The sequence below is a fragment of the Drancourtella sp. An12 genome, assembly GCF_002160935.1.
In the GTDB taxonomy this organism is placed as follows: Bacteria; Bacillota; Clostridia; order Lachnospirales; family Lachnospiraceae; genus Sellimonas; species Sellimonas catena.
In genome coordinates, this window is the sequence record NZ_NFLO01000005.1 from 115344 (window position 1) to 173014 (window position 57671).

Below are 57671 nucleotides of genomic sequence, written 5' to 3' on the forward strand. Positions count from 1 at the left end.
AAGCTTTATCTATAAAATGATGCGGAAAAAAAACATCACCCTGAATAAGAAAAAGATGACGGGGAGCGAACATCTTACCGGGGGAGACCTTATCCAGATGTTTCTCTCCGATGAGACGATCGAAAAATTTTCCGAAAGCAAGTCCCAGGGGCCGGCTGTCAGGGATCAAAAAGCACTGGCCGGAAAGCTTCAGGTACTTTATGAAGATGAGGATGTACTGTTTGTCAACAAGCCGTGCGGACTGCTCTCGCAGAAAGCATCGCCCGGCGACATCTCTCTGGTTGAGTATCTGACAGCCTACCTGCTGGAAAAGGGGGAGATCACACCGGAAGAGCTTCGGCGTTTCCGCCCGTCCATCTGTAACCGCCTGGACCGGAATACAAGCGGCATTGTGACAGCCGGGAAAAGCCTGCGGGGCCTTCAGGTGTTGAGCGGGATGTTGAAAGACCGTTCTGTTCGGAAGTATTATCGGACCATCGTGTACGGACAGATGAAAGAGCCTGTCCGGGCCTGCGGTTTCCTGACCAAGGACGAGCAGCATAACAAAGTATCGATCAGTTCCAAGCCTTCCGAGGGCAGCGTCCCGATCGAGACCGAATATGTTCCAATTCAGACAGGGGCGAAGCACACCCTTCTGGAGGTGCACCTGATTACCGGACGGACCCATCAGATCCGGGCACACCTTGCTTCCCTCGGATATCCGATTATCGGAGATTACAAATACGGAAACCGGAGAGAAAACGACCGTCTGAAAAAGGAGTTCGGACTGACACACCAGCTTCTTCATGCATACCGGATGGAGTTCCCGGAAGAAACGGCAGAACTGAAAAAGCTGTCCGGCCTGATCGTCCGGGCGGAGCTTCCGAAACAGTTTGAGATGATTCAAAAAGTATATATTTAGAGTGAAAAAGGAGCAGCAACATGGCCACATGGACATCGAGAGGACTGCGGGGTTCTGCCCTGGAGGACTATATCAATCACACAAATGAACAATACCGCAACAAAGGCCTTGCTCTGATTCAGAAGATTCCAACGCCGATCACTCCGGTCCGGATCGACAAAGAACACCGGCACATTACCCTGGCGTATTTCGACCAGAGAAGTACCGTCGATTATATCGGCGCCGTGCAGGGGATTCCGGTCTGCTTCGATGCCAAAGAGTGCGCGGCGGACACCTTCCCGCTTCAGAATGTACACCGGCATCAGGTAGAATTTATGGAGGAATTTGAGCGTCAGGGAGGGATCGCCTTTCTGCTGATCCTCTACACGGGAAGGACAGAGCTTTACTACATGCGTTTTCAGGAACTGAAGCGGTTCTGGGAACGGATGGAGAAAGGCGGAAGAAAAAGTATCCGGTATGAAGAACTGGATCCCGAATTTTTCTTCACATTGAAAAGCGGGTGCATGGTTCCTTATCTGGATGAGATACAGAAAGATCTTGACAAAAGAGAGTAAGATTTTTATAATATTCGTTGTAATTTCAATTTAACATGGTAGCATGATAAAGTGAACAAAAAGAAAAAGAGAAAGAGTGGATAAGACATGAAACAGAAAATTTTACACACACCGGAAGGGGTACGGGACATTTACAAAGTAGAGTGCCGGAAAAAGCTGGCACTGCAGGATAAGCTGCATCACGTCCTGCATCTTTATGGCTATCATGATATACAGACGCCGACCTTCGAATATTTTGACGTATTCCGAAAAGAGATCGGAACGATTTCTGTGAAGGAATTATATAAATTTTTTGACCGGGAGGGAAATATCCTTGCGCTTCGGCCGGATATTACGCCGTCTGTTGCCAGAGCTGCTTCGGCTCTGTATGAAATCGAAGAAAAGCCGCTTCGGCTTTGCTATATAGGAAACACGTTTATCAACCATTCCCGCTATCAGGGACGCCTGCGGGAGAATACACAGCTTGGCGCCGAGTATATCGGGGTAGATTCCAAGGATGTGGATGCGGAAATGCTGGCAATGGTTGTGGACTGTTTAAGACAGTCCGGTCTTGAGAATTTCCAGATCAGCGTAGGGAATGTCGGATTCCTGTACAGTCTCATGAAGGAAGCCAAACTTCCGCCGGAATATGAGGAACACCTGCGGCAGCTGATCTCAAACCGGAATTATTACGGTGTGACGGAGCTCCTGGACGAGGCAAATGTCAAACCGGAGATGAAAGAGCTGTTCGGCCATCTGCCGGAACTGGTAGGAGGACCGGAAGTTCTTGATAAGGCGATGGCGATTGCGCCGAACGAGCTTGCAAAACGCGCCATCAAACGTCTGAAAGATACATATGAAATTCTGAAAGCATATACCGTACAGAAATATATCACATTTGACCTGAGCATGAGCGGTGCATACGGCTATTATACAGGCGTGATTTTCAGAGCATATACATTCGGCACCGGAGACGCGGTTGTCAAAGGAGGCCGGTACAATCATCTGATGGAAAAATTCGGAAAGCGGGCGCCTTCCATCGGATTTGCCGTTATTATCGATGAACTGATGAATGCCCTTGCAAGACAGCATGTGCAGATTTCCTACGAAGAGAATGCTGCTATCATTGTCTATGCGGATTCCCAGCGCAGACAGGCGATCAGCCTTGCGAAAGAATTCCGGGCACGACAGAACAGTACGGAACTGTTCTGCAAAAAGGCCAAAGAATCCCTGGATTATTACATCCAGTACGGTAAGAAAAATCAGGCGGAGAATCTCCTCTATCTTCCGGAAAACGGAGAGATCGAGATGATTAACCTGAAAACCGGGGAACGGAAAACAATCGGACAGAAGAAGGAGGAGGAACAGTCATGAGATATTTGACCTTTGCCCTCTGTAAAGGGCGCCTTGCAAAACAGACGCTGGAGCTTCTGGAGCAGGTTGGCATTACCTGTGAGGAAATGAAAGACAAGTCCTCGCGCAAACTGATTTTTGTAAACGAAGAGCTGAAACTCCGGTTTTTCCTTGCAAAAGGGCCGGATGTTCCGACTTATGTAGAGTACGGAGCCGCGGATATCGGTGTGGTCGGAAAGGATATTATTCTGGAAGAGGACCGGAAAGTCCACGAAGTACTCGACCTGAAATTCGGCGCCTGCCGGATGTGTGTCTGCGGACCGGAAAGCGCAAAGGAGCTTCTGGGACACCGGGAGATTATCCGGGCAGCCACAAAATATCCGAATATCGCAAAAAATTATTTCTTCGACCAGAAGCACCAGACGGTGGAGATCATCAAACTGAACGGTTCCATTGAACTTGCTCCGATCGTCGGGCTTTCCGAAGTAATTGTAGATATCGTTGAGACTGGAACGACATTGAAAGAAAACGGACTGAAAGTTCTGGAGGAAGTCTGCCCGCTTTCCGCAAGAATGATCGTCAATCCGGTCAGCATGAGAATGGAAAATGACAGAATCCGGGAACTGATCACCGGACTGAGGGAAATTTTAAAGTAAAGGCGGGATAGAAGATGAGAATCCAGAAATTGACAGAAGAGACAAAACAGAACCTTTTACAGGATCTGTTAAAGAGAAGTCCGGACAGTTATGGAGAATACGAAGAGCGGGTTGCCGCGATTCTGAAGCAGGTAAAAGAAAAAGGTGATGAGGCGCTCTTTGCCTATACCGAACAGTTTGACCACGCCCATCTTACAAAAGAAACGGTTCGGGTATCCGAAGAGGAGATTGCAGAGGCATATGAAAAAACAGACGAAAAGCTGATCGGTGTAATCAGAAAAGCGCTGGAAAATATCAGAAGCTACCACGAAAAGCAAAAGCAGTACAGCTGGTTTGACAGCAAGCCGGACGGCACGCTTCTCGGACAGAAAGTTACCCCACTGAAACGTGTGGGCGTTTACGTGCCGGGAGGAAAGGCGGTCTATCCGTCTTCCGTACTGATGAATGTGATCCCTGCAAGGATTGCCGGAGTGGACGAGATCATCATGGTGACGCCTCCGGGAAGGGACGGAAAAGTCAGTCCGCATACGCTGGTTGCGGCAAAAGAAGCAGGAGTGGACGCGATCTATAAAGTCGGCGGGGCTCAGGCCATTGCTGCCCTTGCCTACGGGACAGAGAGTATTCCGAAGACGGACAAGATTGTAGGACCGGGTAATATCTATGTTGCCCTTGCAAAAAAAGCAGTTTACGGATATGTCAGCATTGACTCGGTAGCGGGACCTTCGGAAATTCTGGTTATCGCAGATGAAACCGCAAATCCAAGATATGTTGCGGCGGATCTTCTTTCCCAGGCAGAGCACGACGAACTTGCTTCTGCGATTCTGGTAACAACAAGCGCCGAACTGGCAGAGAAGGTATCCGACGAAGTGGATGGATTCTTAAAGGAACTTTCCCGTGCGGAGATTATACAGAAATCACTGGATAATTACGGATATATCCTTGTTGCCCAAACGATGGAGGAAGCCATCGAGACAGCCAATGAAATTGCAAGCGAACATCTGGAAATTCTGACGAAAAATCCGTTCGATGTGATGACAAAGATCCGAAATGCAGGAGCTATCTTCCTTGGAGAGTATGCAAGCGAACCGCTTGGGGACTACTTTGCAGGACCGAACCACATTCTGCCGACAAATGGAACAGCGAAGTTTTTCTCTCCGCTTTCTGTCGACGATTTTATCAAGAAGTCCAGCATTATTTCCTACTCCAGAGATGCGCTTGAGAAAATTCACGAGGACATCGAATATTTTGCGCAGGCAGAGCAGCTGACCGCTCATGCCAATTCGATCAAAGTACGGTTTGAAAAAGAGGGGGAATAGCGATGCCGGAGCGAATTTCAGAACAACACAGAAAGACGAAAGAGACGGATATTTCCGTCCGCCTGAATCTGGACGGGACCGGAAAGACAAAGATCCGGACCGGAATCGGATTTTTTGACCATATGCTGGAAGGGTTTGCAAGGCACGGACTCTTTGACCTGGAAGTGCAGGTAGAAGGCGATCTGAACGTAGATACGCATCACACCATCGAGGATACCGGGATTGTTCTTGGACGGGCGATCGCAGAAGCAGTCGGCGATAAAAAAGGGATCCGGAGGTTTGGATTCTTTCTCCTTCCAATGGATGAAACACTCTCCCTTGCGGCAATCGATCTTTCCGGTCGTCCGTTTCTGAAATATCAGGCAGAGTTTACCGTGGAAAAGATCGGAGAAATGGATACGGAGATGATCCGGGAGTTTTTCTATGCAGTATCCTACAGCGCCATGATGAATCTGCATCTGAAAATCGTAGATGAAGGAAACAATCATCATATGGCGGAGGCGCTTTTTAAAAGTTTTGGAAAGGCTCTTCACATGGCCGTTTCCTTTGAGCCTGGTATGACGGAAGTATGGTCTACAAAAGGTAGCTTATAGAAGAAAGGAACTGAAAACAGATGAGTTATAAAAGAATTGTTCCCTGCTTGTTTTTATGGCAGGGAAAAGCAGTCAGATGGTTCGATGATATGGATGTTCTCTCGGAAGACGCGGTTGCTCTTGCAAAGCATTACAGCGATAAGGGAGCAGACGAGCTTCTTGTATTCGACCTTTCTGATTCGGATGAGGATCATGAGGAGTCCATCGACCTGCTGAAAAAAATCACAAAATCAGCCGGGATCCCTGTTGTAGCAGGAGGAAATATCAAACGTCTGGAAGATGTGAAAAAGATACTTTACACCGGAGCGAAACGGGTCGTTCTGAATTTCTCCAAAGCAAGCTCTGTAAAAATGCTGGAGGAAGCGTCCAAGAGATTCGGAAAAGAGAAGATAGCCGTTTCTCTGAATGATTTCGATACCCTTTTCAAACAGCAGCATCTGATTGAAAAATACAGCAGCGAGATCATTTTCATGCACAGACTGGATCTGAACTCTGTGATGACACTGACAGAAATTCCATATGTGGTCCTGACCGATACGATGGAAGAATCTGAGATTTTCCGGATTCTGAAAAGTCCGGGGGCAAGAGGCATTTCCGGAAAATTTGTCAGCCGCATGGATATGGATTTTCATCTCTTTAAGACAGAATGTCAGGAATGCGGCATCCAGATGACTTTCTTTGAGAGCGTACTTGATTTCTCGGATTTCAAGCTGAATTCCGACGGCCTGATTCCTGTTATCGCGCAGAATTATAGAACAGGCGAAGTGCTGATGCTTGCCTATATGAATGAAGAAGCATTTGACCGGACGGTGAAAACCGGAAAAATGACATATTACAGCCGGAGCAGACAGTGTCTCTGGACAAAAGGAGAGACATCCGGTCATTTCCAGTATGTCAAATCTCTGACCATCGACTGTGACAAGGATACGCTTCTTGCAAAAGTAGAGCAGATCGGAGCAGCCTGCCATACCGGAAATCCGACTTGCTTTTTCCAGACTATCGCAGGCACGGATTATGATGAAACCAACCCGCTTCAGATTTTTGAAACCGTATATGGCACGATCCTGGACCGGAAGAAGAATCCAAAAGAAGGATCATACACCAATTATCTCTTTGATAAAGGAATTGATAAAATTCTGAAGAAGGTGGGAGAAGAGGCGGCAGAGGTCATTATTGCAGCCAAGAATCCGAACACAGAGGAGTTGAAATACGAGCTCTCAGACTTCCTTTATCATGCCATGGTGCTGATGGTAGAGCGGGGACTTGACTGGAACGACATTATTCAGGAATTATCTGACAGACACTAGCATACTTTGGAAAGACAGGGTATATTATAATTATATATCCTGTCTTTTTTAGACGGCAAAGCGGAGGTGTATGGTTTTGAATGACAGCCGGGAAAGAAAGAGAAAAGAGGCACTGGAGCAGATGCGGGCAAGGGAGGAGAATCCGGCGGAGTCGCCCCTTCATGCACCGGCAGTCCACCCGAGATACCGCGCGGCTTACGGAAGCATCTATCCGGAACAGGAAACGCGTCAGACCGGAACATTAGGAGTCCGGATTGTCATCAGTATTCTGCTGTTTGCAGGCTTCCTTTCTCTGGATTATGAGAAGCTTCCTTCGTCTGTTCCGCAAAGGACAGAGATTCTCCGTCAGATACAGGCGCCGTTTTCCCTTCCATCCGTGAAACAGTTTGACCTGACCGGTATTTTGTAGTATAGTTATTGAAGAAATTTTCATGAAATGAGGAATACAGATGATTAAAGCAGTATATCCAGGCAGTTTTGACCCGGTTACATTCGGACATCTGGATATCATCACAAGGGCGGCAAAAGTCGTAGATGAACTCATTATCGGCGTCCTTGTCAACCAGAAAAAGACACCGCTTTTTACCATGGAGGAGCGTCTGCAGCTTCTTCAGGAAGTGACAAAAGATTTCCCGAATGTAACAGTAAAGGCATTTGAAGGGCTGACCGTTGAGTTTGCAAAGCAGAACCATGCAAGACTGATTATCCGTGGACTTCGGGCCGTTACGGATTTTGAATATGAAATGCAGTTGGCACAGATCAACCACAGTGTGGACAATGAGATTGATACCATGTTCTTTACGACAAGTCTGGAATATGCCTTTTTAAGTTCTACACTGGTAAAAGAGTTTGCATATTATGGCTCCGATACAGACAGATATGTTCCTAAGGTTGTTTCCAGAGCATTAAAAGCGAAATATCCGGAAGCCGGAAATACACAACAGTAGAGAAATCAGGTGAAGAAGATGAAAATATGGATTGCAGGAGCGGACGGACAGCTTGGATGCGCGCTTAATGATATGGCAAAGCAGTATCAGCCGGACGCTGAGATTATCAACACAGATATCGAAGAGGTCGATGTGACAAATTTAAATCAGGTTATCGACTTTGCAAAGGAAAAAAGGCCGGATGTGATTTTTGACTGCGCTGCGGTCACAAACGTCGGGACATGTGAAGAATCGCCGGAATACGCCTATAAAGTTAATGCGATCGGTGCAAGAAATCTTGCGATTGCAGCATCTAAAGTTCAGGCCAGAATTCTCCTGCTGTCAACGGATGACGTGTTTAACGGGATCCGTCAGGTGCCGTACCATGAATTTGATGAGACGGATCCGATGACAGTTTATGGAAGAAGCAAACTTGCAGGAGAAAATTATGTCAAGGAATTTGCGCATGACCATTTCATTATCCGGAGCAACTGGGTCTTTGGGCGCGGAAGTGATGCAAATTTTGTCAATCAGATTTTAAAAGCAATTGAAACAAAGACAGAACTCTATATCTCCGATGATCAGTACGGTTCACCGACCAGTGCCAATGCACTGGCGGCATTTATGCTGAAACTGATCAATACAGAAGAATACGGGACCTACCATGTGACATGCAGCGGTGTCTGCAACCGATACGAATTCGCAAAAGAGATTGTAAGGATTGCGGAAAAAGATGTCAGGGTAATCCCTGTACCGACCAGAAAAGCTGAATACTGTTCTGCAAGACCGACTTTTACAGTACTTGACAATTTTCTGATTACGGTACTCGGCATACATAAGATGCCGACATGGATTGATGCACTGGAAGAATATATGGAGCAGGAATACAAAAGATAAAATAAGACAGCAGGAGTAATTATGCATTATACATTTTCGGAGCTTATATGGCTGGTACTGATCTATTCCTTTCTGGGATGGTTCATAGAGACAATTGTCGGAACCATACGGAAAAAGAAATTTGTAAACCGGGGATTTTCTTCAGGACCGTTTTGTTTTATATACGGAACAGCAGCATTGATCATGATTATTTCTCTGGAAGATCTGGAAAATCAGCCGTTTTTCCTGTTTCTCGGATGCATGATAATTGCTACGACGATCGAATGGTTTGCCGGTAAAATTCTGGAACGGATGAATCAGCGCAAATGGTGGGACTATTCCGATAAAAAATGGAATTTTGACGGATATATCTGTCTGCAGTACAGCGTTCTCTGGGGAGTTCTTGGTGTACTGGCAGTCAAATTCGGAGATGAAGATTTCACCAGGCTGTTTCATCTTATCCCCAGGCCGTTTGGGAATATACTGGTCGGTATCGCCTTTGCCGGAATTATTGTTGATATGTCTGTGTCATCGGCGGCGGCGCTGCGCATTGGCAGGCCGACAAAAGCCGCAGTCCGCTGGAACCGGAAAGTGGCAGTTGTTACGGGAAAATTCACGGCGCTGATTGTCGGCCATGTAGAGCGAAGAATGGAAAAAGCTTATCCTCTGATCCAGGTGGCAAGAGAAGAAGCTGAGAAAGAAGGACAGTTTGCCGAGGGATGCGGATTTTACAAACTGTTCTGGCTGTTCGTTATCGGTTCGCTTCTCGGGGATCTGGTTGAGACCATTTTCTGCCGGATTACAGCAGGAGTATGGATGAGCCGGAGCAGCCTTGTATGGGGGCCGTTCAGTATCATCTGGGGAATGGCGATTGTTGCGGCAACAATTCTTTTACATAAGGACAGAGAGAAGCCGGACCGGTATCTTTTTATGGTCGGCACGTTTCTGGGCGGCGCTTATGAGTACCTGTGCAGTGTTTTCGCCGAATTGTTTTTCGGAAAAGTATTCTGGGATTACAGTGGCATTCCTTTTAATCTGGGCGGGCGAATTAACCTGCTTTACTGTTTCTTCTGGGGAATCGCTGCAGTAATATGGATCAAGGTACTGTATCCCCGTATATCCGACTGGATCGAAAAGATACCAAAACTCACAGGATATATTGTTACATGGTGTCTTATCCTGTTTATGGCAGCGAATATGGTTGTATCAGCCGCTGCTCTTGTAAGATACGACCAGAGAGCACAAGGTGATACACCGGACAATGCCGTTGAAAAACTGATTGATACCAGATTTGACGATGCCAGAATGGAGAAGATTTATCCGAATGCCAAATCCGCACGGTGAGCCGGCATACAACCGAAAAAATCAGGGGCCGAAGAGTGATCTTCGGCCTTTTTATACTCTGGAAAACTGATTTCAGGAATTCTTTTCCTGTGTTGACGACATGATGTACATATACTATAATACAAGTACAATATTTTGTACTTGAAAGGACAGTGAAAAGTGTGCTTGCAATAAACTACACAGAATTGCGGAACAATCTGAAAGAATGTATGGACAGAGTGACTGATGATTACGAGACACTTATCATCACCCGAAAGAAAAACCGGAATGTTGTAATGATTTCCGAGGAAATGTACAATAATATGCTGGAAAACATGCATCTGACTGCGAAGGAATCCAACTACAGATGGCTGCTGGAATCGGCCGGACAGTTGAAAAGGGGAAACGAACAGATCCATGATCTGATCGGAATGGCAGAAGATGAAGAATAAGCATTTTACGGAAAATGGGTGGAAAGACTATCTTTTTCAGAAGCAAAACGACCGGGAAACACTGAAAAAGATCAATCTGCTTATTGCGGATATCTGTGAAAACGGAACTACCGGAATCGGTAAACCTGAGCCCCTGACAGGCAGGATGGAAGGTTGCTGGAGCCGCCGGATCAATGATAAAGACAGGCTGGTATATTGCATGGACGATGACAATATCTACATTCTTTCCTGTCGTTTTCACGATGATTGATTTCACTTCATATTTTCGTTATAGAAGGAATACATTTAGATAAACAGGGGGAAGCAACATGCAAAGATTTACCAGAAATACATATGAATTTGTCAAACAGGGACTGTTACAGATTCAGGACGAGATTACGAAAGGGGAAAGAGTCTGTGCCAACAGAGCACTGAAAAAAATCATCGGGACACTGGCTCCAAACAAGGAGGCACTTCTCGGATACGCCTATGTCCGGGTCCGCAACAGAGTTGGATCTAAATATGGAAATACAGACAGAAGAGCCGAAATCATCGCGGAGAAAGTACAGATACTGATGGAAGCTTTCTGGGCGAGACCGACACATTACGTAATAGATACGGATCAGTATGGAGCAAAGTTCATTAATACATCCGCTGATGCAGACATGTCTTTGGAAGATGCTGTCCGCTTTGCGGAGATGGACGGAGTTGTCATGATCCGTGATCTCAATCTCGGAAAAGGCTTCGAGCGTTATTACCTGGATACAGCACGGAATCGGGAGATTTTAAAACATTACGAAACACGTGAGGAGGAGCCGTCCGAGCGGGAAGTTTTTCGGAAGAAAGCATATGCAAAGTTTCAGATGTGGTGGATGTTTATTCATGGTATCACATTACGGGAATTGTCTGAAACAGCAGATACGTGGCGTCAGAAGCGGGAAGAGGACGCTGATTACAAAGGAAATCTGGAAGATTACCTTTTTGAAAAAGGATTCCACGACCTGATTTACCCATGCTTCAGCGAATTTCTGGAAACGGAATATACTGACCGCGAGTTCATGAAATATCTGCTGGATCCACGGGATCATAAGGCCTACGAAGAGGATGAACTGCTGCAGGAAAAAGAAGCAGCAGAACAAAATGAATAAATGGTAAAAGAAAGAGGAGGCTTTTCTAAATAAAAATTGCAAAATTTCCCAAAATCGTTTAAACTATATAGTTGTAATTTATTGATGGAAACATGAGGGAGGAACAGACTTGAATCTGGTAATCATAGATGGCCAGGGCGGCGGACTTGGCCGTCAGCTGGTAAGCGCAGTCAAAGACCGGTATCCGGACATTGAGATCATTGCAATAGGGGCAAACAGTGCGGCGACCAATGCCATGCTTCGTGCCGGGGCAACGCAGGCGGCCACGGGAGAGAATTCTGTGATCGTTGCATGCCGCAGGGCAGATGTGATCATAGGGCCGGTGGGAATTGTGATTGCAGATTCCATGCTTGGGGAGATCACCCCGGCTATGGCGCAGGCTGTCGGACAAAGCCATGCGAAGCGGATACTGATTCCGGTGAATCTGTGCGACAATATCATTGTCGGCGTTACAGACCTCTCTATGACGAAAAATGTACAGAATGCAGTTGAGATTCTGGGTACACTGATAGACTAACTAATCCGGCAGGAAGCCGGAATGATCGGCAGAAGCGGATCAGTGCCATATGACAGAGAAACGGCATTACTGGCAATCGACTGATAGAACAGAAATTTTGCAGTAAAAATTACGAATTAAAATACAGAATAGAAATTTTGATACCAGGAAGGTATCTGCTTTCAGAAGAAGGCGGATATCTTCTTTTTTGTCGAAAAGGAGGAAATAATAGATGACTTTGGAAGAGTTTTTCTGTGAAGTGCCAAAAGCGGCCGTGGCATTTTCCGGCGGCACAGACTCGGCATTTCTTTTATGGGCGGCAAAGCAGTATGGCTGCGACGTACATGCTTATTATATGAAAACGGCTTTTCAGCCGGATTTTGAGATGGAAGACGCACGCAGAGTTGTAGAAGAGCTTGGCATTCCGATGACTGTTCTGGAAAAGGACATTTTATCCGTTCAGGAAGCGGCCGCAAATGGACCAAAGCGGTGCTACTACTGCAAAAGAGCGCTGTTTTCACAGCTATGGGCGGCAGCGCGAAAAGATGGTTACTTCTGCCTTCTGGATGGCACCAATGCGTCAGACGATGCAGATGACCGTCCGGGTATGCAGGCGATTCGGGAACTTGAGGTACGTTCGCCCCTTCGGGAATGTGGAATTCCAAAAAGCGAAGTCCGGCGTCTGTCCGAAGAAGCAGGGCTCTTTACAAGCCGAAAACCGGCTTACGCCTGTCTGGCAACAAGGATTCCGACAGGAACAGCCATTACACCGGAACTTCTGAAGAAAGCAGAGACAGCGGAGACGGCGTTGGCAAACCTTGGATTTCATGATTTCCGTGTCCGACTGATGGAGGATGGCGGCGCCCGGCTTCAGATTACAGAAGAACAGATGCCCCTGCTGTTTTCCAAAAGGGAAGAAATCCTGACAATACTTCGTCCGTTCTTTTCATCCATCCTGCTGGATCTGGAAGCGCGGGCCAAATCAGTATAACATCATCGGGAAGGAGAGCATTATGGATAATAAATATGATATTTTACAGTTGCTTCGGAGTGTGGCAGACGGCACAACTGAACCGGAGCAGGCATTATTACAGTTAAAAGAAGCACCATTTGAAGATCTGGACTATGCCAAAATTGATCTGCATCGCAGTGTCCGGCAGGGCGCGGCAGAAGTCATTTACGGGGCAGGCAAAACACCGGAGCAGATCGCAGGGATCGTTCAGGCTATGGGAAACCGGGGATGCCGGAACATCCTGATTACCCGAGTCAGCCAGGAAACCGTAAATCAGCTTCCGGATTCGATTCCCCTTGATTACCATGCGGATGCAAGGCTTGCCATTGCCTATCCGGCGGAACATAAAAAGAGGGGGCGTATCGTTGTCGCAACCGGAGGAACCAGCGATATCCCGGTGGCAGAAGAAGCGGCTCTGACCGCGGAAGTCCTGGGAAATCATGTTGTCCGCCTGTATGACGTTGGGGTGGCAGGCCTTCACAGGCTGTTATCCCATCTGGACGACCTGATGAGCGCCAGATGCATTGTTGCCGTGGCGGGAATGGAAGGTGCTCTGGCGTCTGTCATCGGTGGATTGGTGGACTGTCCGGTGATTGCGGTGCCGACCAGCGTCGGATACGGCGCCAGCTTTGGGGGATTGTCTGCGCTGCTGTCCATGCTGAATTCCTGCGCCTCCGGGTGCAGTGTCGTCAACATTGATAATGGATTCGGAGCAGGATATCTTGCCAGCAGAATCAATCAGATGGAAGGATTGGAGGAAGAGTAATGAGAACACTTTATATCGAATGTAATATGGGAGCAGCCGGAGATATGCTGATGGCTGCATTATACGAACTTCTGGAGGATAAAGAGAAAGAAGCATTTCTGCACACAATGAATCATCTGGGGCTGTCGGATGTCCGGGTGGAAGCTGAAAATGGATCCACCTGCGGTATCAGCGGAACTCACATGAAAGTAATAGTGCACGGAGAAGAAGAAGCTGTCGGCGGTCATGATCATCATGGTCACGAACATCATCATGAACATGACGGGGAACACCATCATGAGGAGCATCACCACGATGACCATCATCACAGCCACGACCATGATCATTCTCATGACCATCATCATGGACATTCTCATCACCACGCAGCTCCGGGATATATTGCGGACCTGATTGAACATCTGGAACTTCCGGCAGAGGTTAAGAATCACGCAAAATCCGTTTATTCTGCTATTGCGGACGCGGAATCCAAAGCACATGGCTGTCCGGTGGAGGAAATCCATTTTCATGAAGTGGGTGCTCTGGATGCAGTGGCGGATGTGACAGGTGTCTGCTACGCCATGTTCCTGCTTCATTTGGACAAGGTGATTGTATCGCCTGTACATGTAGGAAAGGGAACGGTGCGTTGTGCCCACGGCATTATGCCGGTTCCGGCTCCTGCTACGGCGAATCTGCTTGCAGGTGTTCCGGTCTATGCCGGAACGGTTCAGGGTGAGCTTTGTACCCCGACCGGAGCAGCGCTTCTGACACATTTTGCGGATCAATTTGCGGAAATGCCGATGATGAAAATCGCGAAGACGGGAATCGGAATCGGCACCAAACAGTTTGAACAGGCAAACTGCGTCCGTGCCTTTCTGGGAAAAACAGAGGAAGAGGGCGGCTCCATGATTACGGAACTGGTATGCAATATTGACGATATGACGCCGGAAACCCTTGCCTTTGCCTGCACAAGACTTCTGGAGCTTGGTGCACTGGATGTCTATACGGTTGCGGGAACCATGAAAAAAGGAAGATCAGGACATGTTCTGACAGTTCTCTGTGATCCAGAAAAGGAAGAAGAGATGGCACGGCATATCCTGGCGCAGACAACTACAAATGGGCTTCGGATCCGCAGATGCCGGAAGTACTTTCTGAAGCCGGAAATCAGCGAAGTGGAGACCAAATGGGGGACGGTGAGAGTCAAAAAAGCCAGTGGATATGGCGTGACTCATATGAAACCGGAATTTGACGATGTATCCAGGCTTGCAAGAGTACACCAGATTTCCTGCGAACAGGTACGGGAGGAAGTGTTTGCTTCTATGCAAAATGAACATGGAAAGGATGCAGAATAATGAGAAGCAATGTAAAACGAAAACCGGCGGCCCTCCTTGCCTGTTTGCTAGTGCTTTCCCTGATGGCAGGATGCGGTGGGTCCTCCTCTGAATCCCGGTCGAATACCTCAGAGAATCGTTCTTCCGTTGTGATTGCCATGGATCCCAACTCGGAGCCGGAAGCCGGATTTGATCCTGCTTTTGGCTGGGGAGCGGGAGAGCATGTGCATGAACCGTTGATCCAGAGCACGCTGACGGTCACAAATACGAATCTGACCATCGATTATGATCTGGCTACAGATTATTCTGTCAGTGAGGACGGACTGCTCTGGACTGTTCATATCCGGGATGATGTAAAGTTTACCGATGGAGAACCGCTGACAGCCAGAGATGTGGCATTTACTTATAATACAGTGAAAGAATCCAGTTCTGTCAACGATTTTACCATGCTGGATCATGCAGAGGCTCTGGATGATACAACAGTTGTTTTCCATATGACACGGCCGTTTTCCATCTGGCCTTACACTATGGCTGTTGTGGGAATCGTTCCGGAACATGCATATGACAGCGCTTCCTATGGTTCTAATCCGATCGGTTCCGGCAGATATATCTTGAAACAGTGGGATAAGGGACAGCAGGTCATTCTGGATGCTAATCCGGACTATTATGGCGAACAGCCAAATATGCAGAGGGTAACGATTGTATTTATGGAAGAGGACGCGGCATTTCTGGCTGCTCAGGCCGGAGAAGTAGACCTTGCCTATACTTCTGCGACTTACTCCGATCAGACTGTGGAAGGCTATTCCCTTGCCGCATATGAAAGCGTGGATAACAGAGGATTCAATCTTCCGGCTGTCCCGGAGCAGACGACAGAATCCGGAGAGACGATCGGAAATGATTTTACTGCAGATGTGCAGGTACGCCGTGCTATCAATATTGGTGTGGACCGCGAGGAAATGATCGATCATGTCCTGAACGGTTATGGATCCCCGGCTTATAGTGTCTGTGACCAAATGCCGTGGTATAATTCCGCATCGGAAGTCACTTATGATCCGGAGAAAGCAAAATCACTTCTGGACGAAGCAGGATGGAAGACAGGAGAGGACGGAATACGGGAAAAAGACGGTGTCAAGGCAGAATTAAATCTGCTCTATGCAACCGGAGATTCAGTGCGGCAGGCGCTGGCGGCTGATTTTGCCGAACAGCTGAAGGAACTTGGAATTTCCTGTACGCTGGAAGGTGTCGGCTGGGATACAGCTTATGACCGGGCACAGTCCGATCCGTTGATCTGGGGATGGGGTGCGCATACGCCGATGGAGCTTTATAATATTTACCATACAATTGGAGACACCGGACTGGCGCAGTATTCCCCGTATTCCAACTCCACTGTGGATGTCTATATGGATCAGGCACTTGCCTCCAGTGATCTGGAAGTATCTTATGATCTCTGGCAGAAAGCCCAGTGGGACGGCACTACCGGTGTAACACAGGATGGAGATATTCCGTGGGTATGGCTGGTCAATATTGATCATCTCTACTGGGTAGCGGACGGACTTCAGGTTGCAGAACAGAAAATCCACCCTCATGGACATGGTTGGTCCATTGTGAATAATGTCGATCAGTGGAGCTGGAGTTAGATGATCAAAACGAGATCGAAAGGAAAGGACGGATAGCATTGAAACATCGACTGAAATTTGCCGGAAAAAAACTGATCCGGATGCTGCTTCTCCTTCTGGGAGTGAGCCTTCTGACCTTTCTCCTGATGTGGTCTTCGCCGCTGGATCCGCTGCAGACCAATGTCGGTCAGACCGCGCTTGGATCCATGACACAGGAACAGATTGCAGAACTGGAAGCGTACTGGGGCGTGGATATGCCTCCGGCACAGCGGTATCTCGGATGGCTGAGCGGCGTACTTCACGGAGATTTCGGCACCTCACTTCTTTACCGTCAGCCGGTTCTGACGGTGATAGGAGAGCGTCTTGCCAATTCAGTGGGGCTGATGGCGGCCGCCTGGATCTTTTCGGGGGTCCTTGGACTGGTTCTTGGCATGCTTGCAGGGGCTTACCGGAATCGATGGCCGGACCGGGCGATCCGGGGATACTGCCTTTTGATTTCCAGTACGCCGGCTTTCTGGCTTGCCATTTTACTTCTGATGATCTTTGCGGTGGAACTGGGATGGCTGCCCGTAGGTCTCGCCGTTCCGATGGGACTTCAGGCGGATTCGGTCACGTTCATTGACCGGCTTCGTCACGGGATTCTCCCGGTTCTTACGCTAAGCATGACCGGAGTAGCGAACATTGCCCTGCACACGAGAGAAAAACTGATCGAAGTCCTGTCATCGGACTATATACTTTTCGCAAAAGCAAGAGGGGAATCGCAGACATCCATCCTTTTGCGGCACGGACTGCGTAATGTCTCGCTTCCTGCCATGACTTTGCAGTTTGTATCCATCAGTGAAATCATCGGAGGGTCGGTTCTGGTGGAACAGGTCTTTTCCTATCCGGGGCTTGGACAGGCGGCGGTTACCGCAGGTCTGGGAAGTGACCTTCCGCTGCTTCTTGGCATTACCGTTATTACGGCGGCGATTGTCTTTGCCGGAAATCTGGCAGCGGATCTTCTCTACGGTGTCATCGATCCAAAAATCCGAAGGAGGGCCGCAAAGTTATGAAACCACAGAATCAAAGAAGAAATACGATCCTGTTTCTGATTGTGACGGCCGGAGTGCTCATTCTGATCACCGCAGCGGGAATGCTTCTGAAGGATCAGGCTGTCCAGACAAATTTTGCAAGAAAGAATCTGGCGCCTTCCAGAGAATTCTTATTTGGCACCGACTGGATGGGGAGAGATATGTTTGCCCGGACCTTGGCGGGACTGTCGCTTAGTATCCGGATCGGACTACTCACAGCCGCGGTAAGCGCCCTGATTGCCCTGATTCTTGGAACGACCTGCGCAGTTCTGGGAAGAGCAGCAGATGCAGTGATTTCCTGGTGGATTGATCTGATGATGGGTATCCCGCATATCCTTCTGGTGATGCTTATTTCCATCGCCTGCGGGCGGGGATTTACCGGAGTGGTTGCCGGTGTCGCCCTGAGCCACTGGACTTCTCTTGCGCGGGTTATCCGCGGGGAAGTGCTGCAGCTTCGGGAAGCGCCATATATTCTGACGGCCTCAAAATTGGGCGTATCAAAGATGCAGATCGTAAAAAACCATATGATTCCCCACCTTCTTCCGCAGTTTGTAACCGGGCTGATTCTGTTGTTCCCGCATGCGATTCTGCATGAATCCAGTATTACCTTTCTGGGATTCGGTCTCTCTTCGGAGCAGCCTGCCATCGGAGTAATCCTTTCAGAAAGCATGCGTTACCTGACAACCGGAAGATGGTGGCTTGCACTGTTCCCGGGGCTGTCGCTGGTTTGTGTCGTGATGCTGTTTGCCCTGCTTGGAGAACGGGTGGAGAAGCTGCTGAACCCGGCCAGTGCACATGAGTAAGGAGGAATATTTTGGAACCGATTTTAGAAATTTCCCATTTGTCTATTACGTTTATACAATACGAACGCGGCATTCATAAGCGCGAGCTCCCTGTAATTAAAGATCTGTCACTGCAGATCGAGCCGGGGCAGATTGTCGCCGCAGTGGGAGCAAGCGGATCCGGAAAAAGTCTGCTGGCTCACAGTATTCTGGGCATCCTGCCTTATAACAGCCGGATGAGTGGAACACTGAAATATGACGGCCGGCCTCTGACACAAGAGCGGGCAGAAGCCCTCAGGGGGCGGGAGATTATGCTGATCCCGCAGGGCGTCACGTATCTGGATCCACTGATGAAGATCGGGCCGCAGATCAGAAAAGGAAAACGAGATGCGGGAATCCGGGAACGGTGCCGGGCTGCGCTGAAGCGGTATGAGCTGAAGGAAGAGATCGAGGAGCAGTATCCGTTTGAAATTTCCGGCGGTATGGCACGCAGGGTACTGATTGCCTCGGCAGTAACCGAATCTCCCAGACTGATCATTGCCGACGAGCCCACACCGGGACTGGATAAAAAGGCGGCTGGAAGAATTCTCGGGCATTTTCGGGAGCTGGCTGAGGAAGGAGCCGGTATCCTCTTTATCACACATGATCTGGAACTTGCCCTGACTGTTGCGGACAGGGTTGCAGTATTTTATGCCGGGGAGACTATAGAAGAAGCGGATGCTTCAGATTTTAAGGATGTAGAAAAACTCCGGCATCCGTTTACAAAATCCTTATGGCATGCCATGCCGGAACATGGATTTCATCCGATTCCAGGATCGCAGCCTTATCCGGGAACAATGGCGAAAGGATGCCCGTTTGCGCGGCAGTGCAGAAAGTGCACAATACTTTGCCGGGAGGCAGATCAGATTTCACTGAAACCATACCGGGGCGGACTGGTACGATGTCTGTATCCGGGGAAGGAGGAGGCAAAATGATACTGCAGGCAGAACACCTTACATTTTCCTATCGAAGAAGAAAACAGGAGTGCATTTTGCAGGATTACAGCCTGTCAATTACTTCCGGAGAGCGCATAGGCCTGAGAGCACCAAGCGGCCGTGGAAAGACGACATTGTGCAGGCTTCTGGCAGGATATGAAAAGCCGCAGCAGGGGAAGGTCCTTCTGAATGGAAAGGCACTTTCCTCTTTTCGCGGCGTCTGTCCGGTTCAGATGGTATGGCAGCATCCTGAAACGGTAGTGGATCCATTGTTACAGCTTGGTGTTACCTTGAACGAAGCAGGAAAGCCGGAGGAACGGCTTTTGAAGGAACTTCATATTGAAGAGGGGTGGCTGAAACGGTATCCGTCGGAATTATCCGGCGGGGAACTGCAGCGGTTCTGCCTTGCCCGGGCTCTGCATCCGGATACCCGCTTTCTCCTCTGCGATGAGATTACGGCCATGCTGGATCTTGTCACCCAGGCGCAGATATGGAATTTCCTGCTGGAAGAGGGGAAACAAAGAGCTCTGGGAATGCTGATCGTAAGTCACGATGACGCCCTGCTCCAAAAAGTCTGTACGAGAATAGAAACGCTGCCGTAGATTTCTATGCATTGACATTTTTCTAAAAAACAGGTATGGTAGATTCAGAAAGGAGAAATACCATGTTCGCATTTAATCATTTTAATTTTAATGTTCTCGATCTGAAAAAGAGCCTGAAATTCTATGAAGAGGCTCTGGGTTTGAAAGAGGTAAGGAGAAAGGAAGCCGAAGACGGAAGCTTTATCCTTGTTTACCTCGGAGACGGCAAGAGTTCCTTTACGCTTGAGTTGACCTGGCTGAAAGAAAGAACAGAAAAATACGATCTGGGAGAGGAAGAATTCCACCTTGCTTTCACAACAGATCATTACGAAGAAGCATACCGGAAACATAAAGAAATGGGAGTGATCCTGTTTGAAAATCCGGAGATGGGTATCTATTTTATCGGAGATCCAGACGGATACTGGATCGAGATTGTTCCGGCGTAAAATTTCTTTCCGGTTCATTTTTAATGCAAAAGTCATATGACATTCAAAAGGACAGGGAGAAAAACGAGTGAAAAGAAATCGATTGGAAGAACTTCGTATTCGTATGAATGCACTGATTCTAAATAATGATCCACAGCTGATCTGCAATTTTACTGCCCATATGTACGGTGTCTCTAAGTTCTGTACATTACTTGCACTAAAAAGAAAGTTAAATCCCGAACTTGCCGCCACCTGCGGCATGCTGCACGATATTTATTATATGACGGGAGGAAACAGCGAAGAACATGCTATTAAAGGAGCTGTGCAGGCAGAAGGACTCCTGAAAGAAATGGGAGAGTACAGTGATGAAGAAATCAAGCTCATTGTAACTGCCATTTCTCATCACAGCGATAAAAGATCCATTCATGATGTTTACGCTGAATTATTAAAAGATGCGGATGTGATGGATCACTGCTTTTATAATCCGTATTCTCCAGTTGCAGAGCAGGAGAAGGTACGGTATCGACAGCTACTTGAAGAATTGAGGCTTGATCCAAGCTAAATTATCGATTGTGCCCGATAAAAAGGTGCCAGTTTATTGGATTTAGTTTTGAATAATTGCGTCATTTACATCTCTTAATACGATAGCCTTGCATAATAAATAAAAAAGAGTGAACATCCAGAAATTATCTACAAAAGAGAGCTCTGGATGTTCACTTTTCAGTATGATGCAATGTCATACCCTTTAGTATTCTCTGCTCAACAGAAAATCTGCCAAATGAACAATTTTTACCCCGTTAATATTTCCAGTGGCAGGAGAATGGACATAAAGGAGGAATATAATGATGACTACGACACAGAATTTTAAAATCACGGATATTTTTGGCTATCTTTCTGCTGATGAAATTTCTTTAGAAGAAATTGAGGAGATATTCTATCAGTCTGTAAAAGGAAACGTTTCAGAAGAGTACAAAATCTTTTTCGATTCAAATCAGATCGAACTGTCTCATTTTCAGAAAGAGGCAGCGGCCGATTTAAGGGCGTCACATAGGGAAGTCGCTTATATGACCAGGGATTCCGAAGTCATTGCGGTGATAGGGTATCGAGTAATTGAATCTGAAAGCACGATGGAAAACAGGAAATAAACCATACGCCGGATGGTCTTTGACCTCTGGCGTATTATTACTTCTTCCTCATTTCCTCCAACAATGCCACAGTAATATCCTTCGTAATTACAGAGGCCTTTGCGCAGTTTTCATCAAAGTTTTCGGTTCCGCTGTATGAAGCGGTGTCGGTAATGCATCGCAAATCTCCCGGCGCCCCTCATCCGTTATAAAGCACTCACCTGTCACCATCCGGCTCCAGACCACCTTTCCTTCCGGATTTTTTTGATTTATAGCCTTATTCGTTATCATAGCATAAATAGTTGGAGAAGTGAAATTTTTCCAGCTTTTTATATTTGTATAAAAATTTAAAAAATAATTAAATATTCACTTTCCATTAATTTCCATTTGATTTTACGGGAGAGACTTGATATCATTGGATGAGTTAATGGAAGTGGAAACGATCTGGCTGATAAAAAGCTCCGGGGAGATTTTTCTTAGCATAGAGGATGATACGCCGGAGTTTAACGAAAGACAGTTGTCCTTTTATGTCACAGTAAAAACGGATTCCAGTGAATACGCTGCTATAAGGGCGGACGCACAGTGCTCCGGAGAAAGCGTCCATGAGCAGAGAAAATTGTCCGGGCAGCAGGAGATGGAATTGAAAAGCAAAAGAATAAAAGGAGAGCGGGATGAAAAAAACCTATATCATTATACCGGCTTTGGAGCCGGAATTAGAATTTTGTGATTATGTTAGAAAACTTCAAGAAATGCAAAATCCATATATTGTGGTGATAGATGATGGTTCCGGAGAGAACTATCAGACAGTGTTTCAAACGCTGAAACACATGGAAAATTGTGTGGTGTTGACGCATCACAAAAACGAAGGAAAAGGAGCAGCGCTAAAAACAGGGTTTCAGTACGTAAAAGAGCAGGCGGAAGAGGGCGATCACATTGTATGTGTGGACTGTGACGGACAGCACGCTGTGGAAGATGTTGTTGCAATCTGTGAAAAAATGAACCGATATCCGGGGACTTTGCTACTGGGAAGCAGAGCGTTTAGCGGTGGAAATATTCCTTTTCGCTCTTTGATCGGAAACCGGACAACTTCCTTTTTCCTGTGGATGATGAGCGGCAGATGGCTCTCAGACACGCAGACAGGTTTCCGCGCATTTGATACAAGTCTTTTAGGGCTGATGCTGGAAGTTTCCGGCACCCGGTTTGAATATGAGATGCAGGTGCTGCTGACATGTATTCAAAATAAGATTCCTATCCGGACAGAATCGATCCGGACGATTTATCAGGACGGAAATCCCGGCTCTCATTTTCACCCTGTACGTGACAGCTTCGAAGTGCTTGGAGCGCTTTTTTCCAATATTGGCAAGTTTGGTCTGTCGTCCTTTTTATGTGCCCTGCTGGATGTATGTTTGTTCTGGCTTATGCTGAACATGACAGGGAACGGAAAAGGGATGTTTGGTTTACACACGGTTTTTGCCGCAACTATGGTGGCAAGAATTGCGTCTGCCGGAGCAAATTATATGATGAATCGACATCTCGTATTTGAAAGCAAAACCCGATCGCAGTCGCTGATGCGCTATGCGCTTTTGTGCTGTGCTCTTACAGCAGCATCCGCTGTCAGTGTATTCGGAATGAACCGGATTCTACATATCAACCCTGCAACCAGTAAAATAGTCTGTGATTCTGTTTTATTTTTTGTGTCTTACAGAATACAGAAAAGCTGGGTGTTTTTGAGAACGGAGCGTGTAAGAGAATGAGTTTAGAAAAAAAGAGAATTTTATGTTTTGCGCTCACCTTTTGTTTTTCCAGTATTTATCTGATATGGAGAATTTTCTTTACACTGCCGTGGAAGACGACACCCTTACAGCTCTTTTTTGGAATTCTTCTGGTTATAGCAGAGGCTGTGACAACGCTTGGAGTATTTGAGCTGATGGCGAGCAAGATGCGCTTTAAAGGAAGACAACTGGAATTTCCGGATGTACCGAGGGAACAGTTTCCGGATGTAGATATTTTTATTGCCACGCATAATGAGTCTGAGAAACTGCTGTACACCACGATCAATGCCTGTACCTATCTTACCTATCCGGACAAAAGCAAAGTACATATTTACGTATGCGATGACGGAAACAGACAGGAGATCGCTGATCTTGCAGAAAAACTGGGAGTGGGATACCTCGGGCTTGCTGACAATGTGCATGCAAAAGCAGGAAATTACAATCACGCACTTTCAAAGACAAGTTCGCCTCTGATTGCTACTTTTGATGCGGACATGATCCCTAGAAAAGAATTTCTTATGGAGACGGTTCCTTATTTTCTGCAGAACAAAGAAAAAGTTGGGCTGATTCAGACACCGCAGAGCTTTTATAATCAGGATTTATTTCAGTTTAACCTGTATTCGGAAAGAGACATTCCAAACGAGCAGGATTTTTTCTCGAGGGAGATCAATATTTTAAGAAACTCTTCCAATTCCGCTGCTTATACCGGCAGCAATACGGTAATCTCAAGAAAAGCGCTGGAAGAAATCGGTGGATTTCCATATGGAACAATTACAGAAGATTTTGAGACAAGCATACGACTGCAAAAGGCGGGATACATTACATATGCGACGTCAAAAGTACTGGCATCCGGACTTTCTACCACAACGGTAAAAAGTATGATCCGGCAGAGAATCCGCTGGGCCAGGGGCGTCATCCAGAGTATACGAAATACCAATGCTGTGTTTACAAGGAAATTATCCCTTGCCGGAAATCTTTCCTATCTCAATGCGTATTTTTACTGGTGGTCATTCTTTAACAGAATGATCTTTATTTTGGCTCCGATCCTGTTTGCATTATTTGATTTCCAGTTGGCGAGATGCGGCTTCTGGGAACTGATGATTTTCTGGCTTCCATCTCATTTATGCTCCAGCATGTCCATGCGCTACCTGAGTACCAACATCAGAAACATGCGGTGGAGTCAGATCATAGACACGATTCTTGCACCTTATCTTATATTTCCGGTGCTTTTGGAGTCTATTGGAATTCAGCAGAAGACATTTAAGGTAACAGAGAAGAGAAAGACAAGTAACAAAACTACCTCTTTCTGGTATATCCTTCCACATGGAGCGTTGATCGTATTGAGCATCGCAGCGATTATCCGCTATGTGAAAGGGAAGTACGGAATGGCACTTTTATTCAGCAGTGTTATCTTGTTTTGGCTTTTATACAATCTGATCGCACTGACCTACGCAGTATTTTTTATGCTTGGCAGAGATTCCAAACGCAAATTTGAAAGAATCATGGCAAAAGAGAACGTAAAAATCTATGTTCACGGGAATTGGCAGGAAGGAGAAACCTTTGATGTCTCAGAAAATGGAATTGCCTTCCTGCTGGACAAATACATTCCGATGGAAAAAGGAGAGGAATTTCTGATTGTTGTTCAGGGCAATGATTATCATGCAGATCTGAAGGCGGAATTCGTGTATGTAAAACAGACGCCAGAAGCGTTTTATTATGCGGCAACAGTGACTCCAAAAGAGGAAACATCGTTCCAAAACTGGATGCAGATCATTCATGACAGAGAGCATTCCCTCCCGAAAGAGATGGATCCGTGGATGACCGTATGCATGACTGTTTGTTTATCGCTGATCCCGTATGTGGTCTGGAATCTCTACGTCCGCTGTCGGTTTTCCGGGATTGAACAGAAATTCCAGCTGGCTTTTGGAAAACAAGAAAGCTTAGCGGTATCCAAAGAGCAGTACGGACAGATTACAGAGGAATTTGTAAAAGCTGCGTTTTCTACATCTAACAGAGTTATTTTGGCATTTTTTCTATGTAATATTGCCGCTGTCCTGGCTGTACTGTTCGTCCGGATTTTTCTGAAAAAGCAGTGGGAACTTGGAAGAGTACTGGTTGTGGTTGACCTTATGGCGATTCTGTATCATATAGGGATTCTTGGACTTTACCTTTTTTCTATGCCGGAGGAAGAAGCGGTTCGCCTGGCCGGATTTGACCGGTATGCGTGCAGCATCATGGTCCTGGCTGCGGGTCTGCTTTTTATGCAGGCGACCATTGACATGGAACATTCTTTTGCCGTGCGGATCGAGGGCAACGGAACCTATCGTGCGTTTTCTTCTCCTGCGGCAAAGCTGAGATATCAGTACATGGTGCTGGCGACCATGATGATCGGAGTCAATTTTCTGTATTCAGAAATCAATGGCCTTCTCTACATTCAGAGTAACTATTCTCAGTCTCTGGCCGGCAGAATGGAAACACTGGCGGGTGACCGGTGGCAGGAAGAAGAGGATCAACGGAAATATTTTGTGGCGGCTTCTGACCGCGAAGGCCAGGTTTCAAACGGGGAAGTTTACTATGTGAGCAGATACTTTTTAAACGCGCCGAATGTGGAGGTGACAGAGCGGCTGGATGCGGGTAATATGGATGAAAAAAAAAAGAATACGATGTTCTTATCATTCTGGATGAAAGTGCGGTACATACTGGAACAGCTGATGTAGAAAATGCTGTGTGGAACAGAAGTGGGGTATACCCACTGAAAGATAATTAGCATTAAGTGATCCAGGGCAAAGAGTTTAAAACTCTATATAGGCAAATATCAGCCTGCTTATGCTGTTAAATTTTCTACGAAAAATTTCGGCTTTGAAGATGGGAAATTCCGATTTTTAAGAAGGTCAAAAAGAATCCCACGTTTATCAAATAGATATCAGGTAAACGTGGGAGGTGGACATGACATTAAGATGGTAATAGGGTTAAAGTATATAAAAACCTTCTTCGCCAAATACGTCGTCAAAAGGGTCATCTTCGTTCAGAAAATAGTCCATATCCAGAAGATCATCCAAGTAAGATCATTTTTTACGTCGGGTAAAAATGGAGCCATACACGTTTCTGCCGCGTTTCCCCTCGAATACCACAGCCAGAACCTGCTGCCCTCTCTCTGCACGTTTGTAGTCCTGATAGCTACAGATCACCTTCTGGATCCGTGTGCCGGTATCCGGGAAGATTACATCCAGATAGTAGGTCCGGCCGTTGGTGTTTCCACTTCTTGCAGGGGACGGCCATTTTCCGTTAACGATGCCGTATTGGGTATGAGTGATGGAAGCGTGCTTCGGGATCCGGCTGTGGAGAGTGAGTCCACCCACCAGCCAGAAGATCAGGGTGCCGACTGCCAGACCCACAACGTCTTTTGTACTGGACTGCCCGAGGGAAACCAGGTAGAGGCTGATCCCCTGAAATGCAAGACCCATGAAGAAAGCAAACCAGCCGGCAACGGTGGATGTCCCGTTCAGGTTCTTTTTCAGATTCTGGATCACTTCCACCTCACTTTCATAGAGCGTCCTTTTATGCAGCTCCTCCGGACGGATGTTACGGTAGCGGGGATCGTGTTTTGGGATATGTGGTTTCAATGATTCATCCCTCCTTTGATTTTTTTGTTATAGTATAACAAAGTTTGTCAGAAACGTAAAATTTCAGAATCCATTTTTGGAACTTTCTCACATTGAACTCCTGTCAGCTGGAATTTATAATTAAGAATGTAGTTGTCTAACAATATGGAATAACAGGAGGAAACAAGGAATGAGAACAAAAGGCAGGAAATTTCTGCCCCTTCTTTTGCTGTCATTGATTCTGACTGCAGCCTGTATGCCGACCGTGGCACTGGCAAAGTCCAATGAAGACGTGACAGCAGAGATCACAGCAGAAGTTTCCAAGGACAAGACTTCAGCGGAAGTCACCGTGCATTTGCAGAACACCGGGAATGAGCCGGTCAGCAAGGTACGGATTCAGGGCGTCCTTCCAGAAGGCCTCAGCCTGGAAGAGGGGGACACACTGACCAAAGAAGAGGAAACGCTGGCACCGGGTTCAGAAACCGCACTTCAGTACACAGTGAAAGCAGCAAAAACACAGGACAACGGCGGATCCCAAGACAGTGGGGATCGGGAAGAATCCAACCAGAATGGCGGAGACAAGAACCCATCCCCAAATCCAGACCAGAATGACAATGGCGGAAACCCATCCAAGGGAGGAGACAAGACAACTACCCCTTCTTCCGAGGATGCAGATGCCGTTGACACCGGGGACTCCGCAAATCCGGTCATTTTCATTGTCGTATGCATGGCAGCAGCAGGCGTGATCCTGATTGTCTGCATCCGGAAGAAAAAAGGAAAAGGTCTTCTTTCCCTGCTCTTAGTAGCAGCCCTGGTAGGACCATACGTCATCGGTGTGCTTCCAGTGAAGGCGGCAGATTCCAGACAGGGTGGACTGCAGGTTGCAGCAGACGTAGTGCTGGGGGACAAATCATACACCCTGACTGCAGATATCAGCTATTCCCTTCCGGAGACAGTAGCTCCTTCCGGAGCAGTACTGACAAGGGCACGATGGATTGATGAACTGCTGGCAGCGGTCAATGCACCGGAAACGGAAGTGGTATATGACAACGAAACACTGCCGTTTACAGATATCGACAGCCATGCAAAGAAAAACCAGATCCTGCTTGCATATGCGAACCAGCTTCTTCCGGAAATGGGAACAGAATTCCGTCCGGATGCACCGGCAGACCGTGAGTTTGCGGCTTATACCGCAGTGAAGGCACTGGGATTCCAGCCAGTAAAGGACATCGCGTGTGCCGATGCAGCAGCCATCACCTACAAGCAGGAGGTGGAAACGGCGGTTGCAATGGAACTGTTCCAGCTGACAGACGAAGCTTTCCGTCCAGCAGAGGAACTGACACAGGCAGAAGCAGATGCGGCACTTTCTAAGGTGCGGGAAATCGCAAACGTGGAAACTCCGGAGGAAAATACCGGAGAGGTGGTTTATGACGAGGATGCTATCATCATCCCGGAAGATGCAGAGTATACGATGGACGGGACAACTATCACCTTTACATCCGGCGGGGATATGATAACAGAGGGCAGCATCTTTATCCTGCCGGACCAGACCCCTTACAAAGCGGTCACTGTCCAGAAAACGGATGGGGCGGTTGTTGTGGAAACATCGGAGCCGGATATCCAGGAAACACTGGATGAGATTACTGCATCCGGAACCGCAACAGCGGATATGTCCGGATTCATTCCGGCAGAGGGCGTGACATTTACGGAAGCAGCACCGGCCATGGCAAAAGCAGCCAGGGTGAATGTTGTGGACGTGGAAGGTTCCCTTGCAGCACCAGGAAAAGTCAACTTCAAAATCCACAAGAAGATCGGAAAAGGGGAACTGTATGGTAATGTTGCCATTAACCTCCCGAAAATCAAATACAAAGCGGATGTGGATCTTGGATGGGGCGGATTTAACATAAAAGATGTTTACTTGAAATTCCCATTGACAATCGAAGCTACCGGCGGATATGAGGTCAAGAAAGACGGCGGGTCTTATGTTCCGGATGATTATATCCCGAATGGCGGATTGCTGGAACTTGGAAAACTTCCGATTGCCGGAATCCCTGGTGTCACAATTTATGCCCAGATTGGCATCAAGTATGAGATCAGCGGCAAGATTGAAGTTGTCTGCAATATTGACGGTGAAACCGGCGTCCAGGTATTAAATAACCGCTTGCGGAAAGTGGATTCCCTGGAAGCAGATGTGGACTTCAAAGCACTGGCCGGCTCTGCAAAAATCGGGCCGAGCCTTTCCGGACTTTTGGAAGTCTGCAAGCGCTGGGATTTGATTGATTTTGGCGTTTCTGCAGGCCCGGAAGCCAGCGGGGAACTGTTGATCCGCAACACCGAGCTGATGTGTATTGATGCAAACGTCTTCCTGTACGGGGAACTTTCGGCCCTGGATGAAGGCGTAATCGGTGACTGGCTGGATATTGGCTATACCTGGGAATTCTGGAAGAAAGAAAACAGCCCGTTGAAAGCGAACTGGCACTTTGAAAACTTCTCACGGGTAGACCACTGTACATATGAAGAGGAAACCGGAAAGATCGTCGGCAGGGTGGCTGACGCAGCAGACCGGAATACATCCATTACAGGTGCTACCATTACCGCATATCAGGGCGACAGCACGACTGCAGCAGGAAGCACCCAGGCAGGGCAGGACGGCGGATTTGAACTGTCCCTTCCGGCAGGAGATTACAAGATCAAGGTGACGGCAGCCGGATACCAGAGTTTTGAATGTGATGTGACGGTAGAAAAGGACAAGGAAAACTACACGGAAGTGCTGCTGATGATCGACGAGCAGTATGAGGGTGTGACCGGTTCGGCACGGGGACGCATTACAAACGCAGTGACAGGCGAAGGAATCCATGGGGCAACACTTACGCTTCGGAGAGGCTGGAACAAGACGTCCGGCGATGTCGTTGCGACAACAGAAACAAACGAATACGGGGACTACCGGATCGAGATGGCTTCCGGCAACTACACCGCAACCATCGAACGGGATGGCTATGTAACGGTAACGAAGAACATCGTAGTATTCCCAATGGATCTTGGTATGCAGAATGCATCCATGAACCCGAACGGGGAAGATCTGGAAGCAGCAAACCTTCGTGTGGTACTGACCTGGGGAGAAACCCCGTCAGACCTGGATTCCCATCTGCTGGGACCAACTGCAGACGGATCCGATTACTTCCACATTTATTATGGCAACAAGAGACATAACGAAGATTCTGTAAGGATTGCAGATCTGGATGTGGATGACATTACTTCTTACGGACCGGAAACGACCAGCCTGTATCAAAAGAATGAATCCGGAACATACAGCTTTTATGTTCATGACTATTCCAATGGTGGAAACTCTGAGAGTACGGCAATGTCCCAGTCCGGGGCCATCGTGGAAGTATACCTGGACGGACAGCTTTACAAAGCGTATCCAGTACCGACAGGAAAAACAGGTGTGAACTGGCACGTATTCGATTACGATGCAGCAACGAATACCATTACCGATGTCAACCAGTTTACGGAAGACATTACCTACCAGCCGAATGCAAACGCAAGGATGGCTGCCATTCCAGTTCCTATGGACGAAACAAAATAGGACAGAAATTGACACAGAAGAGAGGCTTGACTTGAGCCTCTCTTTTTCTACGAAAATTTTCGGAACCGGGTGCCGGTATCCGGGAATAAGATGTCAAGGTAGTAGGAACGGCCGTTGCCACAGAAAAACTTTACCAGCGGCGGATCAGCAATATGGAATGGTATCTGGATGTTGATCCGTTAGATTGACATGGCATTCTCCTTTTAGTACAATTTATACGGATTCGTAATTTCTCCATCGCAGATACCATGGAGGATACTATGAATAATGAAGTTTTTTTGTAAATGACATTTGGTGCTTTATGAAAAGGGACGTGAACATCCGTAACTTCACGATCTCTTATATGCGGGAAGGAGGATTTTCAAAAAAGAGCTGACGGATACAGCGAAAAAAACGGCGGATGCAAAATATCAGGAAGACCGGATATTATTGATTTGGAAAATGAAAATTTGTCGCCATTTGCCATTTTTTGATTAAAATTTAAGGTGCAAAATGGAGCAAAGTATATTAAAATAGATCAAGTATAATCGTACTTGATAACCGTAACTTGTAGTTAAATTAGAGAAATGGAAATTGTATAAAATTTACAATAAAAGGTGTTGAAAAATTGAGAAAACTAGCATTAAGTGATGAAATATTACTAAAAATCGAGAAACCGGCCCGTTATATCGGGAACGAGATCAACTCCGTCATGAAAGATAAGGAAAAGGTGGCGATTCGTTTCGCCATGTGCTTCCCGGACGTCTACGAAATCGGGGAGTCTCATCTCGGAATGAAGATCTTATATGACATGTTCAACAGGAGAGATGATACGTGGTGTGAGCGTGTTTACTCCCCATGGACCGACCTGGACCGGATTATGAGAGAGGAGCACATTCCGCTGTTTGCCCTGGAGTCCCAGGATCCGGTCCGGGAATTTGATTTCCTCGGCATTACGATCCAGTATGAGATGTGCTATACCAACATTTTGCAGGTACTCGATCTTTCGGATATTCCGCTGTTCAGCAAGGATCGTACAGAAGAAGATCCGATTGTCATCGGAGGAGGCCCATGTGCCGTCAATCCAGAGCCGCTGGCTGACTTTTTTGACCTTTTTTACATTGGAGAGGGCGAGACCGTTTATGATGAGCTTCTGGATGCCTATAAGGAAAACAAGAAAAAGAACGGAACAAGAAAAGAATTTTTGGAGATGGCAGCGGAGATCGAAGGAATCTATGTTCCACAGTTTTATGATGCCGAATACCATGAGGATGGAACATTAAAGTCCTTTGAACCGAACAATCCTCATGCCAAAAGAACGATCAAAAAACAGGTTGTCATGGATTTGAGCGCGGTGCCGTATCCGACAAAACCGGTCGTTCCTTTCATCAAAGTGACCCAGGACCGTGTCGTACTGGAGATTCAGAGAGGATGTATCCGTGGATGCCGGTTCTGCCAGGCGGGAATGATTTACCGTCCAACCAGAGAAAAAGATCTGGAAACATTAAAGCAGTATGCGTATGAGATGCTGAAAAATACCGGGCACGAAGAGATTTCTTTAAGCTCGTTAAGTTCCAGCGACTATTCTCAGTTAAAAGAACTTGTGACCTTCCTGATTGAGGAATTTAAGGGGAAAGGGATCAATATTTCCCTTCCGTCCCTTCGGATCGATTCCTTCTCTCTGGATGTGATGGGTAAGGTACAGGATATCAAGAAGAGCAGTCTGACCTTCGCGCCGGAAGCCGGATCCCAGCGAATGCGGAATGTCATCAATAAAGGTCTGACCGAAGAAATGATTCTGGACGGTGCTTCCAAAGCCTTTGAAGGCGGCTGGAATAAAGTCAAACTCTACTTTATGCTCGGACTTCCGGGTGAGACAGAAGAGGATATGAAAGAGATCCCAAGACTGGCGGATCGGGTGGCTAGAAAGTACTACGAGATTCCGAAGGATCAGAGAAACGGAAAATGCCAGATTACATTCAGTACGTCCTTCTTTATCCCGAAGCCGTTTACGCCGTTCCAGTGGGCGGAAATGTTTACGCAGGAAGATTATATCCACCGGGCTCATGTCGTGAATCAGGAGATGAAAGAGCAGTTAAACCGGAAGAGCCTCAAATACAACTGGCACGAGGCGGATGTGACGGTGCTGGAGGGCGTGTTTGCCCGCGGTGACCGCCGGACCGGAAAAGTACTTCTGGAAGCGTACCGTCTGGGATGTCTCTATGATTCCTGGAGCGATGAGTTTGACAATGAAAAATGGATGCAGGCGTTTGAAAACACCGGAGTGGATCTGGAATTCTATACGATGCGCAAACGGGATCTGGACGAGCTGTTCCCGTGGGATTTCATTGATGTGGGCGTCAGCAAATCATTCCTGAAGCGGGAATGGGAGCGTGCCATGAAAGGGGAAGTTACGCCAAACTGCCGGGAACGCTGTTCGGCCTGCGGCGCAATGTGTTATCAGGGAGGTGTCTGCTTTGAAGGCAAGAATTAAGTTCCGAAAATACGGAGTGATGAAATTTATCGGTCATCTGGATGTGATGCGGTATTTCCAGAAGGCTATGCGCCGGGCAGAGATCCCGATCGCATTTACCCAGGGATTCAGTCCGCATATGATCATGTCCTTTGCAAATCCCCTTGGCGTCGGACTGACCAGTGACGGAGAATATTTTGATATTGAACTGACCGGGCCGGTTGCGTCCAAAGAGGCGGTGAGAAGGCTCAATGAAGTGATGGCGGAAGGGATGGAAGTGGTAAGCTTCGTTCAGATTCCGGAGGAAAAGAAAGCAACCGGAATGGCAATCATTGAGGCTGCCGATTATCTTGCACTTCCAAAAGATGAGACCAAAGAAGTCACGGAAGCGGCAATTCGGGATTTCCTTTCCCGGGAAGAGATTCTGGTCGTAAAACAGACAAAGAAGAGCGAAAAAGAAGTCAATATCCGTCCATGGATTCTGGAAATGGAAAAGCAGGGCGCGTCGATTTTTATGAAAGTATGCGCGGGAAGTTCCACCAATCTGAAACCGGAACTTGTGATGTCCGCGCTCTTAAAGCAGACCGGATCAAATCTGGATGCAGAAGCAGATTACCGTTATCACCGGCTAGAGAACTATGCCAGAAAGGATGAAGCACTGGTACCGCTGGATGCGCTTGGAACGGAGATCGTATCATGAAACAGAAAGTTCTTGTCACAAATGTAATGGATCGTCTCTGTTTTTTTCTGGAAGAGGACGGAAAGATGGTGGAAATCTTTTGTCCGGATGAGACGGCTCAAAATGAGCATCCGGAAAAAACAGTTCATGCGGGAGATATTTATATCGGTAAGGTGAAAAAGAAAATCCCGAATATCCATGCGGTTTTTATTGAAATTTTTCCAGGGATGGAGTGTTACTGCAGTGAGGAGGAGGCAGCAGATGGCTGTTTTACTTCCAAATCAGGGAAAAAGCCGGTCTGTGTCGGGGATGAACTGGTCGTACAGGTGAAAAAGGAAGCATCCAAGGCAAAAAAGCCGTCTCTTACTACGGATATTTCGCTGACCGGCCGGTACGCTGTCGTATCGCGCAAAAAGCAGATGCCCGGCGTTTCCTCCCGAATTCCGAAAAAGGAACGGGAAGTTTTGAAAGCATGGCTTCAGGAAACGGACAGCTCTCCTTTTGGCGTGATTCTCCGTACGGAAGCGGCACAGCTGACTCTGGAGGAACTGCATCAGGAGCTGCGGAAACAGGAAAAAGAGCTTGCAGACCTGATTGAAAGAGCCGGGACACGCACCTGTTTCACCCGCCTGAAAGCGGGAGCGGCAGGAGAAAAGGCGGGATTTGCCCATGTCCGCTGGGATACGCTGGAAGAGGTTGTGACCGACCTCCCGGACGTTTATGAGCGTCTCAGATCCTATCTGGAACAGACCGAACCAAAAGTGCTGGACAGTCTCAGGCTGTATACGGATCCGCAGTTTCCTCTTGTCAAGCTCTACAGTCTGGAGCGGGAAATGGAAAGGGCGCTTTCTCAGAGAGTCTGGCTGAAATCGGGCGGAAGCCTGATCATTCAGCCTACAGAAGCACTGACGGTAATCGATGTCAATACAGGACGGGCTGTTTCCGGGAAAAACGAGCGTTATCTGAAGCAGAATCTGGAGGCGGCCAAAGAGGCGGCAAGGCAGATCCGGCTTCGGAATCTGTCCGGCATCATTCTGATTGATTTTATCAATCTGTCAGAGACGGAAGACCGGGAAATTCTGATCCGGACCATGCGGGAGCTGACAGCAGCAGACCCGGTTAAGACAGAGGTGATTGACATCACCCGGCTGGAACTGATGGAAATTACAAGAAAAAAAGTACATCCGCCCCTTTATGAGGCAGTCAGAAAGAAGGCGCACACAGATGAGTAAAAAAGAACTGAAAACCAATGCCATGCGGATTCTGGACCGGATGAAAATTCCGTATGAATATCAGACGTATGAATGTGAAAACTTCGAGGACGGCATCGCGACCGCCGATCAGCTGTCGCTGCCGCATGAAGAAGTGTATAAGACGCTGGTAACTCAGGCAAAAAGCGGGTCCCACTATGTATTTGTCATTCCCATCGAGGAGGAGATTGATTTCAAAAAGGCGGCAAAAGTGGTAGGAGAAAAATCACTGGAAATGATCCCGCTGAAAAATCTGACTTCGATCACAGGATATGTCCGTGGAGGATGTACCGCCATCGGCATGAAAAAGCAGTTTCCAACCGTGATTCAGGAAGATGCAAAGCAGCTGGAAAAACTTTATGTAAGCGGAGGAAAACTGGGAATGCAGCTGAGACTGTCGCCGGAGGATCTGAAAACAGCTTCCCGTGCTGTCTATGGCGATGTCATAAGAAAAGAGGAAAAGTAAAGAAATTTGTTGCATTCTTCACTTTATCAATGTAAAGTAGTACATAGTGGAGAAGCAGACAGGAGGAAAATGAGATGAAAATACCTGTAGATACCTGTAACACGGTCATCTTCGACCTTGGAAATGTTCTGATCCGGTACAGCGAAGCATTCTGCCTCGATCAGTTTGATTTTGATCCGGACATCAGAGAACGGGTTGCAAATGCTGTTTTTCGCAGCAGTACCTGGTATGAAGGCGATAAAGGGACGTATGGACCGGATGACTGGTGTGACGCATTCATCGCCAATGATCCGGAAATCGAAGAGGAGATCCGGCTTGTCTATGACAGGCTCTGCGAATGTATTCAGCCTGCGGACTACACCCTGGATCTGATCAGCTGGTTCCGTGAGCGGGGATACCGGGTATATTATCTTTCCAACTATTCAGAAGGCCTGTACGAAATGACAAAGGACAGACTTTCTTTTATCGAAACATTTGACGGCGGCGTCTTTTCCTGGCAGGAAAAGTGTCTGAAGCCGGAATCACAGATTTACCAGACACTGCTTAAGCGGTATCAGATCGATCCGGCAAAGGCTCTGTTCTTTGACGATATCGAGGAAAACGCAACGGCAGCCTGCAGGGAAGGAATTCATGGCGTCGTCTTTACTCCGTCTGTTGCCTTTGATATTCTGCACAATCGATAAGTGAAGGAGCGTTTGAATATGCCAAAAGTAGTAAAATTCGGAGGAAGCTCTCTTGCAAGCGCGGCCCAGTTCCAGAAAGCGGGAGAGATCATCCGAAGTGAAAAGTCGAGAAAATATGTAATACCGTCGGCACCCGGAAAACGGAACTCCAGAGATACCAAGATTACGGACATGCTTTACTTATGCTATGACAAGGCCGAGAAAGGGCTGGATTATTCTGAGGAGTGGAAGTTCATTACATCCCGCTATCAGGAAATCATCGACGGGCTTTCCCTTACTCTTTCTCTTGAGAAAGAGTTTGAACAGATCCGGGAGCAGTTTGAGCAGAAAGCAGGACGGCAGTACGCGGCCTCCAGAGGCGAATACCTGAACGGACTGATTATGGCTGCCTATTTGGAGTTTGAGTTTGTCGATGCCGCTGATGTGATCTTCTTCGACAAAGACGGACGTCTTAATACGGAAAAGACCAATTCCATGCTGCAGCAGCGCCTGGAAAATACCGGATGTGCGGTCATTCCTGGATTTTACGGAAGCGATCCGGATGGAAACGTAACCACCTTTTCCAGAGGAGGATCAGATATCACCGGATCCCTTGTGGCAAAGGCCGTTCACGCTGATCTTTACGAGAACTGGACGGATGTTTCCGGATTTCTGGTGGCAGATCCGCGGATTGTCAAGGATCCGGCAGTGATTGAAACGATCACCTACCGGGAACTGCGTGAGCTGTCCTATATGGGAGCGACTGTACTGCATGAGGATGCGATTTTCCCGGTACGAAAGGAAGGAATTCCTATCAACATCCGGAATACGAACCGGCCGGAGGACCCGGGAACCTTGATTGTAGAGGACACATGCCGTCACCCGCGGTTTACGATCACCGGAATTGCCGGCAAGAAAGGATTTGCATCCGTCACGATTGACAAGGCCATGATGAACACGGAAGTCGGCTTCTGCCGGAAGGTGCTTCAGGTATTCGAGGAAAACAATGTCTGTATCGAACACATGCCTTCCGGAATCGATACGATGACGGTGTTCGTTCATCAGGATGAATTTGAAAGCAAAGAGCAGAAAGTCCTTGCGGGCATCCACCGTGCCGTGTCACCGGACTTTATTGAACTGGAATCTGATCTGGCACTGATTGCTGTCGTGGGAAGAGGAATGCGTCAGACGAGGGGAACGTCCGGACGTATCTTCGCGGCATTGTCCCACGCCAATGTCAATGTCAAGATGATTGACCAGGGATCCAGCGAGCTCAATATCATTATCGGCGTGCGCTGCCATGATTTTGAACAGGCAATCACGGCGATATACGATATTTTTGTGAATACACAGCTTTAAAAACAACTTACAGGAAAGATTTATAGAAGAGGTTTTAAAATGAATATTTTATTTTTTCTGCATCCAAAGGCAGAACTGGCTTTTATCTACGATTATCACACAGTACGTCAGGCAATGGAGATTATGGAGCATTATAAATATTCCTGCGTGCCGATTTTGAATAAAGAGGGAAAATATGTCGGAACCATTACAGAAGGGGATCTTTTGTGGGGACTGAAAGATTCCAATACTCTCAATATCCGGCAGGCTGAAAACCTTTCCGTCATGAAATTTGAAAGAAGGCATGATTACCTTCCGGTCAGTATTGAGGCGGATATGGAAGATCTGGTAAAGCGGGCCATGGAGCAGAATTTTGTACCGGTAGAGGACGATCAGCATTTCTTTATCGGTATTGTGACAAGACGTGATATCATCGGATATCTGAATGACAAAGTTAAGGGAAGCGGCGATAAGAATGACGATTGATTTTCACACCCACATTTTTCCGGAAAAGATTGTGGAGCGTACCATCTCCTTTCTGGAACAGCAGTGTGGAGAAAAAGCTCACCTGTCCGGAACATACGAATCCCTCCTGGAATCCATGGAGAAGTCAGGAATCGGGAGAAGTATTGTACTTCCGGTTGTGACAAAGCCTTCTCAGTTTGATTCGATCAACCGGTTCGCAATGGAGGTCACGGAGAAGACCGAAGGAAAGCTTCTTTCTTTTGGCGGGATTCATCCGGCATGCGACCATCTGAAAGAACGGATGCAGGAGCTAAAACGAAATGAATTTCAGGGGATCAAGCTTCATCCGGATTATCAGGAGACACAGTTTGATGATCCCGGCTATCTGAAGATCCTGGATTATGCATCGGAACTGGGATTGATCATCAGTGTCCATGCAGGGCTGGATCCTGGATATCCGGATTTTGTACATGCTACTCCTGCCATGATCCGGGATGTAATTCAGCAGGTTCATCCACAGAAGCTTATCCTTGCCCATATGGGCGGATTTATGCGCTGGGATGAGGTGGAGGAATGCCTGATCGGGAAAGATGTCTGGCTGGATACGGCAGCCTGCTTCACAAAGATTCCGGACGAACAGTTTCTACGTATTGTGTCCGAACACGGAGCGGACCGGATTCTCTTTGCGACAGATTCGCCATGGGCAGGACAGAGTGAATTTCTTCGGTATTTTCAGGGACTGGATCTGCCATCCGTGGTGAAAGAAAATATTCTTTGGAAAAATGCAGAAAAATTACTGAAAAGTGCTTGATTTTCCTAAAAGGTCATGCTAATATATATGAGTATGCCGCACAGCGAGGTTTCAAAGTTTCTTTTCAGGACACCGAAGCTGGCGAGTAATGATAATAGGAGGTGCCATATGTACGCAATTATAGCAACAGGTGGTAAACAGTACAAAGTAGCTGAAGGCGATATCATTAAGGTAGAAAAGCTCGGAGCAGAAGCTGGTACGACTTACACATTTGATCAGGTTCTTGCAGTGAGCAATGACGGACTGAAGATCGGTAATCCGACAGTGGAAGGTGCAACTGTAGAAGCGTCTGTACTTGGAGACGGCAAAGCGAAAAAAGTTGTCGTTTACAAATACAAACCGAAGACAGGCTACCACAAGAAAAACGGTCACAGACAGCAGTACACAGCTGTGAAGATTGAAAAAATCAACGCTTAATCAAAATGATTAAGATTACGGTTTATCAAAATGCAAAAAATGAGTATGTCGGTTTCCTGACAGAGGGACATGCCGGATACGCTCCGGCAGGTGAAGACATCGTCTGTGCAGCTGCGTCAATGCTTGTGATCAACACGGTCAATTCCATTGAGGCCTTCACTCAGGACGAGGCTTCTGTCACAGCCGATGATGAGAGCGGAAAGATCGATTACCGGTTTTTACATTCTCCATCGAAGGAAGCGGCATTACTGTTTTCCGCCATGGTTCTGGGACTTCAGAATATGGCAGAAGATGAAGAGTACAGAAAATATATTGATTTGAGATTCAGGGAGGTGTAAACCATGATGAAATTAAACCTTCAGTTTTTCGCTCATAAAAAGGGAGTTGGTTCTACAAAGAACGGACGTGATTCCGAGTCCAAGAGACTTGGTGCCAAGAGAGCAGACGGACAGTTCGTCAAAGCCGGCAACATCCTTTACAGACAGCGCGGAACAAAGATTCATCCGGGTGTAAATGTTGGACGCGGCGGAGATGACACATTATTTGCTACATCTGACGGTATCGTAAGATTCGAAAGAAAGGGCAGAGACAAGAAACAGGTTTCTGTATACCCGGTAGCTGAGTAGTCATCTGCTGATGCTATGAATCGAAGAACATACAAAGGCTTCAAATCTGGTCGGTTTGAAGCCTTGTTTTTTACACCTTTTCTTTATATAATGTAGTAGAAACAAGCTGTAACACTTTTTTGAGAGGAAAGAAATATGTTTGCAGACAGAGCAAAAATTTTTATAAAATCAGGAAAAGGCGGCGACGGACACGTTAGCTTCCGCCGTGAGCTTTATGTTCCAAACGGCGGCCCGGACGGCGGCGACGGCGGCAAGGGCGGCGACGTGGTTTTTGAAATCGATGACGGTCTGAATACGCTCGTAGATTTCAGACACCGCCGTAAATACTGTGCGGAACCGGGTGAGAACGGCAAGAAAAAGCGCTGCCACGGGGCAAACGGAAAGGACATTGTCCTTCGTGTTCCGGAAGGTACGATCGTAAGAGAAGCGGAGACCGGAAAGGTCGTAGCTGATATGTCCGGTGACAACCGCCGGCAGATCATCTTAAAAGGCGGTAAAGGCGGTCTTGGAAACCAGCACTTTGCAACTTCCACCATGCAGGTTCCGAAGTATGCACAGCCGGGACAGCCGGCCCAGGAACTCTGGGTGAATCTGGAGCTCAAGGTCATTGCCGATGTAGGACTTCTCGGTTTCCCGAATGTCGGAAAATCCACGTTCCTGTCCAGAGTAACGAATGCGAATCCGAAGATCGCCAACTATCACTTCACAACACTGGCTCCAAACCTGGGTGTTGTAGATCTGGCAGACGGAGAGGGATTTGTTCTGGCGGATATTCCGGGACTGATTGAAGGTGCCTCACTTGGAGCAGGACTTGGACACGAGTTTCTCCGTCACATCGAACGTACAAAGATGATGATTCATGTGGTGGATGCTGCCGGAAGTGAAGGAAGAGATCCGATCGAGGATATTTACAAAATCAACGGGGAACTTGAAAAATATAATAAAGAACTTTCCGAACGTCCTCAGGTCATTGCGGCAAATAAGACCGATCTGATCTTCGAAGGCAACGAAGATCCGGTAGAGCGGATCCGGGCAGAGTTCGAGCCAAAAGGATATAAGGTGTTTGCCATCTCCGGCGTGACAGGAGAGGGAATCCAGGATCTGTTATGGTATGTGAATAACGAACTGAAAAAACTGGATTCCAAACCGATCACCTTTGCGCAGGAGTTCTTCCCGGAGGACGAGCTTTTGGTTGCGGATCTTCCGTACACAGTGGAGAAGGAAGAAGACGGCGTCTTTGTAGTAGAAGGACCGAAGATCGAAAAGATGCTTGGATATACCAACCTCGATTCCGAGAAAGGATTCCGCTTCTTCCAGAACTTCCTCAAGGAAGCCTGTATTCTGGAAAAACTGGAAGAGCTTGGTGTTCAGGAAGGCGACACAATCCGGATGTACGGACTGAGTTTTGAGTATTTTAAATAGGAATAGAGTGAAAAACAGAAAGGAATATACACATGACGTCAAAGCAGAGAGCATATTTGAAAAGTCTTGCCATGACTATGGATCCGATTCTTCAGATCGGAAAATTCAGCATGACGCCGGAACTGACCGGTGCTGTACAGGAAGCACTGGAAGCAAGAGAACTGATCAAGATCAATGTTCTGAAAAACTGTGCAGATGATCCGCGTGAAATCGCGGAGATGCTTGCTGAGCGCACTCACTCTCAGGTAGTGCAGGTCATCGGCAAAAAGATCGTCCTTTACAAAGAGGGCAAAAAAGAGAAAAAGAAAATCGAACTTCCGAGGTAGCCAGATGAAGACAGGAATCATGGGAGGAACCTTTAATCCTATTCATAACGGACATCTGATTCTTGCAGGACATGTGATGGATGAGTTCGGTCTTGACGAAATCTGGTTTATGCCAAATGGTAATCCCCCGCATAAGCAGCCGGAAAAGACCGGTGCAGGGATGGGAGACCGTCTGGAAATGGTAAAGCTTGCAATCAGCGGGAAGCCGCATTTTTCCCTTCAGCCTTATGAAGTGGAAAAGGATACGGTTTCCTATTCCTATGAAACAATGGAATATTTCAAAGACGCTTTCCCGGAGAGGGAGTTCTTCTATATTGTAGGGGCAGATTCCCTTTTTCAGATGGAAACATGGCGGCATCCGGACCGGTTTTTACATTCCTGTTCCATTATTGCCGCAAAGCGCGATTTAAGTGAGACAGATGCAGCCATGGAGGCTCAGATCCGGCATCTGGAAAACAGATACGGAACGACGATTCTGTTTTCCCATTCTCCGGTATTTGAAGTGTCATCCAGTGAAATCCGTGAGATGGTAGAAGAAGGAAAGGATATCAGCCGGCTAGTTCCGTCTGATGTGGCTTCCTATATTTCTGACCATCGTCTATACAGGGAGGAATAGAAGATGAGCAATGCAATCCATAAGATGCGTAAAAAAGTGAAAAAATACCTGGATCAGGACAGATATGAGCACACGCTTGGCGTGATGTATCTGTGTGCATCCCTGGCCATGCGTTACAATGAAGATATTAATGAGGCCATGATCGCAGGTCTCCTTCACGACTGTGCCAAATGTATCCCGTCCAAAAAGAAAATCCGGCTCTGTGAGAAATACCATTTATCGATTTCAGAAAGCGAGCGTCAGAATCCGAGTCTGCTTCACGCAAAGCTTGGCGCCTACCTGGCAGCAACGAAATATCATGTCCGGGATCAGCGGATTCTGGATGCGATCATCTGCCATACGACCGGAAAGCCGAAGATGACCATGCTGGATAAGATTCTTTATATCGCGGACTATATCGAGCCGGGAAGAAAAGAGGCACCGAATCTTCCGGAAGTCAGAAAACTGGCTTTTCAGGATATTGACGCCTGCCTTTATCTGATTCTGAAGGATTCCCTTGCCTACCTTCACACCCGCAATCTGGCCATTGACCCTATGACAGAGAAGACATATTTATACTATAAGAACTATCTGAACAAATAATCAAAAACAGGAGGAAGATGGATGAGCAACGCATTAGAAACATCAAAAAAGATGGCAGCCGCTGCCTGCCGTGCGCTGGACAGCAAAAAAGGCGAAGATATCCGGGTCATTGATATCTCGGAAATCAGTGTACTGGCCGATTATTTCATCATTGCAAACGGAAACAGCAACAGTCAGGTACAGGCTCTTGTAGATAACGTTGAGGAAGAGCTTGCAAAAGAAGGATATACCGTAAAACAGCGGGAAGGCTATGGCCTTGGGAACTGGGTGCTGCTCGATTTCGGAGATATTATCGTCCATGTATTTGATAAAGAAAACCGTCTTTTCTACGATCTGGAACGTATCTGGAAAGATGGAAAGACGATCTCCATGGAAGATCTGGAAAAGTAAATCCTGACAGGAGATGAAGAAAAGGCTGCGAACCTCAGGTGCTCGCAGCCTTTTGTAATATCAATATCCTTATCTCATAAATCTCAGCAGGCCGATCATCTTTCCGAGAATCGTAACTTCATCAACAATGATCGGATCCATGGCGTCATTCTCCGGCTGAAGCCGGTAGTGTCCGTCCTCTTTGAAAAACCGTTTCACTGTAGCCCCGTCCTCTACAAGGGCAACGACAATCTCGCCATTTTCCGCAGTCGGTCTCTGCTCGACCAAAATATAATCCCCGTCAAGAATTCCGACATTCACCATACTGTCACCGCGCACACGAAGGAGAAATGTCTGATTGTTTGGAAGGCGCTCTACCGGAATCGGGAAATAGTCTTCAATATTCTGCTCTGCCAGAAGCGGCTCTCCTGCAGCTACACGTCCGATAATCGGCACCTGTGCCATCTCGCGGCGTGTCAGATTAAACGACTCGTCCAGAATCTCGATCGCACGCGGCTTCGTCGGGTCTCGCCGGATGTACCCGTTCTTCTCCAGCGTCTCAAGATGAGAGTGGACAGAAGAAGTAGATTTCAAATGTACTGCTTCGCAGATTTCACGCACTGCCGGCGGAAATCCTCTTTCTAAAATCTGCGCTTTTATATATTCAAGAATCTCGGATTGCTTTTCTGTAATATTTCCGTTACCCATGGAATGTCCTCCTGCTTTTAATGTCTCTGTCAGACTACATACTTTTTTTCTATTTTATCACAGCAAGGTATAAAAGGCAAACAAATGTTTAGAAAATATGTTCGATCTGATTCCTTTTTGTAAAAAAAATAAGTGAATAAATATCTTGACTTCTATCTACCTTGCTATATAATGTAGACAAGAACCTTATTATACAAGGTAGAATGGAGGGAACGTTATGTTAAAAAAGAATGAGAAAAAAGGACTGATCATTTATTTGGGAACAGTATTTGGCATCACTTTGTTGATGGGCTTTCTGGTGAGAGCAGCTTTCCGAAACAATCAATCCGTTAGTATTTATGCCGGTGTACAGATGCTGTATCCTGCGATGGGAGTGATCATTGCAGGATTTTTCACACGCAAAGACCTTTTTCAGAAAATGAAACGCATTTACTGGACTTATCTGATCGCTGGAGTTGTCTGTATCCTCGCCCTTATACTTTACACCTTTTCCGGCAGTTCACTTTCAACCACGATGATATCTATTGCTGTAACAATCGGTGCGTTACTGATGTTTGTATGGATTTTTTTGATGGACAGTCCAACAAGAAATGCCTCTGGATTTGGTCTTGACAATAAAAATGTGCGAACTTTTATAAAATATGTGCTTCTGTTTTTGGCTTTCCAGATCATGGATATAGTAGTCAGTACCGTTTATCTGTTTTTCATCGGGGAACTTGCTTTCTCTGATTTGTCTCAGATGATCCACAGTGCACCATCAACTGCAGTTGTATTTTTAGTAAAATTATTCTTACTAATACCAGGGTTCTTTTTAAATTTCATGTGTTTCTGGGGAGAAGAGTACGGATGGCGGTATTTCCTGCAGCCGCTTTTGCAAAAAAGATACGGAATCTGTAAGGGGCTGGTCCTTGTTGGTGTGATCTGGGCGGTGTGGCATCTTCCGCTTACGCTCTATTATTATTCTCCGGAAGCACCAATGCAGGAAATGGTTTACCGGATTGTATTCTGCATCTGTCTTAGTTTTGTGATGGGATATTTTTATATGAAACTAAACAGCATCTGGCTTCCTGCCATCATGCATTATTTAAACAACGGAATGGGCGCCTTGTTTACAAATCCAACAGCTGCGTCTCAGACAGAAGCACGAATTCTTTCCTGGCCGGATGTTTTTGCTAGTTCCATCATTATACTAATATTAACAATACCGTTTTTCGCTTTGTGTCACAGAATGAAAGAAAAATTCGTCAGATCGCCAAAACTATGCGAATAAATCAAAATTCTCACAAAAATTTTACATTATTTCTAAAAAATTTGTTTGAAATCTCTCACAAATATGCTACGATGTTAATATAGATTAATTTATGTAAGGAGTGATAAGGTTGGGCGAATTGAAGAAAAGACAACTTGAAGTGATGGATGTATTGTGGGAATCCGGTGAACCTATGATTGCATCCGAAATTGTAAAAGCAAGAGAAGATCTGAATGTCAATACTGTGCAGGCTGCCCTCAGAAGCCTTGTTAAAAAGAATTATATTGAAGTAGCGGATATTGTTTACAGCGGGACAGTATTATCAAGGAGATATCGAACTCTTATTTCTAAGGAAGATTATACAAATTCCATCGAAACAGATTTAAATAAAATTCTGCATAACCCATCCTTGTTTGCACACTACATCGATCAGATCGAAGAATTGGATCTCATTACAAAGTTAGAGCAGATTGTACATGAAAGAAAAGAGCAGTTGACAAATGAATAATATGACTATTTCTTAACGCGGGATCGTTGTGATCCCGCGTTTTTTCTTGATAATTTGCTAAGTTGCTCATAGTTAGCGTTAAACCATACTATTTAATTCTCTGTAAAACCAATCACCAAACATTTCTAAAAAGACTGGTTTTGCAGATTTTTTTATATTCTTTTTCAGTAACAGAACAAATGCTTGCATACATTCAAAAAACGATTGACAAACATATGTTTGGACGTTATACTTAATTACAGAAAGAACAAATGTTCGCCCTTGAACGGTGAATAGTTTTTTAGAAACCGGATACACTTTTTCAAAAGAGAAGACCTGACAGGGATCGATAGAGGAGGATTGAGACTATGCAGGGAACTACAGCTACGATTCATACAAGAACAGCCAGAAGCGCAGCCGCGAGAAAGCAGCACGCGAAAAGGAAGCGTGCCGCACGTAAGAGAAGATTTCTTTTTATCTTACTTCTTTTACTTGTGGCAGTTACATCATTTACTCTTGGAAGCTTTTTATCAAGTGCCAGGGGAAGCCGTGAGGAAGATCCGTCCTATTTCAAATATTATAAGAATATTGAGGTAAAGGCGGGAGATACGCTTCACAGTCTGGCCGAAGAATACAATGAGCCTTCGGTCTCTTCTGACCGTGAGTACGTCAGTGAGATCCGAAAGCTCAATCACATGAAGTCCAGTGGTTTAATTCCGGGGCAGTCCCTGATCATTACCTATTATGACACCGAATATAAGTAGGACGTTTCCTATTTATGGCCTTCTGTACCACATACCCGGTACAGGAGGCCTGTTTGTTACTTTATGCTTTTTTATTTTTCCCGTGCTGTACCGCATAGTATACCGGTAAACCTACCAGTGTCAGCAAAATGCTGAATACCGACATGAGCCAAGCACGCATACCGGAGAGGAACAGCTGGTTAATAATGATATAGATACCACCTGCAATAGCGATCAGCGGAATGACCGGATAACCCGGTACCCGATAGGTACGATGCAGATCCGGTCGGTCTTTCCGGTATTTCATCACACCGATAAAAGTCAGGGTATAGAAGGTCCAGCTGGAAAAGACAGCCAGATCTGTCAGAAGATTAAACTGTCCTGTCAGCGCAAGCACGGAAGCGATCGTTCCGACCAGAATCAGACTGTTCGGCGGCACCTGATTTTTATTCAGCCTTGCAAGGCGTCTGCTTCCCGGAAGGCTTCCCTTGTCAGCCAGGAAATAAGCGACACGTGATCCGGAAAAGATAAATCCGTTGCATGCCCCGAATACCGAAATCATGATTCCGACTGATACGATTCTTCCACCCATCTCGCCGAACAGCGCAATGGCCACCGCAGATGCAGGCGCTGAAAGGGTTGCAAGCTCCGATGCCGGGAGTACCTGAAGGTAAGCAACATTGACGATGCAATACACTCCTGTAATAATGGAAACTCCGCCGATGATAGCAATCGGAAGATCTCTGGCAGGTTTCTTCATTTCTCCGGCAATTGCCCCTACGGATGTCCATCCTTCAAATGCAAACAATACTGCGACAATGAGCTGTCCCATTACAACAGCCGGATTCAGTCCTTCCCCGATCATCGGCTCAAAAACCGGATAATTGCCGGTGCCTTTCCAGAATCCAAAAACAGTCAGAAGGATCAGCGGAATCATCTTACACACCGTAAAGAGGATCTGGATGCCGCCTCCGATTTTGGAGCCAAGTGTATTCAAAAACACAATAAAAAAGATCACAAGGATCGCAAGCGGTACAATCACCGCGTCTCCGACAAACAGCGCAGCCTGCTGTGCAAAGGCTACAGCCAGTGCCGAGATCATGGCCGGATAAAAAAGAACCATCTGGGACCATCCGGCAAGAAACCCAAGCTTTGGTCCGTAGATCCTGCTGATATAAGTCGGGATCCCTCCGGTTTCCGGAATCAGGATTGCGATTTCCGAAAAAGTAAGTGCGCCTGCGATACTGATCAGACCGGTAATCAACCAGGCCAGAATGCCAAGACCGGGAGCACCTCCTGTTGCGGTAAAAATCGCCTGTGGTTTAAAAAAGACACCGGAACCAATCACACAACCCACAACGGTTGAAGTGGCAGTTGCAAGTCCCAGGTTCTTTTTCAGTCTTCCTGAATCACTTCCCTGCTGCATCTGAAACCATCCCCTTTCCTCATAGTCTATCTATATTCATCATGCATACAGAAGTTGTCTCTTTTTAGTTTTATGTCTGATAGTATAACATAAATCCGACCGCTCCGCGACTGTCATTCTTTATGAAATCTTAAGAAACTATTGCAAGTCTCCTTTAGATTTAGAGGGTATCCTATACTTAGCAAAGGAGGAAATGGACTATGAGCATTCAGATTTTGGCAGATTATTTTTTACAATATGGAGCATTTTTTATTTTTCTGATTGTTCTTCTGGAATACCTCAATCTGCCGGGGTTCCCTGCGGGTGTCATCATGCCTCTTTCCGGTATCTGGGCATCCAAAGGAGAAATTCATTTTGGTGTTGTACTGATTCTGACCGTTCTGGCCGGACTGATAGGAAGCTGGCTTTTGTATTTAATCGGGCGCCTCGGCGGAAAGACCGTGCTGGGCTGGTACTTCCGCAAATTTCCAACGCAGGAGCCGCTCATCCGGGAAAAAATGGAGATGCTTCGGAAAAAGGGCTGCATAGGTGTTTTTATCAGTAAGCTGCTCCCTGTTGCCCGCACTTTGATTTCCATTCCTGCTGGCATGATCCGGATGAATTTCTGGACCTACACCGTCAGTTCTTTTTTCGGGGTTCTGGTCTGGAATCTGGTATTTGTCGGTGCCGGATACTTTCTCGGTGAAACAGCGATTCTGGCGTGACAGGACTTTGTGCAGGCAGAACAGTCTAAATCATAGAAGCGTAAGAAGATCCTGACGATAATGCCAGGATCTTCTTACGCTGTCTTAGTTTCTCATTGATCAGATTTCAGATTTACCGATAGGATTTCTCATAAATAGCAGCGCATTCTTCATCGCTGAGCGGCACGCGGTCACACATGAACAGTCCGCCCATGGTTGCACGTGCGTTTTGTGCCAGTGTCAGGAATTCAGACGGTTCCATACCGTAGTCGGACATTTTCAGATCCGCTACCTGGCAGTCTTCCTGGAGCTTTCCAAGTGCTGTGATGAAGTCCATCGGCTCTTTGGCATCTTTCATGCCGAGCGCCTGTGCCATTCTTACGAAACGGTCATCACAGGCATGTTTTTCGATAAAGTGAGTGAAGTATGCCTTGGAGATCATGATCAGTCCGGCACCGTGCGGCAGATCGTGATGGTAGGCGCTCATGGCGTGTTCCATCGAATGTTCGCTTGTGCAGGCGCTCAAAGTCATGACTACACCGGACAGTGTATTGGCAAATGCCACATGTTCTCTCGCCTCAATGTCAGAGCCGTCTTTCACAGCACGGGCAAGATAAGCTCCGATATTTTCGATGGCAGTCAGTGCGTACATATCACTGATCAGATTAGCCGGTGCTGCAATGTAGCACTCCACGCTGTGGAAGAGGGCATCAAATCCCTGATATGCCGTAAATTTCGGCGGAACGGATGTCATAAGCTCCGGATCTACAACAGCGATGCGCGGGAAGAGGGAATCGTATCCTCCAAAGCCGATTTTCTCTTTTATTTCATCGTTGGAAATAACGCCATACTGATCGACCTCACTTCCTGTTCCGGCCGTCGTTGTCACTGCGATAATTGGAAGCGGTTCTTCTTTCAACGGAAGGGCTTTTCCGGTTCCTCCTGCTACATAGTCCCAGAGATCCCCGTCATTTGTTGCCATTGCCGCGATTGCTTTGGACGCGTCCATAACGCTGCCTCCTCCGAGTGCAACGATAAAGTCACAGCCGTTTTCTCTGGCGCATGCTGCCCCTTCCATCACTGTGGATTTCAGCGGATTTGCCATGATTTTATTAAATACAACAAATGGAATGCCGGCTTTCTCAAGCTCTTCCTGTGTACGGGAGAGTGCGCCATTTTCGATCGTGGATTTTCCGTTTGAAATGGTAATCAGCGCTTTTGTTCCAGGCATTGCCTGTTCATGAAGATGATTTAACTGTCCTGCTCCGAACAGGATTCTTGTCGGTACATACATTTGAAAACTCATTTTGCTTTACCTCCTGATTGACTTCTATTGTATTTACAGGTATAATTCCTTTGAACTTAACCTTCGTTTAGAATATACAACTTAAAGTCAACTTTAAGTCAATAGAAAAATATAAAAAACTGAAAAAAGGTGGTGAAAAGATGTATTATACGATCGGAGAAGCGGCAAAGAGAATGAATCTCTCCACGTCTGCTCTGCGCTATTACGACAAAGAGGGTCTGCTGCCGTTTGTAGAGCGGACAAGCGGCGGAATCCGGATGTTTCAGGATGAGGATTTTGACTGGCTTGAGATCATCGAGTGCCTGAAAAAGACCGGGATGCCGATCAAGGAGATCAAAGAGTTTGTAGACTGGAGCATGGAGGGCGACTCCACCATCGACCAGAGACTGGAGCTCATCAAAGAGCAGCAGGAAGTCGTGAGACTTCAGATAGAGGCGATTCAGGAAAATCTGAAGATTCTGAATTACAAGCGCTGGTATTACGAGACAGCAAAGCAGGCTGGCACCTGCGACGTGCACAAGACAATGAAGCCGGAGGACATCCCGGAGGAATTCCGTGAGATTGCCCTTCACAATAAGAAAAAGAATATCGTTACGATGGAAAGGTCGGGAAAAGGCAATGAAAGAGAATCCTTATGACAATGAACTTTTTTTCAAGAAATACAGCGAGATGCTCCGATCCAGAGAAGGATTAGACGGTGCAGGAGAGTGGAGCGAACTGAAAAAGCTTCTCCCGGATTTTAAAGACCGCAGTGTCCTGGATCTGGGATGCGGCTATGGATGGCACTGTGGATATGCCGCCGCCAACGGGGCATCCCGTGTGCTTGGAACAGATATTTCCGCAAAAATGATCGAGACCGCCAAAGAGAAAAACAACCGTCCGGAGATTACCTACCGTCAGAGTGCTATGGAAGATCTGGACCTGGAAGACGGATCATTTGACGTCGTATTAAGTTCTCTCGCATTTCACTATGTCGAAAATTTTGAGGCGGTCGTAAAAAAAATTCACCGCTGGCTGACACCGGGAGGATATTTTACCTTTTCCGTAGAACATCCGGTATTTACGGCTTATGGAAGCCAGGACTGGTACTACGATGAAGAGGGAAACATCCTGCACTTCCCGGTAGATAATTACTACTATGAAGGGCAGCGGGACGCCGTCTTTCTTGGAGAACATGTGACCAAATATCACCGGACACTGACAACGTATCTCCAGACACTTTTTGCAAACGGGTTTACGCTTCTGGATCTTGTGGAGCCGATGCCGCCCCAGGAGATGATTGATCTTCCTGGAATGAAAGATGAGATGCGCAGGCCGATGATGCTTCTGATCGCAGCACAGAAAAAAGACTGATGGAATTCATTTCCGTCAGTCTTTTTTCGTATCTTTTTTATTCGCCGATCAGTACATCCAGTACGTCCCGGATTTTTCTGACCGGGATAATGGTCAGACGTTCTTTTACTTCCTCTGCCACATCTTCCAGATCTTCCACATTGTCCTGCGGAATGAATACCTTCTCGATTCCGGCTCTCTGAGCCGCCATCAGTTTTTCCGGCAGACCGCCGATCGGGAGAACATATCCACGCAGGGAAACTTCACCTGTCATGGCATATTCCGTAGGTACTGCCTTTCCTGTCACAAGAGAGGAGAGGGCGGTAACCAGTGTGATGCCGGCGGACGGTCCGTCTTTCGGGATCGCTCCTGCAGGAATATGAATATGTAAATCGTGATCCTCCAGTACCTTTGTCTCTTCCGGATAATAAATTTTGACAAGACTCAGGGCAATCTGGATGGACTCCTTCATCACGTCTCCCAGCTGTCCTGTGATGGTGACTTTACCGTCACCCCGCATCAGACGGCTTTCGATATAAAGGATCTCTCCACCGGCAGCAGTCCAGGCAAGGCCGGTCACAGTTCCCGGATCTGCCTCGGTAAGCCTCATGTCATGATGCAGCTGCTTTCTTCCAAGCAGTGTACGCAGATCTCCCGGCTGGACAGAGAGCTTCTCCTCCGGATTTTTCACAAGCCGGACAGCCAGTGCCCTGCACATGGCATCGATCTGCTTTTTCAGTCCACGGACACCAGACTCCATCGTGTATTCTGTAATGATCTGTCTTAAGACTTCTTCCGGAATCTCCAGCTTTTCCGCCGGAATCCCCATGGCTTTTTCCGCCTTTGGAATCAGGTGGCGTTTGGCAATCTGAAGTTTTTCTACTTCCGTGTATCCGCTGAAGGAGATAACCTCCATCCTGTTCAGAAGCGGTTCCGGAATGGTATCGGTTGTATTCGCCGTACAAATAAACAGAACATTGGAAAGATCATACGGAACATTGAGATAGTGGTCCGTAAAGGTATTGTTCTGTTCCGGATCAAGCACCTCCAGAAGGGCGCTCGCCGGATCGCCGCTGTAATCTTTGGAGAGTTTATCTACCTCATCCAGTACGACAACCGGATTGGAAGATCCGCTGCGCTTAATGCCTTGCATGATCCGGCCCGGCATGGCTCCGATATAGGTCCGCCTGTGTCCGCGAATCTCCGCCTCATCCCGGACGCCGCCCAGGCTGATTCGTGCGTAGGACCGTCCAAGGGCTCTGGCAATGCTCTGTCCGATACTTGTCTTTCCGGTTCCCGGTGCACCGGTAAACAGAAGGATCGAACCAGACTGTTTCTTGTTCAGGGACATAACGGCAATCTGCTGGATAATCCGCTCCTTGACTTTCTTCAGGCCGTAGTGGTCTTCATCCAGAATCCGCTGTGCCTCATCCAGATCTACCGGAGAAGATTCCGGAACTTCCCAGGAAAGAGAAGTAAGGAAATCCAGATAATCATACAGCATTCCGTACTCGTGACCGTCCTGGCCTTCCTGTTTCATTCGTCCAAGTACTTTTTCCGCCTCTTTTCTTGCGGTCTCGTTCATTTTGGATTCTTCAATTTTCTTTTCAAACATCTGGATATCCGTCACATTTTCCGGATGCATTTCATCCAGTTCCTGCTGCAGATATCCGATCTGTTTTTTGATGGCTGCCTCCCGGTACAGCTGTTCCTGATCATCTTTCTGCGCGCTTTGTGCTTCCTCGGAAACTTTGGAAACTTCCACAAGCTCATATATGGCCTGCTCCATACGATTAAAGCGCTCCCTTTCTGAATCTGCCGCAAGAATCTGATATTTTTCATCCGGTGTCAGATTCAGATATTCCGTCAGTGTACAGACCGCTTCCTCCATATTGTTCCACTGAAGGATATAGCTTCTGGCCCACATTCCCCACTGGTATTTCTGCACAAACTGCAGAAGCGCACGCTGGATCCGTGTAAACCGCTCGGATTCTTCTTCCTTCGGCAGATCATCTACCTCTGCCCGGACACATGCCTCCGCCTCAATATACCCGTCGTGAATTTCGATCTCTGAAATATCTACCCTTTCCAGAGTATGAACATGGATACTGCCGTCTTCCTCGATCGAATCGATCCGGGCCGAAACGCCGATCGGATAAAAGTCCTCAGGCTGCAGTTCTTCCCGCGGTTTATTATCCCGCAGAACGAGGAAAAGGATTCGTTCCTGTGCTTCTATCTGAACCGGACTCCAGTCTTTTAAGAAATCATTCTTGAAATAGTAATTTACATCCGGAAGCAATACAAGATTATACATTGGTCTTACAATCATAAAACCCCTCCTTATTAGCCAACATACTTATTGAGTGCTAACGATTATAAAATAACATGATTTTCAGCGGTTGTCAAACAGATGTAAAAGAAAGGTTTATTTTGTCGTACAGCACCCGGTTCTAGCATATCTTTTACAATTTCCTCATAATTTTCTCACATTTTCCGCTAAGGTAAATCTGGTGTAGAATTACACAATCATATTATGAAACTATCAGGATGAGGAGATATACAATGAATGATTATCATAAAAAAGCGGAAGCAGTCCTTCAACAGGTCAATCAGGTGATCCTTGGAAAAGAGCAGGAGACTGCCGAGATTTTCCTTGCATTTCTGGCGGACGGGCATGTCCTTTTAGAAGATATTCCGGGAATCGGAAAGACAACCATGGCACTTAGTTTTACCCGCTCCATGGATATGGAATGCCGCCGTGTTCAGTTTACGCCGGATGTCCTTCCTTCCGATCTGACCGGATTTTCCCTTTATAAAAGAGAAGAGGAAGCCTTTGTCTTTCAGCCGGGAAGCGTTTTCTGCAACCTGCTTCTTGCAGACGAGATTAACCGGACATCGCCAAAGACCCAGTCAGCGCTTCTGGAAGTGATGGAAGAACGCCAGGTATCAGTGGATGGAGTAACAAGACCGGTTCCGCGGCCGTTTCTTGTGATTGCAACCCAGAATCCGGTAGATCTTGCCGGAACACAGCCTCTTCCGCAGGCCCAGACGGACCGGTTCATGATTTCATTAAGTCTTGGTTATCCGGACTTTGAAAATGAACTTCAGATGGTCATGGAGACGGGCGCCGGGAGCAGGGCCGGACAGCTTTCTCCTGTAATTTCCAGAGAGGATTTTCTGGCAATGCAGGAGCAGATCCACAGCGTCTATCTGAAACAGGAAGTAGCAGAATACCTGCTTCGCCTGATCCGTGAGACCCGTAGCCACCCGCTTGTGGATTCCGGCGCAAGTCCGCGCGCAGCAGGAGCCCTGGCAAAAATGGCAAAGGCATCCGCATGGTTTCAGGGCAGGGACTATGTTTCCCCTCAGGACGTTGGCGTTCAGTTCCCGTTCGTCGTCCGGCACCGTCTGATTCTGAGTCTGGAGGCCAGAAGAAAACAGGCCGGGGCAGATGCTGTCGTGGAGGAAATTCTGAGAAAAATCAAGCCTCCGCATCCTGGGGTGCTGCACCGATTTATAAAATTTTTAGAAGAAGATTCTGCATAAATATGTTATAATAAAGTATAATTTGTCACAGTTTCCTGTGAAAATGAAAAGAGGGAAATAGGTATGGAACATAAAGGAACATGTCTTCTTGAGACGGACCGGCTGTATCTTGGCCGGTTTACAATGAAAGACGTCCATGCTGTCTATGAAAACTGGGCAAAAGATCCGCACGTCACAAAATTTCTTTCCTGGCCTGCACATGTCGATCCTGGCCTTACCAGACAGATTCTTCTGGAATGGATCGAATCCTATCTAAAGCCTGATTTTTACCAGTGGAGTATCACGTTAAAAGACTGCCCCGAAAACCCGATCGGAACTATCAGCGCAGTCAAGATTGATGAGGAGCTTGAGAGCATTTCCATCGGATACTGTCTTGGAAGTGCCTGGTGGAACCGTGGAATTATGACGGAGACACTTTCTGCCATTATAAGCTTTTTCTTTGAGCAGGTGGGCGCCAACCGGATTGAAGCCTGTCACGATACAGAGAATCCTGCCTCCGGAAAAGTCATGCAGAAATGCCGCATGACATATGAGGGGACTCTTCGTCAGGGCGGGAAGAATAACCGGGGAATTGTGGATCTGGCCGTTTACAGTATTCTGGCAGAGGAGTATGCGACTTTATGAAAATCTAAAAAGAAAAGAGGTTGATGATGGAAAAACTCAGAGAAAAAGTAAAAGAATCTCTCTCAAGCGTCCTTCCGATCACTGTCATTGTGCTGCTTTTGAGTATTCTGTTGATCCCGATGGAAGTGGGAGCGTTTTCCCTCTTTCTTGCCGGAGCGGTATTCCTGATCTTCGGGATGGGATTCTTTCAGCTCGGTGCCGACATTTCCATGACGCAGCTCGGACAGGGCATCGGCGGACAGCTTATCAAAAAACGAAATCTTCTATTTATTGTCGGTGGATGCTTCCTGATGGGTGTTCTGATCACCATTTCGGAACCGGATCTTCAGGTTCTGGCAAACCAGGTGGCATCAATTCCGAACAGAGTCCTCGTACTGACAGTCGCAGTCGGGGTAGGTATTTTTCTTGTCGTTGCAGTTCTTAGAATTCTGTTTAAAATCAGTCTTTCACGTCTGTTGACGTTAATGTACCTTCTCTTGTTTTGGGTTGCCCTTGCAGCACCCGGTGAATTTCTTGCGGTTGCGTTCGATTCCGGCGGAGTAACGACCGGACCGATGACCGTACCTTTTATTATGGCACTTGGAATCGGTCTGTCAGCGGCCAGAAGTGATAAAGACAGTGCCAATGACAGCTTCGGCCTGATTGCTCTCAGCAGTATCGGACCGATTCTGATGGTTCTGCTCCTTGGGATTTTTTATCACCCGACCGACGCCGTCTATACAGCGGTCACCATTCCGGATGTAACAACTACACGGGATGTGATCAATCAGTTTCTATGGGCACTGCCACAGTACACGGAAGAGGTGATCATCAGCATGCTTCCGATCCTTGCCGTATTTGTACTGTTTCAGGCGGCAACAAAAAAATATCACAGAAAGCAGCTTTTTAGAATGTGTATTGGTTTTGTCTACACGATTATTGGACTGATCATGTTCCTTGTCGGAGTCAATGTCGGATTTGCTCCGGTTGGAAATCTTCTGGGCGAGCAGATGGTTTCGAGTTCCTACCAGTGGCTTCTGATTCCGGTAGGAATTCTGATCGGATATTATATTGTAAAAGCGGAACCTGCCGTACAGCTATTAAATCATCAGGTAGAAGATATCACAGACGGTATGGTAACAAGAGGACAAATGAACATCTGTCTGTCGATTGGAGTAGCAGGAGCAGTAGGGCTTGCAATGATCCGGGTTCTGACCGGAATTCCGGTTTACTGGATCCTGATTCCCGGATACATTCTTGCCATTGGAATGAGTTACCGTGTTCAGCCGATCATTGTAGGAATTGCATTTGACTCCGGCGGTGTGGCAAGCGGTCCGATGACATCTACATTTCTTCTCCCTCTGACAATGGGCGCATGTACCGCACTGGGAGGTAATGTCGTGACAGACGCGTTTGGAGTCGTCGCCCTGGTTGCCCTGGCACCTTTGATCGCGATTCAGATCATGGGCCTTGTATATGAACACAAACTGAAAAAAACTTCCAGAACACAGGAACACATTCTGGAAGATACCATTATCGAATTGGAGGATGAAGAGGTATGACGCCACATTTATTCGCACTTCGTCTGCTGTTGATTATCACAGATACCGACACGGACAAGAGCATCAATCATCTGTTTACGGAAGCAGAACAGCCGATTTATTACCAGTTCCGCGCCCAGGGAACGGCCAAAACAGAGATTCTTGATATCTGCGGTCTTGACGGAAGTACGAGAGTGATTACGGCCGCACTTATTCCAAAGAGTAAAATCAGCGAAATCTTTGAAATGCTGGAAAAAACCTTTGAGATCCGCAAGAAAGGGAAGGGTATTGCCTTGACGCTGCCGATCACAGGTGTCCAGGCAAGCATGCTTAACTTACTTAGTGCCGAACAGGAAAAAATAGCAAAAGCTCATATAGAAAGGAAGGTTCAGCAAATGATTAACGAAACTTCATATGCCATGATTACGGTGGCGGTTCGTGAAGGGTTCAGTGACGAGGTGATCGATGCCGCAACAAAGGCGGGAGCAAGCGGAGGATCTGTCATTCGTGGACGAAGAAGGGGAACAGAAGCCGTCGTACAGTTTTTAGGAATTTCCATGCAGGAGGAACAGGAATTTGTCATGATCATTGTGCCAAGAGAGAAAAAATCCTATATCATGAATGAAATCAGTTCTGCCTGCGGATTACAGACCGAGGCACACGGAATCATTTTCTCAGTACCGGTCGATGAAGTTCTCGGAATCCATGAACCGTAGAATAAGAAAATAAAAGTAAAAAGAAGACTGAAAGCCATGAGAACTTTTTTACATACTTTGTGTAAAATGATTTTTCATGGCTTTTTTACGTCCATGGCTTCTGAACAAGCTCAAAACAGCAGTTTGTCTGCACAATTAGTTTAGCGGACAAATACAGATTTATCCGAAAAAGTCTGGCTTTTTCCTTTGTTTTATGTTAAACTACTCTCAGAAACCCCAATTTGACCAACGGCCCGCAACTGGAACATTTTTACAGAATTTGGAGGATTTTATTTATGGCTAAGCCTGCTACTTACCGTGAACAGGTAAAAATTGAAAATACCATGAGGCTTCGGGAATTTTTATCCGAACTGCCTCCTTATGTAAAGGAATAT

62 protein-coding genes (2 of these 62 cut by a window edge) are annotated in these 57671 nt (G+C 46.9%); 57 read left to right on the forward strand and 5 right to left on the reverse strand.

The window, feature by feature from the left end:
* The 29 genes from B5E64_RS07215 to B5E64_RS07360 all read left to right on the forward strand — a co-directional run.
* Positions 1-901: the 3' portion of an RluA family pseudouridine synthase gene (locus tag B5E64_RS07215; RefSeq protein WP_087167846.1), read on the forward strand. The gene continues 83 nt to the left of window position 1, outside the view; only the last 901 of its 984 coding nucleotides appear in the window; its start codon lies off the left edge, out of view; the stop codon is at positions 899-901.
* A gap of 20 nt (positions 902-921) precedes the next feature.
* Complete coding sequence (locus B5E64_RS07220; RefSeq protein WP_087167847.1) at positions 922-1455, forward strand: Holliday junction resolvase RecU; 534 nt, start codon at positions 922-924, stop codon at positions 1453-1455.
* An 87-nt stretch (positions 1456-1542) separates the two neighbouring features.
* Positions 1543-2808: an ATP phosphoribosyltransferase regulatory subunit gene (hisZ, locus tag B5E64_RS07225; RefSeq protein ID WP_087167848.1), complete on the forward strand. Its 1266-nt coding sequence runs from the start codon at positions 1543-1545 to the stop codon at positions 2806-2808.
* Positions 2805-3443, forward strand: a complete 639-nt coding sequence (gene hisG, locus B5E64_RS07230; RefSeq protein WP_087167849.1) for an ATP phosphoribosyltransferase — start codon at positions 2805-2807, stop codon at positions 3441-3443. The genes hisZ and hisG overlap by 4 nt, the downstream gene beginning before the upstream one ends.
* A 14-nt stretch (positions 3444-3457) precedes the next feature.
* Positions 3458-4759, forward strand: coding sequence for a histidinol dehydrogenase (hisD, locus tag B5E64_RS07235; protein WP_087167850.1), 1302 nt, complete (start codon positions 3458-3460; stop codon positions 4757-4759).
* Positions 4760-4761: 2 nt separating this feature from the next.
* Entirely contained in the window at positions 4762-5352 is a 591-nt protein-coding gene (gene hisB / locus B5E64_RS07240) for an imidazoleglycerol-phosphate dehydratase HisB (protein WP_087167851.1), read from the forward strand.
* Positions 5353-5372: 20 nt separating this feature from the next.
* Positions 5373-6659: a bifunctional phosphoribosyl-AMP cyclohydrolase/phosphoribosyl-ATP diphosphatase HisIE gene (gene hisIE, locus B5E64_RS07245; RefSeq protein ID WP_087167852.1), complete on the forward strand. Its 1287-nt coding sequence runs from the start codon at positions 5373-5375 to the stop codon at positions 6657-6659.
* A 76-nt stretch (positions 6660-6735) separates the two neighbouring features.
* Complete coding sequence (locus tag B5E64_RS07250; protein ID WP_162610158.1) at positions 6736-7068, forward strand: hypothetical protein; 333 nt, start codon at positions 6736-6738, stop codon at positions 7066-7068.
* Positions 7069-7108: 40 nt separating this feature from the next.
* Positions 7109-7606, forward strand: coding sequence for a pantetheine-phosphate adenylyltransferase (gene coaD / locus B5E64_RS07255; RefSeq protein ID WP_087167854.1), 498 nt, complete (start codon positions 7109-7111; stop codon positions 7604-7606).
* Positions 7607-7624: 18 nt separating this feature from the next.
* The gene (rfbD, locus tag B5E64_RS07260) at positions 7625-8482 is read left to right on the forward strand and encodes a dTDP-4-dehydrorhamnose reductase (protein ID WP_087167855.1); all 858 of its coding nucleotides are present in this window, start codon (positions 7625-7627) and stop codon (positions 8480-8482) included.
* 21 nt (positions 8483-8503) lie between these two features.
* Positions 8504-9805 carry a putative ABC transporter permease gene (locus B5E64_RS07265; protein ID WP_087167856.1) on the forward strand — a complete coding sequence of 434 codons (1302 nt, stop codon included), beginning with the start codon at positions 8504-8506 and terminating at the stop codon, positions 9803-9805.
* A gap of 161 nt (positions 9806-9966) precedes the next feature.
* A complete protein-coding gene (locus B5E64_RS07270) occupies positions 9967-10236 on the forward strand; it encodes a type II toxin-antitoxin system prevent-host-death family antitoxin (protein ID WP_087167935.1) in 270 nt (89 codons plus the stop codon).
* Positions 10226-10486, forward strand: a complete 261-nt coding sequence (locus B5E64_RS07275; protein WP_087167857.1) for a Txe/YoeB family addiction module toxin — start codon at positions 10226-10228, stop codon at positions 10484-10486. Before B5E64_RS07270 ends, B5E64_RS07275 begins: the two co-directional genes overlap by 11 nt.
* A gap of 58 nt (positions 10487-10544) precedes the next feature.
* Positions 10545-11363: a hypothetical protein gene (locus B5E64_RS07280; RefSeq protein WP_087167858.1), complete on the forward strand. Its 819-nt coding sequence runs from the start codon at positions 10545-10547 to the stop codon at positions 11361-11363.
* Between the two features lie 109 nt (positions 11364-11472).
* Positions 11473-11880 carry a DUF3842 family protein gene (locus B5E64_RS07285; RefSeq protein ID WP_087167859.1) on the forward strand — a complete coding sequence of 136 codons (408 nt, stop codon included), beginning with the start codon at positions 11473-11475 and terminating at the stop codon, positions 11878-11880.
* A gap of 211 nt (positions 11881-12091) precedes the next feature.
* Complete coding sequence (gene larE, locus B5E64_RS07290) at positions 12092-12850, forward strand: ATP-dependent sacrificial sulfur transferase LarE (protein WP_087167860.1); 759 nt, start codon at positions 12092-12094, stop codon at positions 12848-12850.
* Positions 12851-12872: 22 nt separating this feature from the next.
* Positions 12873-13637, forward strand: coding sequence for a nickel pincer cofactor biosynthesis protein LarB (gene larB, locus B5E64_RS07295; RefSeq protein WP_087167861.1), 765 nt, complete (start codon positions 12873-12875; stop codon positions 13635-13637).
* Complete coding sequence (larC, locus tag B5E64_RS07300; RefSeq protein WP_087167862.1) at positions 13637-14965, forward strand: nickel pincer cofactor biosynthesis protein LarC; 1329 nt, start codon at positions 13637-13639, stop codon at positions 14963-14965. The genes larB and larC overlap by 1 nt, the downstream gene beginning before the upstream one ends.
* Positions 14965-16581 carry an ABC transporter substrate-binding protein gene (locus B5E64_RS07305; RefSeq protein WP_087167863.1) on the forward strand — a complete coding sequence of 539 codons (1617 nt, stop codon included), beginning with the start codon at positions 14965-14967 and terminating at the stop codon, positions 16579-16581. The genes larC and B5E64_RS07305 overlap by 1 nt, the downstream gene beginning before the upstream one ends.
* A gap of 38 nt (positions 16582-16619) precedes the next feature.
* Entirely contained in the window at positions 16620-17612 is a 993-nt protein-coding gene (locus B5E64_RS07310; RefSeq protein ID WP_330616901.1) for an ABC transporter permease, read from the forward strand.
* The gene (locus tag B5E64_RS07315) at positions 17609-18433 is read left to right on the forward strand and encodes an ABC transporter permease (RefSeq protein ID WP_242960115.1); all 825 of its coding nucleotides are present in this window, start codon (positions 17609-17611) and stop codon (positions 18431-18433) included. Before B5E64_RS07310 ends, B5E64_RS07315 begins: the two co-directional genes overlap by 4 nt.
* Positions 18434-18444: 11 nt before the next feature.
* Positions 18445-19386: an ABC transporter ATP-binding protein gene (locus B5E64_RS07320; protein ID WP_087167864.1), complete on the forward strand. Its 942-nt coding sequence runs from the start codon at positions 18445-18447 to the stop codon at positions 19384-19386.
* Positions 19383-19988, forward strand: coding sequence for an ATP-binding cassette domain-containing protein (locus tag B5E64_RS07325; protein WP_087167865.1), 606 nt, complete (start codon positions 19383-19385; stop codon positions 19986-19988). The genes B5E64_RS07320 and B5E64_RS07325 overlap by 4 nt, the downstream gene beginning before the upstream one ends.
* 62 nt (positions 19989-20050) lie before the next feature.
* Positions 20051-20413 carry a VOC family protein gene (locus B5E64_RS07330; protein WP_087167866.1) on the forward strand — a complete coding sequence of 121 codons (363 nt, stop codon included), beginning with the start codon at positions 20051-20053 and terminating at the stop codon, positions 20411-20413.
* 67 nt (positions 20414-20480) lie between these two features.
* The gene (locus B5E64_RS07335; protein WP_087167867.1) at positions 20481-20954 is read left to right on the forward strand and encodes an HD domain-containing protein; all 474 of its coding nucleotides are present in this window, start codon (positions 20481-20483) and stop codon (positions 20952-20954) included.
* Positions 20955-21234: 280 nt separating this feature from the next.
* The gene (locus tag B5E64_RS07340) at positions 21235-21537 is read left to right on the forward strand and encodes a hypothetical protein (protein ID WP_140398844.1); all 303 of its coding nucleotides are present in this window, start codon (positions 21235-21237) and stop codon (positions 21535-21537) included.
* Between the two features lie 394 nt (positions 21538-21931).
* On the forward strand, positions 21932-22243 hold the full coding sequence (locus B5E64_RS07350; RefSeq protein ID WP_140398845.1) for a hypothetical protein: 312 nt from the start codon (positions 21932-21934) through the stop codon (positions 22241-22243).
* Complete coding sequence (locus tag B5E64_RS07355; protein ID WP_087167870.1) at positions 22188-23270, forward strand: bifunctional glycosyltransferase family 2/GtrA family protein; 1083 nt, start codon at positions 22188-22190, stop codon at positions 23268-23270. Before B5E64_RS07350 ends, B5E64_RS07355 begins: the two co-directional genes overlap by 56 nt.
* The gene (locus B5E64_RS07360) at positions 23267-26005 is read left to right on the forward strand and encodes a glycosyltransferase (protein WP_087167871.1); all 2739 of its coding nucleotides are present in this window, start codon (positions 23267-23269) and stop codon (positions 26003-26005) included. The genes B5E64_RS07355 and B5E64_RS07360 overlap by 4 nt, the downstream gene beginning before the upstream one ends.
* Positions 26006-26353: 348 nt before the next feature.
* Here B5E64_RS07360 and B5E64_RS07365 read toward each other — a convergent pair whose 3' ends face one another.
* Entirely contained in the window at positions 26354-26911 is a 558-nt protein-coding gene (locus B5E64_RS07365) for a hypothetical protein (protein WP_087167872.1), read from the reverse strand.
* A gap of 169 nt (positions 26912-27080) precedes the next feature.
* Between B5E64_RS07365 and B5E64_RS07370 the strand changes: the two genes are divergently transcribed.
* From B5E64_RS07370 to rsfS, 17 genes are all read left to right on the forward strand, one after another.
* Complete coding sequence (locus tag B5E64_RS07370) at positions 27081-30476, forward strand: carboxypeptidase regulatory-like domain-containing protein (RefSeq protein ID WP_087167873.1); 3396 nt, start codon at positions 27081-27083, stop codon at positions 30474-30476.
* A gap of 607 nt (positions 30477-31083) precedes the next feature.
* Positions 31084-32949 (forward strand): TIGR03960 family B12-binding radical SAM protein, encoded by a 1866-nt coding sequence (locus B5E64_RS07375; RefSeq protein WP_087167874.1) that lies wholly within the window; start codon positions 31084-31086, stop codon positions 32947-32949.
* Positions 32924-33628, forward strand: a complete 705-nt coding sequence (locus B5E64_RS07380; protein ID WP_343284052.1) for a TIGR03936 family radical SAM-associated protein — start codon at positions 32924-32926, stop codon at positions 33626-33628. The genes B5E64_RS07375 and B5E64_RS07380 overlap by 26 nt, the downstream gene beginning before the upstream one ends.
* Entirely contained in the window at positions 33625-34839 is a 1215-nt protein-coding gene (locus B5E64_RS07385; RefSeq protein WP_087167876.1) for a ribonuclease E/G, read from the forward strand. Before B5E64_RS07380 ends, B5E64_RS07385 begins: the two co-directional genes overlap by 4 nt.
* Positions 34832-35323 (forward strand): Cys-tRNA(Pro) deacylase, encoded by a 492-nt coding sequence (ybaK, locus tag B5E64_RS07390; protein WP_087167877.1) that lies wholly within the window; start codon positions 34832-34834, stop codon positions 35321-35323. The genes B5E64_RS07385 and ybaK overlap by 8 nt, the downstream gene beginning before the upstream one ends.
* Positions 35324-35397: 74 nt before the next feature.
* A complete protein-coding gene (locus tag B5E64_RS07395; RefSeq protein ID WP_087167878.1) occupies positions 35398-36006 on the forward strand; it encodes an HAD family phosphatase in 609 nt (202 codons plus the stop codon).
* A gap of 18 nt (positions 36007-36024) precedes the next feature.
* Positions 36025-37344: an aspartate kinase gene (locus B5E64_RS07400; protein ID WP_087167879.1), complete on the forward strand. Its 1320-nt coding sequence runs from the start codon at positions 36025-36027 to the stop codon at positions 37342-37344.
* A 39-nt stretch (positions 37345-37383) separates the two neighbouring features.
* The gene (locus B5E64_RS07405) at positions 37384-37809 is read left to right on the forward strand and encodes a CBS domain-containing protein (RefSeq protein ID WP_087167880.1); all 426 of its coding nucleotides are present in this window, start codon (positions 37384-37386) and stop codon (positions 37807-37809) included.
* Positions 37769-38599 (forward strand): amidohydrolase family protein, encoded by an 831-nt coding sequence (locus B5E64_RS07410; protein ID WP_242960116.1) that lies wholly within the window; start codon positions 37769-37771, stop codon positions 38597-38599. Before B5E64_RS07405 ends, B5E64_RS07410 begins: the two co-directional genes overlap by 41 nt.
* 108 nt (positions 38600-38707) lie before the next feature.
* The gene (gene rplU / locus B5E64_RS07415) at positions 38708-39016 is read left to right on the forward strand and encodes a 50S ribosomal protein L21 (RefSeq protein WP_087167882.1); all 309 of its coding nucleotides are present in this window, start codon (positions 38708-38710) and stop codon (positions 39014-39016) included.
* 5 nt (positions 39017-39021) lie between these two features.
* On the forward strand, positions 39022-39354 hold the full coding sequence (locus tag B5E64_RS07420; RefSeq protein WP_087167883.1) for a ribosomal-processing cysteine protease Prp: 333 nt from the start codon (positions 39022-39024) through the stop codon (positions 39352-39354).
* A 3-nt stretch (positions 39355-39357) separates the two neighbouring features.
* Positions 39358-39642, forward strand: a complete 285-nt coding sequence (gene rpmA / locus B5E64_RS07425) for a 50S ribosomal protein L27 (protein ID WP_024732559.1) — start codon at positions 39358-39360, stop codon at positions 39640-39642.
* 135 nt (positions 39643-39777) lie between these two features.
* Positions 39778-41064, forward strand: coding sequence for a GTPase ObgE (gene obgE, locus B5E64_RS07430; RefSeq protein ID WP_087167884.1), 1287 nt, complete (start codon positions 39778-39780; stop codon positions 41062-41064).
* A gap of 32 nt (positions 41065-41096) precedes the next feature.
* A complete protein-coding gene (yhbY, locus tag B5E64_RS07435; protein ID WP_087167885.1) occupies positions 41097-41390 on the forward strand; it encodes a ribosome assembly RNA-binding protein YhbY in 294 nt (97 codons plus the stop codon).
* Positions 41391-41394: 4 nt separating this feature from the next.
* The gene (nadD, locus tag B5E64_RS07440; RefSeq protein ID WP_087167886.1) at positions 41395-42006 is read left to right on the forward strand and encodes a nicotinate-nucleotide adenylyltransferase; all 612 of its coding nucleotides are present in this window, start codon (positions 41395-41397) and stop codon (positions 42004-42006) included.
* A 3-nt stretch (positions 42007-42009) separates the two neighbouring features.
* Positions 42010-42588 (forward strand): bis(5'-nucleosyl)-tetraphosphatase (symmetrical) YqeK, encoded by a 579-nt coding sequence (yqeK, locus tag B5E64_RS07445; RefSeq protein WP_087167887.1) that lies wholly within the window; start codon positions 42010-42012, stop codon positions 42586-42588.
* A gap of 21 nt (positions 42589-42609) precedes the next feature.
* On the forward strand, positions 42610-42978 hold the full coding sequence (gene rsfS / locus B5E64_RS07450; protein WP_087167888.1) for a ribosome silencing factor: 369 nt from the start codon (positions 42610-42612) through the stop codon (positions 42976-42978).
* A 69-nt stretch (positions 42979-43047) separates the two neighbouring features.
* Here rsfS and lexA read toward each other — a convergent pair whose 3' ends face one another.
* Positions 43048-43665 carry a transcriptional repressor LexA gene (gene lexA, locus B5E64_RS07455; protein ID WP_087167889.1) on the reverse strand — a complete coding sequence of 206 codons (618 nt, stop codon included), beginning with the start codon at positions 43663-43665 and terminating at the stop codon, positions 43048-43050.
* A 217-nt stretch (positions 43666-43882) separates the two neighbouring features.
* Here lexA and B5E64_RS07460 point away from each other — a divergent pair, with 217 nt between their 5' ends.
* The 3 genes from B5E64_RS07460 (at position 43883) to B5E64_RS07470 (ending at position 46165) form a co-directional block, all read left to right on the forward strand.
* The gene (locus tag B5E64_RS07460; RefSeq protein WP_087167890.1) at positions 43883-44935 is read left to right on the forward strand and encodes a type II CAAX endopeptidase family protein; all 1053 of its coding nucleotides are present in this window, start codon (positions 43883-43885) and stop codon (positions 44933-44935) included.
* Between the two features lie 109 nt (positions 44936-45044).
* Positions 45045-45422, forward strand: coding sequence for a BlaI/MecI/CopY family transcriptional regulator (locus B5E64_RS07465; RefSeq protein ID WP_242958938.1), 378 nt, complete (start codon positions 45045-45047; stop codon positions 45420-45422).
* Positions 45423-45769: 347 nt separating this feature from the next.
* The gene (locus B5E64_RS07470) at positions 45770-46165 is read left to right on the forward strand and encodes a LysM peptidoglycan-binding domain-containing protein (RefSeq protein WP_087167891.1); all 396 of its coding nucleotides are present in this window, start codon (positions 45770-45772) and stop codon (positions 46163-46165) included.
* A 61-nt stretch (positions 46166-46226) separates the two neighbouring features.
* Here B5E64_RS07470 and B5E64_RS07475 read toward each other — a convergent pair whose 3' ends face one another.
* Positions 46227-47570, reverse strand: coding sequence for an amino acid permease (locus B5E64_RS07475; protein ID WP_087167892.1), 1344 nt, complete (start codon positions 47568-47570; stop codon positions 46227-46229).
* A 200-nt stretch (positions 47571-47770) separates the two neighbouring features.
* On the opposite strand from B5E64_RS07475, the gene B5E64_RS07480 reads away from it, so the two are divergent.
* Positions 47771-48274, forward strand: coding sequence for a DedA family protein (locus B5E64_RS07480; RefSeq protein WP_087167893.1), 504 nt, complete (start codon positions 47771-47773; stop codon positions 48272-48274).
* Positions 48275-48386: 112 nt separating this feature from the next.
* Here the strand turns inward: B5E64_RS07480 and B5E64_RS07485 are convergent, their stop codons facing one another.
* Entirely contained in the window at positions 48387-49559 is a 1173-nt protein-coding gene (locus B5E64_RS07485) for an iron-containing alcohol dehydrogenase (RefSeq protein WP_087167894.1), read from the reverse strand.
* Positions 49560-49699: 140 nt separating this feature from the next.
* Here B5E64_RS07485 and B5E64_RS07490 point away from each other — a divergent pair, with 140 nt between their 5' ends.
* Positions 49700-50197 carry a MerR family transcriptional regulator gene (locus B5E64_RS07490; protein ID WP_087167895.1) on the forward strand — a complete coding sequence of 166 codons (498 nt, stop codon included), beginning with the start codon at positions 49700-49702 and terminating at the stop codon, positions 50195-50197.
* Complete coding sequence (locus B5E64_RS07495; protein WP_087167896.1) at positions 50178-50912, forward strand: class I SAM-dependent methyltransferase; 735 nt, start codon at positions 50178-50180, stop codon at positions 50910-50912. The genes B5E64_RS07490 and B5E64_RS07495 overlap by 20 nt, the downstream gene beginning before the upstream one ends.
* A gap of 37 nt (positions 50913-50949) precedes the next feature.
* On the opposite strand, the gene lon is transcribed toward B5E64_RS07495, so the two are convergent.
* Complete coding sequence (gene lon / locus B5E64_RS07500; RefSeq protein WP_087167897.1) at positions 50950-53220, reverse strand: endopeptidase La; 2271 nt, start codon at positions 53218-53220, stop codon at positions 50950-50952.
* 233 nt (positions 53221-53453) lie between these two features.
* Here lon and B5E64_RS07505 point away from each other — a divergent pair, with 233 nt between their 5' ends.
* The 5 genes from B5E64_RS07505 to B5E64_RS07525 all read left to right on the forward strand — a co-directional run.
* Positions 53454-54437 (forward strand): MoxR family ATPase, encoded by a 984-nt coding sequence (locus tag B5E64_RS07505; protein WP_242960117.1) that lies wholly within the window; start codon positions 53454-53456, stop codon positions 54435-54437.
* 63 nt (positions 54438-54500) lie between these two features.
* The gene (locus B5E64_RS07510) at positions 54501-55061 is read left to right on the forward strand and encodes a GNAT family N-acetyltransferase (RefSeq protein ID WP_087167899.1); all 561 of its coding nucleotides are present in this window, start codon (positions 54501-54503) and stop codon (positions 55059-55061) included.
* 26 nt (positions 55062-55087) lie between these two features.
* Positions 55088-56602 carry a DUF1538 domain-containing protein gene (locus B5E64_RS07515; RefSeq protein ID WP_242960118.1) on the forward strand — a complete coding sequence of 505 codons (1515 nt, stop codon included), beginning with the start codon at positions 55088-55090 and terminating at the stop codon, positions 56600-56602.
* Positions 56599-57297 (forward strand): transcriptional regulator, encoded by a 699-nt coding sequence (locus B5E64_RS07520; RefSeq protein ID WP_087167901.1) that lies wholly within the window; start codon positions 56599-56601, stop codon positions 57295-57297. The genes B5E64_RS07515 and B5E64_RS07520 overlap by 4 nt, the downstream gene beginning before the upstream one ends.
* Before the next feature lie 275 nt (positions 57298-57572).
* A protein-coding gene (locus B5E64_RS07525; protein ID WP_087167902.1) for a tyrosine-type recombinase/integrase crosses the window boundary here: on the forward strand, positions 57573-57671 show its start. The gene runs 960 nt beyond the window's last position; only the first 99 of its 1059 coding nucleotides appear in the window; its start codon is at positions 57573-57575; its stop codon lies off the right edge, out of view.

Coding starts and splice junctions, on each gene's coding strand:
- B5E64_RS07330 (WP_087167866.1), top strand. CDS start 20,051: ATGTTCGCATTTAATCATTTTAATTTTAATGTTCTCGATCTGAAAAAG.
- ybaK (WP_087167877.1), top strand. CDS start 34,832: ATGAGTAAAAAAGAACTGAAAACCAATGCCATGCGGATTCTGGACCGG.
- B5E64_RS07265 (WP_087167856.1), top strand. CDS start 8,504: ATGCATTATACATTTTCGGAGCTTATATGGCTGGTACTGATCTATTCC.
- B5E64_RS07515 (WP_242960118.1), top strand. CDS start 55,088: ATGGAAAAACTCAGAGAAAAAGTAAAAGAATCTCTCTCAAGCGTCCTT.
- yhbY (WP_087167885.1), top strand. CDS start 41,097: ATGACGTCAAAGCAGAGAGCATATTTGAAAAGTCTTGCCATGACTATG.
- B5E64_RS07360 (WP_087167871.1), top strand. CDS start 23,267: ATGAGTTTAGAAAAAAAGAGAATTTTATGTTTTGCGCTCACCTTTTGT.
- B5E64_RS07305 (WP_087167863.1), top strand. CDS start 14,965: ATGAGAAGCAATGTAAAACGAAAACCGGCGGCCCTCCTTGCCTGTTTG.
- B5E64_RS07480 (WP_087167893.1), top strand. CDS start 47,771: ATGAGCATTCAGATTTTGGCAGATTATTTTTTACAATATGGAGCATTT.
- B5E64_RS07325 (WP_087167865.1), top strand. CDS start 19,383: ATGATACTGCAGGCAGAACACCTTACATTTTCCTATCGAAGAAGAAAA.
- nadD (WP_087167886.1), top strand. CDS start 41,395: ATGAAGACAGGAATCATGGGAGGAACCTTTAATCCTATTCATAACGGA.
- B5E64_RS07485 (WP_087167894.1), bottom strand. CDS start 49,559: ATGAGTTTTCAAATGTATGTACCGACAAGAATCCTGTTCGGAGCAGGA.
- B5E64_RS07475 (WP_087167892.1), bottom strand. CDS start 47,570: ATGCAGCAGGGAAGTGATTCAGGAAGACTGAAAAAGAACCTGGGACTT.
- B5E64_RS07385 (WP_087167876.1), top strand. CDS start 33,625: ATGAAACAGAAAGTTCTTGTCACAAATGTAATGGATCGTCTCTGTTTT.
- B5E64_RS07495 (WP_087167896.1), top strand. CDS start 50,178: ATGAAAGAGAATCCTTATGACAATGAACTTTTTTTCAAGAAATACAGC.
- obgE (WP_087167884.1), top strand. CDS start 39,778: ATGTTTGCAGACAGAGCAAAAATTTTTATAAAATCAGGAAAAGGCGGC.
- coaD (WP_087167854.1), top strand. CDS start 7,109: ATGATTAAAGCAGTATATCCAGGCAGTTTTGACCCGGTTACATTCGGA.
- B5E64_RS07490 (WP_087167895.1), top strand. CDS start 49,700: ATGTATTATACGATCGGAGAAGCGGCAAAGAGAATGAATCTCTCCACG.
- larE (WP_087167860.1), top strand. CDS start 12,092: ATGACTTTGGAAGAGTTTTTCTGTGAAGTGCCAAAAGCGGCCGTGGCA.
- B5E64_RS07405 (WP_087167880.1), top strand. CDS start 37,384: ATGAATATTTTATTTTTTCTGCATCCAAAGGCAGAACTGGCTTTTATC.
- hisB (WP_087167851.1), top strand. CDS start 4,762: ATGCCGGAGCGAATTTCAGAACAACACAGAAAGACGAAAGAGACGGAT.
- B5E64_RS07520 (WP_087167901.1), top strand. CDS start 56,599: ATGACGCCACATTTATTCGCACTTCGTCTGCTGTTGATTATCACAGAT.
- hisG (WP_087167849.1), top strand. CDS start 2,805: ATGAGATATTTGACCTTTGCCCTCTGTAAAGGGCGCCTTGCAAAACAG.
- rpmA (WP_024732559.1), top strand. CDS start 39,358: ATGATGAAATTAAACCTTCAGTTTTTCGCTCATAAAAAGGGAGTTGGT.
- rsfS (WP_087167888.1), top strand. CDS start 42,610: ATGAGCAACGCATTAGAAACATCAAAAAAGATGGCAGCCGCTGCCTGC.
- B5E64_RS07340 (WP_140398844.1), top strand. CDS start 21,235: ATGATGACTACGACACAGAATTTTAAAATCACGGATATTTTTGGCTAT.
- lexA (WP_087167889.1), bottom strand. CDS start 43,665: ATGGGTAACGGAAATATTACAGAAAAGCAATCCGAGATTCTTGAATAT.
- lon (WP_087167897.1), bottom strand. CDS start 53,220: ATGATTGTAAGACCAATGTATAATCTTGTATTGCTTCCGGATGTAAAT.
- rfbD (WP_087167855.1), top strand. CDS start 7,625: ATGAAAATATGGATTGCAGGAGCGGACGGACAGCTTGGATGCGCGCTT.
- B5E64_RS07280 (WP_087167858.1), top strand. CDS start 10,545: ATGCAAAGATTTACCAGAAATACATATGAATTTGTCAAACAGGGACTG.
- B5E64_RS07505 (WP_242960117.1), top strand. CDS start 53,454: ATGAATGATTATCATAAAAAAGCGGAAGCAGTCCTTCAACAGGTCAAT.
- B5E64_RS07510 (WP_087167899.1), top strand. CDS start 54,501: ATGGAACATAAAGGAACATGTCTTCTTGAGACGGACCGGCTGTATCTT.
- B5E64_RS07470 (WP_087167891.1), top strand. CDS start 45,770: ATGCAGGGAACTACAGCTACGATTCATACAAGAACAGCCAGAAGCGCA.
- hisZ (WP_087167848.1), top strand. CDS start 1,543: ATGAAACAGAAAATTTTACACACACCGGAAGGGGTACGGGACATTTAC.
- B5E64_RS07420 (WP_087167883.1), top strand. CDS start 39,022: ATGATTAAGATTACGGTTTATCAAAATGCAAAAAATGAGTATGTCGGT.
- B5E64_RS07410 (WP_242960116.1), top strand. CDS start 37,769: ATGACAAAGTTAAGGGAAGCGGCGATAAGAATGACGATTGATTTTCAC.
- B5E64_RS07275 (WP_087167857.1), top strand. CDS start 10,226: ATGAAGAATAAGCATTTTACGGAAAATGGGTGGAAAGACTATCTTTTT.
- B5E64_RS07370 (WP_087167873.1), top strand. CDS start 27,081: ATGAGAACAAAAGGCAGGAAATTTCTGCCCCTTCTTTTGCTGTCATTG.
- B5E64_RS07395 (WP_087167878.1), top strand. CDS start 35,398: ATGAAAATACCTGTAGATACCTGTAACACGGTCATCTTCGACCTTGGA.
- hisD (WP_087167850.1), top strand. CDS start 3,458: ATGAGAATCCAGAAATTGACAGAAGAGACAAAACAGAACCTTTTACAG.
- hisIE (WP_087167852.1), top strand. CDS start 5,373: ATGAGTTATAAAAGAATTGTTCCCTGCTTGTTTTTATGGCAGGGAAAA.
- B5E64_RS07400 (WP_087167879.1), top strand. CDS start 36,025: ATGCCAAAAGTAGTAAAATTCGGAGGAAGCTCTCTTGCAAGCGCGGCC.
- rplU (WP_087167882.1), top strand. CDS start 38,708: ATGTACGCAATTATAGCAACAGGTGGTAAACAGTACAAAGTAGCTGAA.
- B5E64_RS07315 (WP_242960115.1), top strand. CDS start 17,609: ATGAAACCACAGAATCAAAGAAGAAATACGATCCTGTTTCTGATTGTG.
- B5E64_RS07460 (WP_087167890.1), top strand. CDS start 43,883: ATGTTAAAAAAGAATGAGAAAAAAGGACTGATCATTTATTTGGGAACA.
- larB (WP_087167861.1), top strand. CDS start 12,873: ATGGATAATAAATATGATATTTTACAGTTGCTTCGGAGTGTGGCAGAC.
- B5E64_RS07355 (WP_087167870.1), top strand. CDS start 22,188: ATGAAAAAAACCTATATCATTATACCGGCTTTGGAGCCGGAATTAGAA.
- yqeK (WP_087167887.1), top strand. CDS start 42,010: ATGAGCAATGCAATCCATAAGATGCGTAAAAAAGTGAAAAAATACCTG.
- B5E64_RS07220 (WP_087167847.1), top strand. CDS start 922: ATGGCCACATGGACATCGAGAGGACTGCGGGGTTCTGCCCTGGAGGAC.
- larC (WP_087167862.1), top strand. CDS start 13,637: ATGAGAACACTTTATATCGAATGTAATATGGGAGCAGCCGGAGATATG.